Below are 55034 nucleotides of genomic sequence, written 5' to 3'. Positions count from 1 at the left end.
TCCGCGTGGCAGGGCGCCGAGACGCCCGTCCTCCATCGCCGTCGGGCATTCGGAATGACGGCGCGCGAGTTGGCCGAAGGCCTGCGGATCTGCCTGGACTTCCTCGGCGATCGCGTCGATACGGGTACGCGCCGCCTCGCGGCTGTTCTCGGCATAATCGCTGTTGATGGTGATCAGGATATGGCGCGCCGTGCGTCGCTCCGGGATCTGAAAACGCTCGGCGTGCTCGGCATGGAACTGCCGCACCTCTTCCTCGCTGACGGCCTCGGCGCGCGCTCCGACCCGCGTCATCACGGCATCGAAGATCAGCTCACGACGCAATGCCCGGCGTAGCGTCGCCTCATCGAGTCCATGACGCGCCAGATCCTCCTGAAATTCGCCCGCATCCGGGTAACGTCGCTGCACCTCGGCCAGCGCCTCGTCGAGACGTCGCTCGGAAATCAGGGTGTCGCGCGCTTCTTCCGTCGCCAGCACCCGTGACTCGAGCGCCCAGGTCCGTTCGGCCAGACGCTCGACTTCGAGGCGTTGTGCCGTCTCCAGGGCATCCACGGCGGTCTGAAACCGCTCGGCGGCGGCACGCAGCCGATGGTAACGATACTCAGCCGGCGGGGTGGGGCGATGTTCGCTGACAGCCTGGTTCATCTCGGGATACTCGCTCATGCCTCGGATCACAGCGCTACGCCATCGGCCTCGGCCGACGCGCCGGCGGTTGGGGTCTCGGGTTCGGTCAGGGCGGTCTCGGGCACGATCAGGGTGTTGCGATCGGGGAAATGGACGTGATAGGCCACGCCGCCCGGATGGTCGCGTAGGACGCGGATCACCTCGCCGACCTCGCCGGCCTCGACCAGGACACGCCCCTGGAGTCCGAGCGGCAAGCGGGCGGCGACCTGATCGCGGAACTCGAAACGGCTCGGGATCCAGGGTTCGTCGGCGCGTTGGAGTTCCTCGGCCCGGCAACCGACGATGCGGTCGCTGTCGAGAAAATGCACCGAATAGATGAGCTGATCCTGTAGAAAGGTGCCGACATCGCGCACGAAGCCGGTGCTGCCGCGCCGGATCAGCAACGCGCCGGTCGGCTCGCCCGGATAGGTGCCGTCGTTGCGCACGTTGCGCAGCACCCGCACCTCGTCGCCATACTCATATTCAGGTCGCATGGGGGCGGCTCTCCATCAGGTCGTTGAGCGGGATGGCTACCCGGCGCGGCTCGTGCATCCGGAACACCCGGAAGACCTTCTCGGTACGCGCGTCCGAGGTGACGAAGTCCTGATAGGCCGCGCGCAGCCGGTCGGCATACAGCGCCCACTTGGCCTGGACCGAGTCCGGCATCTCGTCGACCTGATCGAGATAGTCGTGGAAGCGTTGCAGGATGTGCAGTCGATTGATCTGCACCACGGACGGCACGTAATCGATCCCGAAATACTCCAGGAAGTCCTCGGCGCTGGTCAGTTCGCTCAGGTCAAGTTCGAAGTCGTCGTCGGTCATGGAATCACCTCTGTCGTTGGGCGGTCACGGGCGTCGGCAGGCCGCCCGTCATTGCAGTCGCGCCGTTTGCGGATGGCCGATCTCGGCGAGGAAGCGGCGCAGGTCGCCGGTCTCGGGACTGCGCTTGGTCTCGGTGACGAAGCGGCGTACCAGCGGCAGCAGGCGCTCGGCCTGCTCCTGATCGAGTTCGAAGCACAGGCTCTCGGCATAGACGCGCTGTACGGCGTGTCGACCCGAGTGCTTGCCGAGCACCAGCCGATGGTTGAGTCCGAGTTCGGCCGGATCGACGCCCTGATAATTCAGCGGATCCTTGATCAGACCATCGACATGGATGCCGGCCTCGTGCGTGAAAGCCCCAGCGCCGACCAGACTCTTGTGCCAGGCGATCGGCTTGCCGGACGCTTGGGCGACCAGGGTCGAGAGGCTGGAAAAGCCTTTCAGGGTGACACCGCAGTCGAACCCGTGGACATGCTTGAGACCCATGACGACCTCTTCGAGCGCCGCGTTTCCGGCCCGCTCGCCGAGACCATGGACCGTGGTGTTGACATGGGTCGCACCGGCGCGAACCGCAGCGAGGGTGTTGGCGGTCGCCAGCCCGAGATCGTCGTGGGCATGCATCTCGATCTCCAGATCGACGCGGACGCGCAGCGCGCGCAAACGCTCGTAGAGACTGAAGGGATCCATGAGCCCGACCGTGTCGGCGAAGCGGAAGCGTCGCGCACCGGCCGCTTGGGCAGTCTCAGCCGCACGCCACAGGAATTCAGGATCGGCGCGCGAGGCATCCTCGCCGCCGACACAGACCTCCAGCCCCAGATCCAGGGCCAGACGGACCTTGCGCGCGATCTGGGCCAGCACCCAGTCCCGATCGCGCCCGAGCTTGCGCGCGATCTGCTGATCTGAGAGCGGAATGGAGAGATCGGCCAGCTGCACCCCGAGATCACGGCACTGCGCGATGTCGTCGACCAGCATCCGGGTCCAGACCATGAGCCGGGACGAGAGTCCAAGTGCGGCCACGGCGCGAATCGACTCGCGCTCCTCCTCGCCCATCGCCGGAATGCCGATCTCCAGCTCCGGGACGCCGAGCGCGTCGAGTCCCTGCGCGATGGCCAGCTTCTCGTCGAGTGAGAAGGCCACGCCCGCCGACTGCTCGCCGTCGCGCAGGGTGGTGTCGTTGATGATGACTGGATGATGGGGGTTCGACATGGCTCGCTCCGAAAGACCTCTGTCGAGGCTTTAAGCACAAAGCGAGCCATTTTTATTTATTGCATCGATTCAGAGGCTTATGGCTTTTGCCCCCGTCCAGCTCCTGTGTCATTCACGACAAAAGGGCGAGATTGCCTCAGCCGCGCCGTGCCCGCCGGATCACCTGTTTTTCCACAGCACGGTGGCGGGCAAGGCGGTGAGGCTTGGGTTAAGATGCTGGCGGCACTTGGTTGATTTCCATACACGCATTGGTTGAATCGAGGATCTGAACGAAAAACCGGCGGTCCTTGGGTATACTTGCGACCTCACATGACATCGTAAAAATTCCATCAAACATTAAGCATTCGAATGGACGCCAGCACCATCCGCCTGATTCTGATCGTCGTCGGAGCCATCCTGATCGTGGCCCTCTATCTGTGGGAGCGTCATCGCGAGCGTCGGGACGGCTATCACGACGACTACGAGGACGATTATCTGGTCGAGGAAGCGGGCGCGGACGAGCCCTATGGCGTGCGCACGCACCGGCGCGAGCCGGCACTCGATCTTCATGACGACGAAGGGCTGCCCGAGGAAGATGCCCCAGTGACCAAGCCGTCACGGCCCGCCAAGTCCTGGCCGCATTCGCGAACCAGTCTGGAGCCGGAGGTCCAGTTACAGGAAGAGCGTGTGCGCGAGCCGATACCCGAGGACTCTGTGGATTCCGAGGAATCCAAGCCGCTCAAGACGCCCAAGACTCCAAAAAAACAAGATCCTCCTCCACCGGCGCCTAAGTCACCGAAACGCCGTGAGGTCTCGGTGCCGAATCCGCTGCTGATCCAGTTGAGCGTCAGCGCGCGCCGTTATCCGTTCAAGGGGCCGGAGATCCTGGATGTGGCCGCCGGTTGCGGACTCTATCCGGGCGAGATGGACATCTTCCACTGTCTCGACGAGTTCGAGGACGAGATCCGGGTCTATTTCAGCATGGCCAACATGGTCAAGCCGGGACGCTTTCCCTTCGACGACATGGATGAGTTCTCGACTCCGGGGCTGGTGCTCTTCGCTCAGTTGGAGGGTGATCCCGAGGACATGACCATCCTCGACGAGATGGTGGCCACGGCGCGTAAGTTGGCCATGTCGCTCAATGGGGACGTACTCGACGGAACGCGCCGGCCGCTGACGGTCAAGAAAGAGGAGGAGATGCGTCAGGCCGTGCTCGAGAACGAACTGCGCTGGAAACGGACCCCGCGCCGGTGACGTCCTCGGATATCGCCCGGCGCATCGAGGCGCTGCGCGCCGAGATCCGCCATCACAATCATCGCTATTACTTACTCGACGATCCGGAGATCCCGGACGCCGAGTACGATCGCCTCTTCGCCGAACTCCAGCGGCTGGAAGCCGAACACCCCGAGCTGATCACGCCTGACTCACCCACCCAGCGCGTCGGCGCCGAGCCGCGTCCGGAGCTGGGCGAGGTTCGGCACGCTGTCCCCATGATCTCGCTCGACAATGCGATGAACGATGAGCGGCTGGTCGAGTTCCATCGTCGTCTCACAGTCGCCCTGCCTGAACTCGATCCCATGCTCTATACCGCCGAGCCCAAGTTCGACGGGCTGGCGATCAATCTGCGCTATGAGTCCGGCGTGCTGGTGCTGGCCGCGACCCGTGGCGACGGCACGCGCGGCGAGGACGTGACCCACAACGCGCGCACCATACCGAACGTGCCGTTGCGGCTCCTGGGGGACGGCTGGCCCGAGGTGCTGGAGGTGCGTGGCGAGGTCTATATGCCGCGCGCCGGATTCGACCGGCTCAACGCGCGTCTGGAGGAGCGCGGCGAGCGTCCATTCGCCAATCCGCGCAATGCCGCCGCCGGCAGTCTGCGTCAGCTCGACCCGCGCGTCACCGCCCGGCGTCCGTTGCGTTTCTGCGCCTACGGCTGGGGCGAGCTCGCGGGCCAGACGGGCGAGAGCCAGTTCGAGATGCTCCAGCGTCTGGCGGGCTGGGGGCTGCCGATCTCGCCCGAGCTGCGGCGGGTGGCGGGACTCGACGGCTGTCGCGACTATTTCGAGGCGCTGGGACGTCGGCGCGCGACGCTCGACTACGACATCGACGGCGTGGTCTTCAAGCTCGACCGGCTGCCGGCGCAGATCGCGCTCGGGGCCACGGCGCATCATCCGCGCTGGGCCATTGCGCGCAAGTTTCCGGCCCAGGAGGCGCTGACCGAGGTCGAGGCGGTCGAGTTCCAGGTCGGGCGCACGGGAGCCGTGACGCCGGTGGCGCGGTTGCGTCCGGTGCAGGTCGGCGGCGTGACCGTCTCCAAGGCCACGCTGCACAATCTCGACGAGGTGCGGCGCAAGGACGTGCGTATCGGCGACAGCGTTTACATCCGCCGTGCGGGTGATGTGATTCCCGAGATCGTGCGGGTGCTCGTCGAGCGGCGTCCGGACGGGGCGCGGCTGGTCGAGTTGCCGACCCAGTGTCCGGTCTGCGGTTCGGACGTGATCCGGCCGGAGGGCGAGGCGGTCGCGCGCTGTAGCGGCGGGCTCTGGTGTCCGGCCCAGCGCAAGGAGGCGATCCGGCATTTCGCCGCGCGCCGGGCGCTGGACATCGAGGGACTGGGCGAGAAGCTCATCGAGCAACTCGTCGATCTGGAGTGGGTGCGCGAGCCGGCTGATCTCTATGGTCTGACCGCCGATCGGTTGGCCCTGTTGGAGCGCATGGGCGAGAAGTCGGCGGCCAATCTGATCGCGGCGCTGGAGCACAGCAAACGCACGACCCTGGCCCGCTTCGTCTTCGCGCTTGGGATTCGCGAGGTCGGCGAGACGACGGCGCAGTTGCTGGCGGAACATTTGGGCGGGATCGAGGCGCTGATGGCGGCGAGCGTCAAGGATCTGGTCGCAATCAAGGGGATCGGGCCGGTGGTGGCGGCGCACATCGTCGGCTTCATGGCCCAGGCGCACAATCGTGAGGCGATCGCGCATCTGCTGGCGGCGGGGATTCACTGGCCCGAGGTCGAGCGATCCGATTCGACGTCTGTCGAGCCGAGCGCGGCGCCCCTAACCGGCAAGACCGTCGTCATCACCGGCACGCTGAGTCGTCCGCGTGAGGAATTTGCGGCACGGCTGCAGGAGCTCGGTGCGAAGGTGACGGGTAGTGTTTCCAAGAAGACCGATTATCTGCTGGCGGGCGCGGAGGCCGGCTCGAAGCTCACCAAGGCCGAGGCTCTGGGCGTGGCCGTGATCGACGAGGCCGGACTTGAATCCTTGATCGCGCGGTTCCAGACGCCACTTGGGGAGGACGGCCGTTCAGACACACCACAACCGGGGACACTCGATGACTGATCTCTCGAAGGAACAACACATCATGATCGCCATGCGCAAGACGCTGACGGCGATCGTCAAGGATGTCACGCCGCCGCCGGGGATGCGTCATCCGCTTTCGGACGCGACCATCCAGCAGGTGCGCCAGTGTCTGGGTCTGATCGCCGAGCGCGAGCAGGAGCTGGCCGTGGAGCAGGGGCGCGGCGGCGAGCGGCCCTACTACAGCGACGAGCGGCAGGACGTGCAGCTCGTGGCGTTCGATACGCTCAAGCGTCGGCCCAATTGAACCTGTCCGCCCTCGCATGTATCCGCCCGATCCGCATCGATATTCGGAAGATCAGTTCGGCACAGATCGACGAGGCGATTCGTCGGGCCAAGAAGCGCAATCATCCGCCGTGCAGGGATTGGCCAAGAAGCCTTGGGCAAACGACTGTCTATCCATTGGTCGAGAACATCCTCGCCGCGCGGGACAAGCCGGAAGCCTGACGGTTTTCGCTTTCCGGATTGCCGTCCGGCCTGGATGAGTTCGTCCGCCGAACCCATCCAGGCTGTCGATCGTCGACCTCAGTCCTTCTTGGCGTCCTCGCCTTCGGCCTTCAGACGCACGACGTCCTCGTTGAGATCCACCATAGCGTTGTTACGCATGTCGGCGAGCTTCTCGCCGAGCTTCTGGCGCTTGACGAGCGCGGTCAGCTGCGGCTTGGCGTCCTCGAAGGACGGCGGCTCGGCCTTGCGGGTCTCCTGAAGCTCGATGATGTGCCAGCCGAACTGGGTCTGGACCGGCTCCTTGGTGTAGGAACCCGGCTCCAGCTTGGTCACGGCCTCGGCGAAGGGCGCCACCATCTGCGACGGGTCGAACCAGCCCAGATCGCCGCCATCCTTGCCGGTCGGACCCTCGGAGTGCTTCTTGGCCAGATCCTCGAACTTGGAACCCTTGTCCAGCTGCTTGATCAGCTTCTTGGCCTCGTCCTCGCTCTTGAGCAGGATGTGACGGGCCTTGTATTCGGTGCGGCTGGCCTGCTCCTTGATCCGGTCATAGGCTTCCTTCAGTTCCTTCTCGCTCGGCTCGATCTCGTCAGCCATCGCCGAGAGCGCGGCGTTCGACATCACCTTCATGCGCTCGAGTTCCAGCGCCGCGACCACGTTGCGCTCGCCTTCGAGTTTGCGGCGGTCGCCTTCCTGCGAGGCGACGATCAGGTTCATGAACTCGTCGAAGAGCTGCTGCTGCACCGCCGGGTCATTGTTGGTCGGGCGTCCCTGGAGGCGCTCCATGAAGAAGACGCGGAACACATCGAGCCGATAGGGGGTGCCGTTGACGGTGGCGATCAGGGTCTCGGGCGAGTCGGTGTCCTTCTTGTCCTCGGCAATGGCGCCGCCGGTGGCGAGCAGGGTGCACAGCAAGAGCGCAAGGGGTGTTTTCTTCATGAGTAAAGATTCCATCGATTGAACAGAATGGAGTGGTGAAAAACGGCTGATCCAGCCAGATTCGGCTTGCGCGCGAACCTGGACGCGAAGACTCAGGGAAAGACCTGCTTGAACGGCTTGACGCTGACGGTGCTGTAGACGCCCGCCGCGCGATAGGGGTCGTCCGCCGCCCAGGCTTCGGCCGCCGCCAGATCGGGGAACTCGGCGACGATCAGCGAGCCGTTGAACCCGGCCTCGCCGGGGTCCGGGCTGTCGATGGCCGGATGCGGACCGGCGAGGATCAGCCGGCCCTCGTCGCGCAGGGCTTCGAGTCGGGCCAGATGCGCCGGTCGTGCCTGCTGGCGCGCCGACAGGCTGTTGGGATGATCGACAGCGATGATGGCATAGAGCACGTCAATCCGTCTCCAGGGCTTGGGTTTCGGGGTCTTCTTTGATATGGCGCGATAGATAGAGCGACTGCGCGATCACGAACGCGATCGTCAGCCCCATCATACCGAAGAGCTTGAAGTCGACCCAAGTCGACTCGCGCGCCTGGGCCTGGGTGCAGAGATCCAGTACCGACCCGGTATAGAGCGTCGCACAGGCCGAAAGATCCACGCCGGTCTCGCCGGTCGCCGCCAGCAGCGCCTGATGCGCCTCGTAGAAGCCGCTGCCGACATAGACCACGAACAGATTGGCCAGCCCGAGAAAGACGAAGAATCCGCTCCAGAACGCATTGAGCCGCGTCCAGATCGGCTTGGGCAGTTCGATGGCCTGCCCCATCATGCGCTCGATCAGGGTGCGTTCGCCGATCCAGTGACTGCCGATGAAGACGGCGGCGAACAGCCAGTTGACCAGGGTCGGCTTCCACATCACGAAGATGGGATCGTGGAGCGCGATGGTCAGGCCGCCGAAGACGACCAGCAGCCCGAGCGTGGCCAGCGGCATCTTCTCGACCCGACGATGACGCGCCCAGAGCCAGGCGACCTGGATCGCCGTCGCACCGATGGCCACGGCCGTCGCCCAGTAGATACCGGCGAACTTGTAGGCGATGAAGAAGAGCAGGATCGGAAGGAAGTCGATGAAGAGTTTCATGAAGGCCCGTGGCTTGAAAAAGATCGCGCGAGCATACGGCCTGGAGGCGTTCGCGGTAAAGCCGTGCGCCTCGAAAGCGCGCCAAGCGCCTCCCTTGTCGCCCGCTTGGGCTTGATATAGTGTCGCGCGGGTCGCGTCCGGCGTGGATCGGATGCGAACGGCTCGGTTTTCGACGGTCTTCCTTCAACTCGACGCATTTTACGGGGGCACGACGGCAGTGGAACAGATAACCGCGTGGATCAACGTCTTGAACGGCTGGGTCTGGGGGCCGCCGATGTTGGTCCTGATCCTGGGTGTGGGTTTCTTTCTGATGCTGGGACTGCGCTTGATGCCGCTCATCAAGCTCGGCTTCGGTTTTCGTATGCTCTGGCGCGGGCGCGTCAGCCAGGGCAATGGCGACATTCCGCCTTATCACGCGCTCATGACGGTGCTCTCGGCGACCGTCGGCACGGGTAACATCGCGGGCGTGGCCACGGCTATCTTCCTTGGCGGACCGGGCGCGCTGTTCTGGATGTGGTGCACCGCCCTGGTCGGCATGGCGACCAAGTACGCCGAGGCGGTGCTGGCGCTGCACTATCGCGAGGTCGACGGCAAGGGCAGCCATCTCGGCGGCCCCATGTACTACATCAAGCTGGGGTTGGGCAAGAAATGGCTGTGGATGGCCACGGCCTTCGCCGTCTTCGGTGTGCTGGCGGGCTTTGGAATCGGCAACACGGTCCAGGCCAACTCGGTGGCTCACGCGACCCAGGACGCCTTCGGCGTGCCCTTCTGGGTCACGGGTGTGGTGATGGCGGTGTTCGCCGGTCTGGTGCTGCTCGGCGGCATCAAGCGCATCGGCGATGTCTCGGCGGCGCTGGTGCCACTGATGGCCGTCATCTATGTCATCGGTGGTCTGGTGGTGCTGGCGCTCAACAGCGATCAGATCATGCCGGCGCTGGAGCTGGTATTCACACAGGCGTTCAATCCGACGGCGGCGACCGGCGGCTTCGCGGGCGCCACGGTCGCGGCGGCGATCCAATATGGCGTGGCCCGTGGCGTGTTCTCCAACGAAGCGGGTCTCGGCAGCGCCCCGATCGCGCATGCGGCCGCGCAATCGAACGACCCGGTCGCCCAGGGCGCGGTGGCCATGACCGGCACCTTCATCGACACCCTGGTCATCTGCACCATCACGGGCCTGGTGATCGTGACCACGGGCGTCTGGGACTCGGGTGCAACCGGAGCGGCGCTCTCCACGCAGGCGTTCGAGACGGCACTCCCCGGTGTCGGTTCCTACGTCGTCGCCATCGGGCTGATGCTCTTTGCCTACACGACCACGCTCGGCTGGAGCGTCTACAGCGAGCGCTGCGCCCAGTATCTGCTCGGCGACCGGGCCATTCTGCCGTTCCGGGTGCTCTGGGTGCTGGCGCTGCCGATCGGGGCCATCGCGCAACTGGACTTCATCTGGCTGGTGGCCGACACGCTCAACGCGCTCATGGCCCTGCCGAATCTGGTCGCGCTGTTGCTGCTCAGTCCGATCGTCTTCCGGCTGACGCGCGACTATTTCGTGCGTCCGCGTCTGGAATCGGCCCCCGAGGAGGCCTGAGATCGACTAGGCTTTGAACCGTGGCCAAGGCGCATCATGGACGCGGTTCAAGATGTTCAGCTTCGCTTACGACGGCTCGATCAACGGCGACTGGGTCAGTCACTATGCCGTGCAACTGGCGGGCGCCCATCCCGACCGGACACTGAGGCTCGTTCATGTCCGGGACGGCGGGGTCGAGCGCGCGCGACTGGCCGAGAAGCTCGATCGTCTGCGGCTGGAATGTGAGTCTCAGGGCGTGCGGCTCGAAACACGCCTGCTGGAACCCAAATCCAGTGGGCGTTTCGAGACACTGCGCCCGGCATTGAGCGAAGGCCCCGAGCACTTCCTGATCTGCGGCACCCCGCCGCTCGACCAGCGTCGGGGCGGTCTGCGCGGCACGCTCGCCGAGCGGCTGCTGCGTGAACTCTATTGCAACGTCCTCGCCGTGCGCGTCGTACAGCCGGGTCTTCTCGGCTCGCCGCGCCGGCTGCTAGCGCCGATCGACGAGCAACCCGAAGGCTTTCGTTCCGCCCTGCCGTTTCTGCGACTGTTCGGTCCGCAACTCACCCATCTGCATCTGGTGCTGATCGCGCGCGTCGGGCGCGGGCGTCTGCATCGGCTCTCGCACGAGCACGGCGAACGCTTGCGCGTGCCGGGTCTGGCCTATTGCGCGCGGGTCGAGCGCGAGATCGCCGAGCGGCTCGGGCTGGGCGCCCGCGTCATGGATGCGCAGGTGCTGGTCTCGGATCGCGTCGATCACGAGATCCTGATCGCGGCCAATCGCACCAAATCGCGTCTGATCTACATGGGCGTCTCCGAGCGCGGACGCGCCGAGCGTCTCCGGCATGGCGATCCGGTCGAGCAGGTGTTGCGCGAGTCGACCTGTGACGTCGCCGTCTATCGGGGGATCGGCGGATGACCACACCGCTCCAGATCCATGAAGTCCCGGCATCGGCCGTCTTCACCCTGCTGCGCGGGCGTTTGGATGGACTCAGGCCCGCCGAGGTCGAGTCACGCCGGCGCGAGATCGGTCCCAACCGGCTGCGTCCGCCCTCGCGCTGGCGCTGGGCGCGACTGCTGGCCAAGCACGCCTTCAACTTCTTCAGCCTGCTGCTGGATCTGGCGGCGGGCGTCTGTTTCGTCGCCGACGCCATCCAGCCGGGCGAGGGCATGGGTCTGCTCGGCTTGGCGCTGCTCGGGGTCTCGGTGCTCAATGTCCTCTTCGCCTTCGCTCAGGAGATGCGTGCTGAGCAGGCGATGGAGGCGCTGAAGCGTTTCCTGCCGCAACAGGTGCGGGTGCGGCGCGACGGTGTCGAATGTCAGGTCTTGGCCGAGGAACTGGTGCCGGGCGACGTGCTGCTGGTCGGGGAGGGCGATCGCATCGCCGCCGACGCGCGTCTGGTCGAGAGCGAGGATCTGCTGGTCAACAATGCCCCGCTGACCGGCGAGTCGCGCTCGCAGGCACTGCGGACCACCGCGGCCAAAGGGCGTCTGATCGAGAGTCCGAACATCCTGTTCGCCGGCTGCGGGGTGCTGCGCGGGCGGGGCACGGCCGTGGTCTTCGCCACCGGACATCGCACCGAGCTGGGCAAGATCGCCGCCCTCTCGCGCGATGTGCGCCGCGCGCCCTCGCCGCTGCAACGCGAGACCGGGCGCATGGTGCGGGTGCTGACCCTGATCGCGGTCGTCATGGGCCTGATCTTCTTCGCCTATGGCGTGGCGAGCGGGCGCTCGCTGTGGATCAACATCGTCTTCATGCTCGGCATCATCGTCGCCAACGTGCCCGAGGGACTGCTGCCGACCTTCACCCTGGCGCTGTCGATGGCCGGTCTGCGTCTGGCGCACAAACAGGTGCTGGTCAAGAACCTGGAAGCCGTCGAGTCGCTGGGTGCGGTCCATGTGATCTGTACCGACAAGACCGGGACTTTGACGCTCAACCGGCTGGCGATCTCGGATCTGGTCGATCCGGTGAGCGGGGAATCGATGGACGCCCCGGATGGACGACGCGGTCTGCTCGAAGCGGCGCTGATCGCCTCCGAACTCCGTCCGGCGACGGGGGCGGGAGCGGGAAGATCGCGCTGGTCGGGCGATCCGCTGGACGTGGCGCTCGCCGAGTACCACGCTGAGCAGGTCGGTCCGCCGGATCGTCTACTGGCCGAGACGCTCAGGCACTTCCCCTTCGATCTGGCACGGCGGCGCGAGGCCGGGGTCTTCGCCGAGGGCGATGAAATCCTGTTCGCGATCAAGGGCGCCTGGGAGTCGCTGCGTCCGCTGATCGGCCAGATCCAGGCCGGCGCGGGTCAAACCTACATCGCCGACGAGCGGACGCTGGCCGTCTGTGACGCCGCCGTGCATCGACTCTCGTCCCAGGGTCGGCGCGTCATCGCGGTGGCCGCGCGCCGGCTCGAACGTCTGCCCGATCCCAAGGCCCCGGAGGAATCGCTCGAACGCGGTCTGGTGCTGCGCGGTCTGATCGCGCTCGACGATCCGATTCGGCCCGAGGCGCCGCCGGCCGTGAGCCGATGCCAGGGCGCCGGCATCCAGGTCGTGCTCATCACCGGCGACCATCCCGACACCGCCGAAGCCGTGGCACGCGCCTGCGGCATCCTGCGCCCGGATGAGTCCGCCGAGCGGCGCATTCTGCATGGCGAGGAACTGGAACGTCTGCGCGAACACCAGCTCGTCGAGCGTCTGCGCGAGGGCGTGGCCGTGTTCGCCCGCACCACGCCCGAGCAGAAGATGAAGATCGTGCTCGCGCTCAAGCGTCTGGGTCTGGTGGTGGCCATGACCGGCGATGGGGTCAACGACAGCCCGGCGCTCAAGGCCGCCGATGTCGGCATCGCCATGGGCGCGAGCGGGACGGATGTCGCGCGCGAGGCCGCCGACATCGTACTGCTCGACGACAACTTCGCCTCGATCACGGCCGGGGTCGAGGAGGGGCGGGCGGTGTTCGCCAACATGCGCCGCTTCACCACCTATGTGCTCGCCAGCAACGTCCCCGAGATCGCTCCCTTCCTGCTCTATATCCTGCTGCCGGTGCCATTGGCACTGACCGTGATCCAGATCCTCTCGATCGACCTCGGAACCGATCTGCTGCCGGCCATCGGCCTGGGCCGGGAGCCGCCTGAGCGCGACCTCATGCACCAGCCACCGCGCCGCCGTGACGAGCGACTGCTGTCATGGCCGCTGATGCGCACCGCCTATCTGTTCCTGGGGCTGATCCAGGCCGCCTTCTCGCTGGCGCTCTTCTTCCTGGTGCTCGATCTGGGCGGCTGGACCTGGGGCCAGGAGCTGGCCGAGACCGCGCCGCTCTATCAGTCGGCGACCGGCATCACCCTGGCCGCGATCATGCTGATGCAGGTCGGCAACGTCATCGCGCGCCGTTCCGAACATGGCAGCGGACTCGACCGGGGACTGTTCGCCAATCGCCTGATCCTGCTTGGCATCGCGGTCGAGATCCTGTTGTCCTGGGCCGTGCTCTATGCCGAGCCGGTCCGCGCCGTGCTGAACACCGGCCCGGTCGAACCCTGGATCTATGGACTGGCCTGGCTGGGTCTTCCGCTCGTATTCGGCTTGGACGGACTGCGCAAACATCTGGCCGGATCGTGCCTTCGAGCGCTCTGACTCAACCACCGGCCAGTTCGAGACGTTTGTAGACATGCTCGAACACGGCCAGAGCGCCCGCGATCACCCGATCCGGAACCAGTACCTGTTGTGCGGCGAGCGCATTGAGTCCAGTCGTGAAGCCCTTCCAGGCGACCGAAGTATGGCGACTGTGGAAGTCGAGGAAGCGCGCCGCCCCCAGGGGTTCACCGATGAGACGCCGCAGATGACGGGCGATGGTCCGGCCGCCGAGTGTGGCGCCCTCCAGCACATAGAGTCCGCCGACCGTAGCACTGAGATCGTCGAGAAGCACCGGACCCGGCGCGAACGCCAGGGTAGCCGGGTTGAACGCCAGACTCTGCTCCTCCATATCGGCCAGCAGGGCCGGCAATTTGGGGACGATGCCGAGCCGATCGCGGGTCGTGTCGTCGAGCCGTGCGTAGAGCGCCTGTTCCAGCGGGGCATGGATGGTCACGATGGCGCGCAGATAGCGCCGATAGTCGTCGAGTGTCGCCGTCTCCGAGGTTAGACGCAACATCAGGGGAAGCTGCTCGATCTCGGCATGGACGCCGGCCGTGGCCCGGCGCAGGACGCTGGCCAGATCGATTTCGATGCGTGGTCTGGAACAGGGTTCGGGAGACGACATGGATGTGTCCATTATGGTTTAAGATCACGTCAATCGAAGTCAAACACCCCGAGCACAGACTATGAGCGAACCCCTAGCGCCGGGCTTTCTGGCCGAATGCGAGTGTGAGCAGCTTCATCGTGTGCAGTCTATCCAACCTTGGGGTTGTCTGCTAGGCGGGCGCACGGGCGATCCGTGCGTTCGTTTCACCAGCGCCAACCTGGAGTCATGGACCCACTGGAGCCCCGACTCGATCCTTGGCCGCGCACTGACTGACCTCCTGCCGGACTTTCCGCCAAAAACCGAACTGGCCGATATCGCCGGTGCGCCCGATGCCTGGATGCGGGCCAGCGCCGGCAAGCGTTTCTATCCGGATCTGTTGTCGGGTCCGCAGGGCGTGCTCGATGGTCTGCTCTCTTGCAACGAGCACAACTGGTTGCTGGAGCTGGAAGTGGCCTTGCCCGCCGCTCAGCATGGCGAAGCCTATCGGCCCGTGCCGCATCGGCTCTATCGGATGCCCTATTCCGAGCGCGACTGGGCGAGCCACTGTCAATACCTGGCCGATGAGATGCGCACGGCGACCGGCTTCGAGCGGGTGATGATCTACAGCTTTCGCGACGATGGCTGCGGCGAGGTCATCTCCGAGAGTCTGGAGGAGGGACTTCCGCCCTATCTGGGCCTGCGTTATCCGGCCTCGGACATTCCGCAGATTGCGCGCAACCTGTATCGGCTCAACTCGCATCGCCAAATCCCGGATATCCAGGTCGGCGACGTTCCGATCCTGAGCCTCGAACCCGGCGAGATCGTCGATCTCTCGCTCTCGGATCTGCGCGCGGTCTCGCCCGTGCACCTGGAATATCTCAAGAACATGGGCGTCACGGCCTCGATGTCGTTCTCCATCCTGATTGGCGGGGAGCTCTGGGGGCTGATCGCCTGCCATCATTCCGAGCCGCGTCATCTGCCGCTGCCGGTGCGTCTGCGCTGTGCCGAGATGACCCAGGTGTTCACGCTGGCCATCTCGGGCTATCAGAGCACGCGGCGGCTGATGGATCTCAACGAGAGCGATCAGGAGATCCTGGCCCTGCTCTCGGCGCTGCGGCTCTCGGAGGACGAGCGCGATCTGGTCATGGAACTGAAGGATGGACAGGCCAATCTGGTCGACAAGACGCTCGGCAAGGCGTTGCTGTCGTTGGCCCGCGCCACGGGGGCGGCACTGATCGACGACCACACCATCGTGACCTTCGGCCAGACCCCGGAGGCGTCCGAGATCCGTGCCCTGATCGACTGGCTGCGTGAGACGACACCCGACCCGATCTTCGCCACCGATCGGCTCGCGTCACTCTTCCCGGAAGCGACGCACTATGCCGAGCAGGCGAGCGGCTTGCTGGCGGTGCGTGTCGACGGCTATCGCGAGACCGGCGATCGCTGGTTCCTGTGGTGGCGTCCCGAGCAGCCGCACACCGTCTACTGGGCCGGCGACCCGCGCAAGAGTGCGCTCTTCGACGAGCAGCGTCAGGTGCTCTCGCCGCGTTCGTCTTTCGCGCGCTGGGTGGAGACCACGGCGCGTCAGTCCGAACCCTGGACCGAGGCCGATCGGCTACGCGCCAAGAAGTTCCGCAGTCTGGTGCTGTACGACATCAATGCCCGTATCCTGGGGCGCTAGCGCGCCTGAGCGCGCAGCAGCTTGACCTGGAACAGGGTGTTGCGCTCTTCCTCTTCCAGCGAGGACTGGATGAAGCGGATGGTGCGGTGATAGCGCGGGATGATGTTGTACTTGAGCGCATTGACCCGCTTCTGGGCCTTGCGCTGTTCTTCGAGCAGACGATGGAGCGCGATCTCGACCTCCGAGAGCCGCGCAAGCTGCACGGCGGCCTCGGCCAGATGCTCGCGCGTGGTGTCGAAGCTCACGTCCGTCCCCAGCAGTCCGACCGGCTTGAGCGGCAGACGCTCGCTCGTCACCGCCGGATACTCCACCCCGAGCGCCCGTCGCGGCAGGATGTCGACCTGTAGGGCCGGCTCCACCCCGAGCGAGGCCTGACGGATGGCGCGGCTGCCCATGCGCAGATGGGTGATGGCCAGACACTGGTACGCCTCGGCCAGTGCCCGTTCGGACTCGGCGCGCAGCCGGCGATATTCACCGATGCGTTCATAGACCAGGCGCGTGAGCAGCTCGCGCTTGCGCTCCAGCAGGTCGTGACCGTCCTCCAGGAACCGGACCTGCTTCTTGAGCTTGAGCAGGGTGTTCTTGGTCGGCGGAACCTTGATCAACTGTTGTGCCATGCGGCCTCCCGCTCGGCGAGACAGTCGGGGCCGCCCATCTCGAACTCGCGGCACAGCAGCGGGCGGCGGTCGTAGATGCGGCAGAGCAGGGTGTCGCGGTCGAGCGCCGCGCACCAGCCATCGTCCAGACGGTCCATGGTGATCGCGCCCCAGGCATCGCGCGTGGTGAAGTGGCGCGGCACCCCGGTCTCGGTCAGACACACGACTTCGAGCTTGCAGCAGGCCGCCGCGCAGTCGTCGCAGGTGATCCGGAGTTCGGGGATCGGCGCCGGCGGAGTCTCGACGCTATCGAGCAGGCCAGCCTGGATCGCGAGCGCGGGGGCCGTCGTCTCCGGCAGTGACGTTTCCTGAGCGGGCGTGATCATGCCTCACTCTCCCGGTAGTACTTGGCCAGATCGGTCTCCTTGAGGCGCGTGAGCATGTCGCGCGGGAAGGCGCTCATCAGCTCCCAGGCCAGATTGAGCGTGGCCTCGATCGAGCGGTCCTCGTTCTCGCCTTGGCCGACGAAGCGCTGGTCGAAGGCGTCGGCGAAGGTCAGATAGAGCCGGTCGCGCTCGGAGAGTTCATCGGCACCGATGATCGAGGCCAGGTTGCGCGTCTCTTGGGCGCGCGCATAGAGCGCATAGAGCTGGGCGGCCACACGCGGATGGTCTTCGCGAGTGTCGTCCTTGCCGATGCCGTCCTTCATCAATCGAGACAGACTCGGTGAAATATTCACCGGCGGATAGATGCCCTGGTTGTGCAGCTCGCGCGAGAGCACGATCTGGCCCTCGGTGATATAGCCGGTCAGGTCCGGGATCGGGTGGGTGATGTCGTCCGAAGGCATGGACACCACCGGCATCATGGTGATCGAGCCGTGGCGCTCGTGGATACGTCCGCAGCGCTCGTAGAGTTCGGCCAGATCCGAATAGAGATAGCCCGGATAGCCCTTGCGCGCCGGCACGTCGCCCTTGGCCGTGGCCACCTCGCGCAGGGCCTCGGCATAGTTGGTCATATCGGTGAGCACCACCAGCACATGACGGTCGAGGTCGTAGGCCAGATATTCGGCGGCGGTCAGTGCGGTGCGCGGCAGGGTCAGGCGCTCGACCGGCGGGTCGTCGGCCAGATTGACGAACATCACCACGTTGCGCAGCACGCCCGAGTTGGCGAACTCGTCGCGGAAGAACTTGGCGTCGGCGTAGGAGACGCCCATGGCGGCGAAGACGATCGAGAAGCTGGAAGATTCGTCGACCAGCTTGGCCTGACGCACGATCTGGGCCGCGAGCCGGTTGTGCGGCAGACCCGAGCCGGAGAAGATCGGCAGTTTCTGGCCGCGCACCAGTGAGTTGAGTCCGTCGATGGTGGAGATGCCGGTCTGGATGAACTCGCGCGGATAGGTGCGCGCGGCCGGGTTGATGGCCGAGCCGCCGACCGGGCGGCGGATGGCCGAGAGGATCGGAGGGCGTCCGTCGCGCGGTTCGCCCAGGCCGTTGAGTTCGCGGCCGAGGATCTCGGGCGAGAGGGCGATCTCGATCGGCTCGTCGAGGAAGCGGACCCAGGTGTTCTCCAGGTCCAGATCCTCGGTGCCCTCGAAGACCAGGATCAGCACCTCGTCATCGGCGGCGCGGATGACCTGTCCGTTGCGGACGTGGCCGGCGTGGTCCTCGATGCGGACCCGGTCGCCGAAGGCGACGTTGGGGGTGTGTCTGACCACCAGCAGGCCGCCTCGGGCCTCGACGGCGGTGCGGTATTCCTTGATGCTCATGGGCTTTGGATCTCGACCTCTAGACGCTTGGGCAATTGGCCATGCCGAATGCCGGGTATCGATAAGGCATCGCACGGGATACGGCGGTCATCACCTTTACGAGACCATTTGAAAGACCTACAATCTGGTTTCATTGGCTGTTATCCGGATAAATATCATGACATATCAAGTGCTTACAGAAGTCGCGGCCAGTATATCCGAACTCAAGGCCAATCCAATGAAGGTGGTTTCCAGTGGGCAGGGTATGCCGATCGCCGTCCTGAACCGTAATGAACCCGCTTTTTACTGTGTGCCCGCCGCCGCTTACGAGGCCATGATGGAACTGATAGATGATGTCGAACTGTTGAAAATCGTCAAAGAGCGTCTGGATGAGCCGGCTGTCAAGGTGACACTCGATGACCTATGAACTGGAATTCAAAAAGTCCGCGCTCAAGGAATGGCAAAAGTTAGGCCACACCGTAAAAGAGCAATTCAAGAAAAAACTCAAAGAACGACTTGAAAATCCTCATGTTCCTGCGGCGGCTCTGTCGGGTGCCAAGAACATCTACAAGATCAAACTCCGCCGACTCGGTTATCGGTTGGTTTACTCCGTCGAGGATAAGGTTGTCACTGTGACAGTTGTCGCGGTCGGCAAACGTGACCGCAATGAAATTTACGACATTGCGCTTTCTCGGATGCGAGAACAATCTTGAATCACGCCGCTTGCTCAGTTTATTGCAATTGATTCATGTGATTTCTGTCTGATCAAACGCGAACATGTGTTGGAAATCCAGGGACAAGTCTAGATTCCGCGATTTCGCCTTCATGACAGAAAAACCTCACCAACCCTTCGCTATCGCAAATCCACACTTCCAGAGCGCCCTTGGCAAGATAGAGTTCGATTTTCTCGTTCATCTCTCTGTCGGTGTTGCTGGGGGATCTAACCTCGATGCACAGTTCAGGGGCTTTCGGGTAAGGCGTCTCGAATCCAAATTTTTCGATGAACTGAGATGACGCCCAGCACACGTCCGCTACTTTGACGTTTTTGGATGTCTGGATGCTCGTCTCGACCAGGATGTCGCCGTCGTCGATCTTTTTTGCTAGTTCCATGACGAGTCGCGATTGCAAATAACCATGCAGATTCGACGCCGGACTCATGACGATATGACCGTACTCGTTGAGTTCGATTTTATATGGAAGATTTTTGAGTACAGGGTCTTGCAAAACCTGGCTCCATTCCATGTCATCCTCCTCATGTCATATTTACTAGAATCGTGGGATGCGGCGAGCTTGCAAAGTACATCTTTCGCGATTGATGCGGTTTGTAGAAAATAGAGGTCTTACCCCTGTTTTGTTTCCTTATGCCGCCTCTTTCATTTCGCAAAGCTCATAAAGGCGTGTCGGAGATAGTTCCAATCCATTAGGCCATCCGAGAGCACCCATTTCGATGAAGCAACGTTTGATATAGGTTTCTGATGCGAGCGGTTCGAGCAAGGGGCCGCTCCGACTAGAGCAATAAGACCAGACGTTAAAAACTCCTCTCATGCCATCGGAAAAAATCAATTCCAGGCATCCGTCTCCCAAATAGTTTGCTTCAAGAATTTTAATCACGATCAGCCCCCTGGATACGTTCAAGCGTCTCGAATCGCTGGGCACGATTCCAATTTTCCAGCAGTTCACTTCGATGAGTTTCGCACCATTCGCTGATGATCGATGCAACCTTTTTCGGAAGCTTACCTTTTAGAATCTGGCCTGTATCGATTTGCACTAAAGCCTCGAACCCTTGATACTCAACATGAATGTGTGGCGGCGGATGATCGTCGTGCCACATGCGCACAATAATTCCAAAGAAAACTGACAAAACCGGCATTGATTTGCTCTCGAATTTTCTTCAGCAAGTACCGACGTCGATTTTGTCAGCAAGCGATGCAGGCTCATTGCAGTGTTGAAAAAAACAGGGGTTTGACCCCTATTCCACCAAACATACTTGCTGCCGGCTTTTTTAACTGCTCTCTGAATCACGCTTTTTTCTTACTTCTTCAGCATTTTTTTGCATTTGCTTAAACATGCCTGGTACAACTTCTGTTGCTGCAAATATGCCAACATTGAGAAGCCCTTTGCCAAAGATTTTAGCGCCTGATTTTAGTTTTTCTTTTGCGCCAAAAGCATAGCTAAACTCATCTAGCTCACTGGACATGCTCAGGTATTTTGATTTTTTTTCTTCAGACATTATAGTCTCCTTATGATTTTATCCTGCCCAGGGAAATCTCTGGGCAGGATCTTTAAAACTATGGATTATTTTCTTTCGCAGGCTTTTAAAATAAAATCATAGCCTGGCTTTTCGGACTGCGCTTTGCCCTTGACTATCTCAATTGCTGTGGTGTCACTTTCAGCTTTTACGGTTTTTTCGCCAGAAGCACTTTTGCTGCCTTGCCTCATTTCATATCGAACTCGATATTCTGCCATGTGTTAATCTCCGAATTTTTTAGTCGATTTTTATAGGGGAAATTTGATTTTTAATTTAATTAAGCATATAGATCCTCCATTTTTTAGTTTCTGTATATTTAGTTTAGCGCTCTTTTATGTCTGTAACAAAAACATTGGCATCAGGCCATCTTTGTTGTACTTCGGCTTTAACTTGATTTTCTGCCATCCAAGGGTTGTGTGCTATGACGGTTTTTCCTCCAGTGTGAGAAGATCCATTTGGTTTAATGGCTTTCCAATAAACATTATACACCGGCATCAAACACCTCAAACCATTAATGCTACTGTATTTTTTTAATTTCAGTTCTAAATAACTTAGAACCAAAGCCATATCAAGCAGCATGCCCTAGAGAAGATTGCGGCTCCCCCTGCTTCGCATACTCAATCCGTATCGCCTCCATCGCCTGATCGACCTCCTGTCGAAACGCCTGAATCTGCTCCAATTGCTCACTCGAATACATCGACTTGATCCGGCGCATCTTGGCCAGCAGCGGCAGACGCTGCAATTCAGTCACCGGCACACCCAACTTGACCAACGCCTCCCCCCGCTTATAGATCGTAATCGCCAGATCCAGCAACGCATACTGCTTCGCCGGCGAGCAAAAGGTATCGATCTCATCTAACGCACTCTGCTGCAACACCCCTTCCTTGATCAGCGACGCCCCCTCCAACTCCCACCGCTGCGCATCCGACAACGCCTCAGGCCCCACCAGATTCACGATCCGCGACAACTCCGCATCCCGCGCCAGCAACGCCAACGCCGCCCCGCGCCGCTTCTCCCAATCCGGATCGATCTCGGTGTGCCACCACTCGGCCGCCGTCTTCACATGCCCCGAAAAGCTCGTCACCCAATCGATCGACGGATAATGCCGCGCATCCGCCAACTCCTTCGACAACGCCCAAAACGTCTCGATGATGTCCTTGGTATGACTCGTCACCGGCTCCGAGAAGTCCCCTCCCGGCGGCGACACCGCCCCAATCAAGGTCACAGAACCCGACCCCGCCCCAAAGGTCTCCACCCGTCCCGCACGCTCATAGACCGCCGCCAACCGCGACGCCAGATACGCCGGATAGCCTTCCTCCACCGGCATCTGCCCCAGCCGCCCCGACACTTCACGCAACGCCTCGGCCCAGCGACTGGTCGAATCCGCCAGCATCACCACGTCATAACCCATATCGCGGTAATACTCCGCCATCGTGATCCCGACATAGACCGACGCCTCGCGCGCCACCACCGGCATGTTCGACGTGTTCGCCACCAGCAGCGTCCGCTCCATCAGCTTGCGCCCGGAGTAGGGATCATCCAGCTCCGGGAAGGTCTCCAGCACATCGACCAGCTCATTGCCGCGCTCGCCACAGCCGACATAGATCACGATATCCGCATTCGACCAGCGCGCCACCTGCTGTTGAACCACAGTCTTGCCCGCCCCGAACGGCCCAGGCACCGCACCCTTGCCCCCCTTGAGCTGAGGGAAAAACGTATCGATCACCCGCTGCCCCGTGATCAGCGGCGACACACCATCATCCCGCTTCAGATACGGACGCGGCTTACGCACCGGCCAGCGCTGATAGAGACTGAGCCGATGACTCAGGCCCCGATGATCGCGCACCCGCGCAATGTTCGACTCGATGTCGTACTCACCCGCCGGCGCGATCTCCTCCAGCTCGCCCTCGACGCCGGGCGGCGCCAGAATCCGATGCTCGATGGTCAGCGTCTCCTGCACCCGCCCGAGCACCGTCCCCGGCCCGACCTTGGCCCCAGGCTCCAGCTCCGCATTCGGCTCGAACGCCCAGAGCTTGGTACGGTCGAGCGCCGGCACGCTCAGACCGCGCCGGATGTAGTCGCCCGACTGGAGCGCCAGCTTGGTCAGCGGACGCTGCACGCCGTCGAAGATGCCGCCCATCAACCCCGGCCCCAACTCGACCGACAGCGGCCAACCCAGCCCCACCACCGGCTCCCCAGGCCGCACCCCATCGGTCGACTCATAGGTCTGGACCACCGCCCGTGCGCCGTTGAGCGAGAGAATCTCACCATACAGCCCGAGTTCGCCGATCTTGACCTGCTCGCCACTGCGCGCGCCCGGCAGTTCGATGGTGACGATGGGACCGTTGATGTCGCGGATGACGCCGATCTTGTTGGTTTCGCTCATGGTCGTGATCTTCGCTGTCTCGCTCTGACTCATCCGTTGAAGAGGTTGCCGGTATCGAAGCCGCCGGGCAGCAGACGCTCCAGGATGGTCTGCTGGAGGCGTGGGCGCAGACGTTCGAGCCGGCCCTCGAAGGTGTGGTCGACGCGGATGCGTCCATCGGCGCTCGTCACCAGCACGCCGCCGAGGGTATCGATCGCCTCGGGCGCGGGCGCGAGCGTGGCCGTCTTGTCATGGGGCAGGGCGGCGACGACCGTGTCCCAGTTCATGAACAGCCGACGCTGATCATGGGCATTGGCGGCGACCTGGATCTCGGGCGACTCGATGACACCGGCCGCCTCGACGATCAGACTCAGCAGCCAGGCGTCATAGGCGACCTGATCCTCGATGAAGGCCCGCATCCGCTCGGCCAGCCGCCGCTCGACGCCGAGCACCAGATTCCAGCGCGTGCGGTCGAGATGGGTCTGCATCTTGAGTTCGCTCGCCTGCACCCGCTGGCGGAACGTCCGCTCGGCCAGGGCCTTGGCGATGCCTTCCTCGCGCGCCTCGCGCAGACGCAGACGCTCGGCGGCCTCGCGCAGGATACTGTCGCGGCTGCGCACGGCCCGCTCGCGGTACTCGCCCGCGAGCCGTTCGGCGCGCGCCAGGATGGCACGTTCGAGTTCTTCGACCTGATTCACGATGACTCTCGCTCGCCGCTCGGGGCGGTCTCCAGGGTCGCGGTTCCAAAGAGCGAGGCCAGCCGCTGGGCGACCTCGCTGGTCAGACGGGGTTGCGCGCCGAGCGCGGGGACGGCGATCACCACGATGCGTCCGCCCTCCTGCCGCACCCGATGCAGGTTCGGGATCTGTTGCGCCATGAGCGCGTCGTCGACGATGACCAGGGCCTTGGCCTGATCGCGGCGCAGATCGCGCAGCAGCCGATCGGCCTCCTCCGGGGTCGGATTCGGATAGGTCTCGAAACCGATCAGCCGGAAGCCGTCGGCGAGCGTCTCCTCGCCGAGGAACAGCAGGCGGGTCGGGTGCCCCAGGTCCGGCGCGTGCTCGGTCATGGTCGGCGCCGCTCAGAGCTTGTTGAGCAGCAGGATCGAGATGACCAGACCATAGATGGCGATACCCTCGGCCAGCCCCAGATAGATCAGCGTGCGCCCGAGGTTCTCGGGCTTCTCGGTGATGGCCGCCAGCGAGGCCGCGCCGATCGGACCCACGGCGATGCCGGCGCCGATGGTCGAGAGACCGGTCGGAATGCCGACGCCGATCATGGCCAGACCCATGCCGACCGACATGTCCTTGAGCGCCCCGGCGGCCGCTTCGGTCTCAGGCGCGGCCAGCGCATCGCTGACGCCGAGCGCCAGCAGCGCGATCTGAGCGCCGATGAAGACCGCCAGTTGTGAGCCGAGCAACGGCCGGAACCAGGAGCGAATGGCGCTCACGGCCTGCGGGCGCTGGTCGAGCAGGAACCCGGCGACGATCAGGCCGAGAATGGCGAATGACATGAGTGCGACGAGCCAGAGCATGGACGAATCCCCTAGTGTTTGAAGTCCGGTTTAAGGTGTTCGGTGGGCGGGCGAAGGCCCCGAATCAGGCCGGTCCGCGCCCGAACCGGATCGGCCGGAAGGCATGGCCATCCCCCGAGAAATAGCGTGAAAAGCCCTCGTAATACTGCAAGCGCATCACCTGGATCATGACGATGCCGCCCTCCAGCACCAGCACGAAGACATTGCCCAGGACGACCGTCACCACATGGCCGAAGGCGCCCATCATGTCGGCCAGGGTGAAGACGGCGATCGAGAGCGCGACATGGTTGAGACTGAAGGCCGCCACGCGCAGGAACGACAGGGTGTTGGAGACATAGCCGATCAGGGTCTCCAGGGTCTCGATGACGACCACCAGGATCTTCTCGCCCACGGGCGCCTGCTGATGCAGCCAACTGTGCCAGGCCAGCGCCGCCAGACTCCCCGCCACCAGCAGCGCGGGCACAGTGCCGAAGCCGCCGGAGGTGCCGAAGCCCTCGCCGGTGCCGGCCGACAGCCCGAGTCCGCCCGCGATCAGCGCCAGATAGAACACCAGATTGACCACGCCATGATGTCCGAACAGCGCCTCGCGCCACTGCCCGACCGCCCAGCGGTTGTAGATCGCCAGCAGACAGGCGACGACGATGAAGAACACGCCCCAGATCAGCGCCAGACGCAGCATCAGCAGCGGATCGCTGAGCGGATTCATCCACAGCGCCGGCAGGACGTGCTCATAGCCGAAGAGACTGCCGTAGAGAAAGCCGAACAGGACCGATGACCCGCCGGCCATGAGTCCGAACGGCCAGAAGCGTCCGAGCTTGCCGCGCAGCGTCCAGGCGGCGAGCGCGATCACCGCGCCCTGGCCGACGTCGCCGAACATGCTGCCGAACATCAGCAGGAAGGTCAGGGCGAACAGCGGCGTCGGGTCGACCTCGCCATAGGACGGAATGCCGTATTGATTGACCAGCAGGGCGAAGGGCGCGAGCAGCCGGCTCTTGACCGGCACCGTGGGCACCAGCGGGCGTTCTTCGGGCAAGGGGTCGCGCACGCTCAGGTCATAGGTTCCGGCCAGGGCGGCATCGAGACGCTCCCGTAAGGCCGCGACGGTGTGCGCCGGCACCCAGCCGGCCAGATGGGTCAGATACCCGCGACTGCGCAGCGACTCGTCCAGACTGACCAGCGGATCGGCCAGACGCAGGGTGCGCTGGGCCTCGCGCAAGGGCTCGTGGTAGCACTCCGACCAGCGTTGCAGGGTCTCGGTGAGCTGAGCGCGCTCCTCGGCGATCGCCGCCAGTCGCATCTCGAAGTCGCGTTGCAGTTCGGTCGGCTCGCGGTCGAGCCCCTCCGGGATCGGGATGGCCTGGAACCCGGCGGCGGCGAGCACCGAAGCGAGACCGGCGTCCTTGGCGTCGGCCGGACCGACGATGACCACATGGGTATTGTCGCCGCGCTCCAGATAGACGTGCAGGATGTATCCGGCCAGCGCCACCGCGCCTTCGAGTTGGCGCAGGTTCTCGCGCGGCACCAGACCGACATGGATGTTCAGGAAGCGCGTCTTGGCGCGCAGCATCCCCAGATCGATGTCGAGATGACTGAAGTTCTCCAGCGCCGCCTGCTGCTCGTGAATCAGATGCTCCTGGTCGTCGAGCTGCCGGAAGTCTTCTTCATAGCTGGAGGTTTCGTCCCACAGCCGCCCGAGCCAGTCGTTGAGCCGTGCCAGTTCGGCCTGATCGATCACGCGCGCCGGTTCGAGGTTCGTCACCGGCTCGAAGGGGATGAGACGCGCGATCTTGTCGAGCCGCGCCTGGGCCTGGGTGTGGATCTCGTGGAAGGGACGGCCGGGCAGGGTGGCGAAACGCTCGCTCTCGGGTTCGCGCCGGTCGGGATGGAAGCACTGGGTCTCGGCGAGCGCCAGCGAGGCGCGCGGCAGGTCGTCGGTCAGGACCAGCAGACGCACGTGCTTCATCGGCGTGGGTTTGAGCGTCGACACCCACGGATGAAGATGATGATGCATCGGCTTGGACCGCAACAGCGCCAGCCATGCAAGGGCGCGCGGCTTCAACGGTTCAGGCTTCAACAGCGCCGTCCAGGAGCGGAAACGCTGCCTCACCGATTCGGGCCTCAACAGCGCCAACCACGAACGGATGCGCGTCATCGGCAGATGTTTCGACAGCCGCATAAGGTCAGCTCCCCGGCACGCCCGGCTCGATCTGGGCGAGCGCGTGTTGGATGATCCGGTCGTCGAAGCCTAGCAGACGTCCCTGGATCACGGCGAACAGACGGAAGAGATCGGCCTCGCGCAGCATCAGATAGGCCAGCGCGCGCGCCACCGCCGATGGACTGCGCGCCAGGACCAGACGGATCTCGTCGAGGCTGTGACGCGCCAGCCGCGGCTGGATCTCGGCGATCGAGCGGCAATCGGCGCAGCGCGTGCGCAGCGGCTCGGGCAATGCCTCCAGCACCTGCTCGAAGCCGTCCAGACCAACCAGATGCAGCAGACGCTCGCGCGTGAGCAACCGCATCGAGGGCACCAGCCAGTAATAGGTCTCGGACGGCGATAGCCCGTAGGTGAAGCGGAAACGCAGCAGCCAGAGCAGTCCGATGCGGTCGAGTTCGGCCGAGATCAGCCGTCGCAGCCACTGGCGATGCGGTTCGTCGAAGACCTGGACGCGCCGCACCAGACCGACGAAATAGCGCTGATCGATCGTTGCCTCCAGGGCGAAGGGTTCGCGCTGCTGTTCGTAGACCTCGCGCGCCTGACGGGCGATCTGACGTTGCGGCCCGGCTTCGAGTCGGCGCAGCAGTTCGAGCACGTTCTCGGCGCCGAAGAGTTCCTTGTCGGGCAGCCGGATATGGGCCGGCAGCTCGAAGAGGTTGTCGTTGATCTCGCTGCGGTCGAGTTCGTGGAGCTTGCCCCGGATCAGGGTCTTGAGGTTGTAGAGGGCGTATTTGCGGCCCCAGTCGAGCACCAGCGCGCGTTCGCCGGCGTTCATGGCATGGGTGAGCACCAGCAGTTCCGAGAGCAGGAGCTGGAACAGGCTCTGTTCGACCGCGCGGCGACGCGCCGCCGGTGCGGCCTGATCGTCGAGCAGGGCGGCGAGACCGAACTCGTCGGCCAGCGCCGACAGCGGCAGATGGGCCAGACGCTCGATCAGGCCCGGCGCGAAGAGCCGGGCGGCCATCACCGAGACGCGGGTGTTGAGATAGGCTTGATCGGCGACCTGGCTCATGGCAGGGACTCCGCGCTGTCCGGGTCGGGTTCTAGTGTTCCAGACCGATCAGGATCTGGAAGGCCGCTTCCAGGGCCTCGTGCTCGCGCTGCTCGGCCTGATCGCGCAACTGGACGTGACGCTCGTCGTAGCGGCGGCGCAGTTCGGCGATGTTCTGCTCGGCGCGTTCCTCGGCCTTGGCGACGAAGGTGTGTTGCAGCTCCGGGATGCGCACGCCGAAGCGCTCGTTCTCGGCCTTGGCGTCGGCCATGGCCTGCTGGATGAGACTGTCCTGCTCGGCCTCGGCCTGTTGGGCGAGCCGTTCGGCACGCATCTCGGCGTCGAGCAAGCGTTTGAGTGTGTCGTCCATCGCCGTCACCCCAGGGTGTTTCGAGCGTCTCGGATCGTCCGCAGCCAAGCGGTCCCGAACCGGCCAATGGGGTCAAGCTTAAACCCTTCGGGTCTTGGCCGCTAGCGGCATCCGCCCCATCGATCCAGGCTCAGATCGGATTGGCCGGACGCTTCCAGGTATAGACGGCGGTGACGGCATAGTTCCACACCGCTCCGACCAGGATGCCGGCCAGTGCCGACACCACCCAGCCCGAGTGTCCGGCCTGGAACAGATAGTCGGCGATGCCGACGTTGGCCAGCGCGCCCAGGCTACAGGCCAGCACGAAACTGAACCAGCCCCAGAGCAATTGGCGGCCGCGCAGACGCATGTCGCGATAGGTCAGGACGTTGTTGAGGAAGAAGTTGCTGGTCATGGCGACCAGGGTCGCTGTGGCCTGTCCGGTCAGGAAGGCGCTCTCGCCGAAGACGTGCAGGATCGGCCAGAGCACGCTCATGTGCACCAGCACGCCGAAGGCGCCGATCAGCGAGAAGGCGATGAAGCGTAGCGGGATCAGGGGGCCGATCAGTTTCTGGGTCAGCATCAGCAGGTATTCCCACAGCACGGCGTTGTCGAGCTTGCTGTGTCCGGCCTGACGCTGCCGGAAGCTGAAGGGCAGTTCGCGAAAGCGCAGCGGCGTCTCGGCGGCCGAGAAGATGTCGAGCAGGATCTTGAAGCCGACGCCGGTCAGACGCCGCACGCAGCCGTGGACGACGTGCTCGCGCACCATGAAGAAACCGCTCATGGGGTCGCTGAGTTCGGCGCGGATCAGGATCTGTCCGAGTCGGGTCGCCAGACGGCTCATGCCCTGGCGCCGGGCGCTCCAGTCGCCGACGTCGCCGCCCTCGACATAGCGGCTGCCGACGACGATGTCCAGATCCTCGTCGCGCAGGGTCTGGAGCATCCGGGGGAGCAGGGTCTCGTCGTGCTGGAGGTCGCCGTCCATCACGGCCAGACAGGGGGCCGTGGTCGAGAGCATCCCTTCGATGCAGGCCGAGGAGAGTCCGCGCCGGCCGATGCGCTGGATCACCCGGATACGCGGATCCTGGCGTGCCAGTTCGCGGGCGCGCTCGGCAGTACCGTCGGGCGAGTCGTCGTCGACGAAGATCAGTTCCCAGTCGATCCCGTCGAGTACGGCCGCCACCCGGCGTGCGACCTCGGCGACCGAGTCGACCTCCTTGTAGGTCGGCACGATCACGGCCAGTTCGGGCGGGCGGTGGTCGGTGGGCGGATTGGGGCGATCGGACATCGGGTGCAACCTTGGGCGGGTCTGGTGGACAATGGGCGCTAACAGGTGGCGCGCTGGACGCGCCATTCTATAACCGACGATGCTTGCACTCGATGTCCGAGTTTTTGCGGGGGCGATTCAGTGGACGCTCGTCGTCGTTTGTACTAACGTTGCGCCTACTGTCTGCCAGTCTGCCACAGGAGCCTTGACCATGCCTGCCAATTTGGCTACTCGAACCTCTCGGCTGGGTCTGCGAGCAACACCGGAACAGGAAGTCGTGTTACGCCGTGCCGCCGAAGCCGCTCATAAGTCGCTTACGGATTTCATCCTCGATGCCGCTTGCCAGGCGGCCGAGCAGACCCTGCTCGACCAGCGCCTGTTCATGGTGTCCGGCAGTCAGTACCAGGCGATCCTGGACATGCTGGATCGGCCCGAGACCGACAACCCGGGGTTGGCCGACTTGTTTTCGCGGCGCCCGGTTTGGTCTGAAAAATGAGCCTGTCGGCGCCACAGCCACTCGCTCCGCAACATCGGCTCGACGATTTCGACTGCGGCAAACTGACGCTCTCGGACTGGTTGAAGCGCCATGCGCGTCAGGCGCAAGGCAGCGGTTCAGCGAAAACCTTCGTTGTGTGCGATGCCGATCGTATCGCCGGATACTTCAGCCTGACCGTTGGTCAGATCGACACACTGGAGGCGCCGGAGCGCGTGCGTCGCGGAATGGGGCAGTACCCGATTCCATTGGTCATTTTGACCAGACTGGCCGTCGATCTGGACTACCAAGGGCGAGGTCTGGGTTTCAGCTTGCTTCAGGACGCCATCCGAAGAACCCTCGCCATGGCTGAACACGCGGGTATTCGGGCGCTGCTGACCCATCCGCTCGACGCGAACGCCGAGACGTTCTACCGTCGGTTTGGCTTCGAACCCACACCTGGGAACGCACGACAGTTGATTCTTCTGCTCAAGGACGCCCGTCGTGTCGCCGGCCATTGAGCGTTCGGTCATCCTGCTCCTGGTGCTCGGCGGCCTAGCCCTCTGGCGTCTGGCCATCGCCGCCCTGATGCCCGTGACCCAGGACGAGGCCTATTACTTCGATTGGGCGCGTCATCTGGCCTGGGGCTATTTCGACCATCCGCCGGGTGTGGCCTTGCTGGGACTGGGTGTGCGGCTGGAACCCGGCTCGGTGTTCATGGCGCGGCTCGGCGGTCTGCTGGCGGGGCTGGCGACCCTGGTCCTGCTCGACCGTCTCTATCGCCGCTGCGGCCTGACGGATGTCCGCGATCGGGCGCTGGCGCTGCTGCTGGCCGGCGCCACCCTGGCCGGGGTGGCCAGCGGCGTCATCACCACGCCCGACAGCGTGCTGGCGCTCACTTGGGCGCTGGCCCTGCACGAGGCCGAGCGGGCGTTCGCCGTCGATCCGCGCCGCTGGATCACGGCTGGGATCGCCATCGGGCTGGGACTGCTGGGCAAGTACACCATGTTCCTGATCGGCCCGGTGCTGCTGCTGGCCATCCTGGGCGTGAACCGGCGGCAGTTGCTGACGCGCTGGCCCTATCTGGGAGCCGGGGTGGCGCTACTGGTCTTTGCGCCGAATCTGATCTGGAACGCACACAACGACTGGCTGACGCTGGGCTTTCAGTTCGGTCATGGATTCGCGACCGAGGTCGGCGGGGCGGTTGCGCCCGAGGCCGGGGACATCGTGCATTCCGGCCCCGAGACGCCTGGGGAGCGTGCTGCGAGTCTGCTGGGCTATCTGGGTGTCCAGCTCGCCCTGTGGGGATTGATCGCTTTGCCGATCCTGCTCGCGCCCTGGTTCGGTCGCCGTGAAGCGAAACATTGCCCCACCAGTGCAGAGTCGATGTCTGACTCGCGGCTGACGACACCTGGACGGACGTTGCTGCTCGCGGCGAGCCTCTTTCCCCTGAGTTTCTTCGCCCTGGTCGCCCTGATCAGCGACGTCGAGGCCAACTGGCCCGCCATGTATCTGCTCGGCGCCGCGCCGCTGGCGGCACTCTGGCTGCGTCGGGCGCGTCGCTGGGCCTGGATGGCGGCCCTGGCCAATCTGGCGCTGGTCACGCTCTACGCGATCCATGCCGCGACCGCCGCGCTACCGCTGCCGGACAGTCAGAACCGCATCCTGCGCGAGACGCACGGCTTCGCGGAGTTGGCCGAGATCGCCGCCGGACTCGATGCGCCTGTTCATGCCGACCGCTATCAACTCACGGCCATGTTGCGCTTCCATCGGTCCGATCTGACCGCCACCAGCCAGTGGCCGGGACTCACTCGACCCTCGGAGTATCTGCGCGGCCGGATCGCGCCCAGGATCGATCCGCCGACGGTCACGGTCCCTTTTTGGCTGCTGACCCGTGCTGGCGCGCCTCCCGAAATCCAGGGTTTCCACGTCACAGCCGAGCGGCATCTGTTCGACTGTCCCGGCCGGCCGCTGAGCGAGGGAACCGAGCCACCCTGTCGCCGTCCGCTGCATCGCTGGTCGTTCTATCGCTACGAACCGTGAGACGGCACGATTCCGGTCATCGCTTGGGATCGTCCTCGATATAGCGGGTCTCGATGCGCGGATTGGCATCGAGCGTGCGATGCACCGGACAGCGCTCGGCGACCTCCAGCAGGCGCTCACGCTCCAGGGCGCTGAGATGACCGTGGATGTCGATGCGCTGGACGATGCGGTCGAGCTTCACCGGCCGCTCGGCGCTGACCGCGCAATCCTCGGCATGGTCGCGCGTGTGGCTCAGGCTCACTTCGATGTCGTCGACAGTCAGGCCGTGGCGCTTGGCGTACTGGCGCAGGGTCATCGAGGTGCAAGCGCCGAGCGCCATCAGCAGCAGCTCATAGGGCGTCGGTCCCAGATCCGAGCCGCCGGCTGGTTTGGGTTCGTCGGCCTGCCACTGATGACGCTGGGTATAGAGACCGCGCAGGAACGGGCTATCGGCCTCGATCTCGGTGACGACGACCTCGCCGGGTGCGACCTTGGGCGCGGTGCCTGTGCTCGTTTCGAAGCCGTGCCGCTTGATCCCGAGATAGCGGCTGGCCCAGGCGACCAGGGTCTCGGCGACGTACTCGGCGTCCTCGCGGTTGGTGAGCATGTGGTCGGCCTTGTCGAGCGAGATGAAGCTCTTGGGATGCAGCGCCGACTGGTAGATTTTGGCCGCCTCGCTGATGTCGACGATGGTGTCGAGCGGCGAGTGGAAGACCAGGAGCGGCCGCCCGAGCTGGCGGATGTGATCGGGCGCGGCATAGCGATCGAGATCGTCGAGCAGTTGCTGACGGATCTTGAAGCGCCGGTAGCCGATCTGGACCTCGGCCTCACCGCGCTCGGCGAGCTGATCGCGCGCGCCGGTCAGCAGGTGCTTCACATGCGCCGCCGTGGCCGGCGCGGCGATGGTCGCCACCGCCTGCACCGATGGCAGTTGCGGCGCCGCTGCGAGCACGGCCGCACCGCCCAGGCTGTGGCCGACGAGCAGGGCCGGAGCCTCGAAGTCCTGCTCCAGCTTGCGTGCCGCCGCCAGCAGATCCTGGACGTTGGACGAGAAGTTGGTGTTGGCGAAGTCGCCGTCGCTGTTGCCCAGTCCCGTGAAGTCGAAGCGCAGCACCGCGATGCCGCGCTCGGCGAGCGCCCGGCTGATGCGGCTGGTTGCGGCCACGTCCTTGCTACAGGTGAAACAGTGAGCGAAGAGGGCGTAACGGACCACCGGCACCCGCTCGGGCGGGGTCTCCAGGAGACCGACCAAGGTTTGTCCATTCGCGTTGGGAAATTCGAGCTTGATGCGAGCCATGCGAGCCACCCTGTTGTATGTTGCGCTGCAATATACCCAAGCCGGGTGCATCGGCACAACAGACCGGCTCTAAAATGCCAATATAATCATATAATTGAATTCGTTGTGAGCGTGCGCCGCGCACGCGCGCCCGGCTTGTGCGACACTGAGCGGCCTCGTTTCCATCTCTCAAGACCGCACCCATGACCCGCTCCGCCCGTCCATTGCGCGCCCGTATCCATCTGGACGCGATTCGTCACAATTATCGTCGCGCCAAGTCGCTGGCGCCGCGTTCACGCGCACTCGCCGTGGTCAAGGCCAATGCCTATGGGCATGGGGCGATCGCCGTGGCGCGCGCGCTGGCTGATGAGGCCGACGGGTTCGCGCTGGCCTGTGTCGAGGAGGCGCTGGAGCTGCGCGAATCCGGTATCCAGGGGCCGATGCTGCTGCTGGAGGGGGTTTTCAGCCCCGATGAGATCGCGCTCGTCGAGCGTGCCGGACTGGCGATGGTGGTGCACTGTCGCGAGCAGCTGGATTGGGTGCTGAACGCGCATCCCAGCCGGCGGCTCGATTGCTGGATCAAGCTCGACACCGGGATGCACCGGGTCGGCTTCAGCCCGTCGGAGTTCGCTGAAGTCAACGCACGGCTGGCCGCCTGTCCGCATGTCGGCGAGCGTGTGGCCATGACCCATTTCGCCCGCGCCGACGAGCTGGATCATCCCTATACCTCGGCTCAGATCGAAGCCTTCGAGCAGGCGCTGAACGGTGCGCGGATCGGGCGCAGTCTCGCCAACTCGGCCGCTGTGTTCGCGTGGCCCCAGGCCCACGGAGACTGGACGCGGCCGGGGATCATGCTCTATGGCGTCTCGCCCTTCGCCGGCGCCGGGTCGAACGCGAGCATGGATGCGGGCGATCTGCGCCCGGCGATGACGCTCGAATCGGCCCTGATCGCCGTCCGCGATCTGGACGCGGGCGAGTCGGTCGGCTATGGCGGGCGCTTCGTCTGTGAGCGCCCGACCCGGGTCGGCGTGGCGGCCATCGGCTATGCCGACGGTTATCCGCGTCATGCATGCGACGGGACGCCGATCGCTGTCGGCGGACGACTCACGCGACTCATCGGGCGCGTCTCGATGGACATGATCACGCTCGATCTCACCGGGTTCGACGAGGCCCGACCCGGCGATCCGGTCGAGCTGTGGGGCCGGACCGTTCCGGCCGGCGCGGTCGCCGAGGCGAGCGATACCATCGCCTATCAGCTCTTCACCGGGATCGGTCGGCGCGTGCCGCTGCTGCACGAGGACGCCTGACGCACAATGATTGGCGAAAACGAAAGGGGCACCATCCTGGTCACTGGACCGGCGCGCAGCGGCAAGAGCGAATGGGCCGAGCGGCTGGCGCACGCGTCGGGACGGCCGGTGATCTATGTCGCCACCGCGCGCGAGGATCCCGAGGACGCCGACTGGACGGCACGCATCGCCGCACACCGACAGCGCCGACCAGCGCGCTGGTCGACCCTGTGCGCACCGACCGAGCTGGAGTCGGCCATTGCAACGGCGGGCGCGGGCGACGTCTGTTTGCTGATCGACTCGCTCGGAACCTGGGTGGCGAACCTGATCGAGCTGGACGAGGCGACTTGGCGCGCCCGCTGTGAGCGTCTGCTCAATGTGCTCGAACAGCGCCCGGCCGCGCCGGTCATCCTGGTCGCCGAGGAGACCGGCTGGGGCGTGATTCCGGCCTATCCGATCGGGCGACTGTTCCGCGACCGGCTCGGTGGCTTGGTGCGCCGGCTCGGGCCGCGTTGTTCATCGACCTATCTGGTGGCGGGTGGGCACGCGCTCGATCTGCGCCGGCTTGGCGTTCCCATCGATCGCTGAGCGGTGTCCGGCATCATGGGACGCGTTCCGTTCGTTCGTCATGCCTGCTGGCTGTGGATCTGCCTCGCGCTCTGCGTCTCTCCGGCGCTGGCGCTGGACGATGTAGCGCGTCCGAGCGTCATGAGCACCAACCTCTGCGCCGATCTGCTGCTGTTGCGGATCGCCGATCCAGCGCAGATTCGCTCGGTCTCGCGCCAGAGTCAGGATTCGCGTCTGTCGTCCATCGCCGACCGGGCGCGCGCCTATCCGGCCAACCGGGGCGGGGTGGAGGATCTGCTGTACTTCAAGCCGGACATCGCGCTCGTCTATCAGGGCTGGATGGGGCGGCGTCACGCCGAACGGCTGGCCGGGCAGGGGATCGAAGTTGTCGCCTTGCCCTATCCCAAGGGCTGGGACGATGCGCTCCAGACCGCGCGCACCATCGCTGCGCGCATCGGGCGTGCCGAGACCGGCGCGGCGCTGGCCGATGCGTTCGAACGCCGAATGCAGGCGCTGGCCCGGTCCGGGCACGAACAGGCGCCACGCCTACTCTATCTGCGCCCGAGCGGCGGCACGGCGGGGCCGGGCACCTATGTCGATGATCTGATCACGCGGCTCGGTCTGCGCAATCTGGCCGCCGAACAGGGCATCAAAGGCTGGGGCCGCTTTCCGCTCGAACGCTTGGCGAGCACCCCGCCCGATGTCTTCCTGCTCGGCTATTTCGATCAGGCCCAGTCGCCGGCACGCTCGGCCTATGGGCGTCATCCGCTGCTCCATTCGCTCCTGGAGCGTACCCCAGTGATCGGACTTCCTGGCCATGCCTGGGGTTGCGGCGGACTGGAACTGCTCGACGTCGCCGAGCGCCTCAGTGAACAACTCGCCGACATCGAACAGACCCGATCCCGGACATCATCACCCTGACATGCTCAACCTTTTCCTGTTACTCACGCTTTCGCTGCTCAGTCTGCTCTCGCTCGGATTCGGCGAGGCGCCGCTCAGTGCCGGCGAGGTGATCGCCGGCCTGCTCGGCACCGGACCCGAGACCCATCAGGTGATCGTGTATGAGATCCGGTTGCCGCGCGTGGCGCTGGCCTGGCTGGTCGGCCTCTCGCTCGGCGCCTCGGGCGCGGCGCTCCAGGGGCTGCTGCGCAATCCGCTCGCCGAGCCGGGGCTGCTCGGGATCTCGGCGAGCGCCAGCCTGGGGGCGGTGCTGACGCTCTATTTCGGGCTGGCGCTGGTCAGTCCCTGGGTGCTGCCGGCGGCGGCTATGTTCTTTGCCCTGCTGGCGACCCTGGTGCTCCAGGCGATGACGCGCGCCGGCTCGAACAACCTGACCCTGATCCTGGCCGGGGTGGCGCTGTCCTCGCTGGCCGGCGCCCTGACTTCACTGGCGCTCAATCTCGCGCCCAATCCGAGCGACGCGCAGGACATCGTGCTCTGGCTGCTCGGCTCGATCAGCGACCGCAGTTTCGACGATGTCCGGCTCTGTCTGCCCTTCGTGCTGCTGGGGCTGGCCCTGCTGCTGTGGTGCGCGCCCTCGCTCGACGCGCTGGCGCTCGGCGAGGCCGAAGCCAGCAGTCTGGGAGTCGATCTGGGGCGTCTGCGCACGCTCGTCATCCTGGGGTCGGCGCTGAGTGTCGGCGCGACCGTGGCGATCACGGGCGCCATCGGTTTCGTCGGGCTTGTGGTGCCGCATCTGCTGCGCCGGTTCGTCGGCTTCCGGCCGGGGTCGCTGTTGCCGGCAAGCGCGCTGGGCGGGGCAGTGCTGGTGCTCGCGGCCGATATCGCACTGCGTCTGCCCGAGACCGGGCGCGAGCCGATGCTCGGCGTGGTGACGGCGCTGATCGGCGCGCCCTTCTTCCTGGCGCTGGTGCTGCGCTCGCGGAGGGATCTGCTGTGAGCCGGCTCGCACTCGTCGATGTCGCCGTGCAGCAGGGCGGGCGGGCGCTGGTGCATGAACTCTCGTTCCAGGTCGGAGCGGGCGAGCTGATCGGACTCATCGGTCCCAATGGGGCTGGCAAGAGCACGCTGATCAAGGCGATCGCGCAACTGCTGCCCTACCGGGGGGCGATCCGGTTGCACGGTGAGTCGCTGGACCGAATCCCGGCACGCGAGCGGGCACGACGGCTGGCCTATCTGAGCCAGGACGACCGCGTCCAGTGGCCGATCTCGGTCGCCGATCTGGTCGCGCTCGGGCGACATCCCTATCGCGGCGGCTGGTGGCGCGGAGCCGGGCGGCCGAGTGACGCCGACCGGCAGGCCATCGAGTCGGCGATGCGCGCAACCGATGTCTGGTCACTGCGCGCGCGCGCGTCCGATACGCTCTCCGGTGGTGAACGGGCACGCGTGCGGCTGGCACGGGCGCTGGCGGTCGAGGCGCCGCTGCTGCTCGCCGACGAGCCGGTCGCCGCGCTCGATCCGCGCCATCAGCTCGAAGTCATGGAGCTGCTGCGCGCCCAGGCGCATCAGGGTGCGAGCGTCATCGTGGTGCTGCACGATCTGACGCTGGCGAGCCGCTTCTGTGATCGCTTGCTGTTGCTGCACCAAGGGCGCGCGGTCGCTTCGGGCGCGGTGGAGGCGGTCTTGAGCGCGGAGCATCTGCGGCTGGCGTATGGCATCGGCGTGGTGATGGGTCGACATCAGGGACAGAATTATATCGTCCCCTGGTCATGCGCAAGGGAATGACGCAGCCGTCATGCTTGGCTCTGACAAGCGCCTGTCCTTCGCGGTAACATTGTCCGGTTCAGTTTCACATGCAATGAGGATGACATGGCGTTCTATAGCACCAACGAATTCAAGGGCGGACTCAAGATCATGCTGGATGGCGATCCATACAGCATCGTCGAGAACGAGTTCGTCAAGCCCGGCAAGGGCCAGGCGTTCAACCGCGTTCGCATCCGCAATCTCAAGACCGGGCGCGTGATCGAGAAGACCTTCAAGTCCGGCGACACCGTCGAGGCGGCGGACGTGCATGATACCGACATGCAGTATCTCTACAACGACGGCGAGGAATGGCACTTCATGCACCAGGAGAGCTTCGAGCAGATGACCGCCACAGCGGCGGCCGTCGGCGAAGCGGCCAAGTGGATCAAGGAAAACGACATCTGCAAGGTCACGCTCTGGAACGGCGCGCCGCTGTCGGTCGAGCCGCCGAACTTCGTGGTGCTCAAGATCACCGAGACTGATCCGGGCGTGCGTGGCGATACCTCGGGCGGCGGCGGCAAGCCGGCTACGCTCGAAACCGGCGCCGTGGTGCGCGTGCCTCTGTTCGTGCAGACCGATGAGCTGATCAAGGTCGACACCCGCACCGGCGAATACGTCTCGCGCGTCAAGGAGTGATGACCGAGGTCTCCAGCGCGGACTGGCGGCCGAACGCCGACCTGACGGCGATCCGGGCGCGCGCCGAACTCTATGCCGAGATCCGGGCGTTCTTCCGCGAGTCCGGCGTCCTGGAGGTCGAGACGCCCATCCTGTCGCGCGCGGCGGTCACGGATCCGGCGCTCGCCAGCCTCTCGACCCAGCTCGACATCGCCGGATTCGGCCCCAAGCGACCGCTCTATCTCCAGACCTCGCCCGAGTTCGCGATGAAGCGGCTGCTGGCCGCTGGCATCGGGCCGATCTATCAGATCTGCAAGGTCTTTCGCGACGAAGAGCGCGGGCGTCGTCATCATCCCGAGTTCAGCCTGCTGGAGTGGTACCGGCCCGGCTGGGACTATGGGCGCCTGATGGACGAGGTCGGCGCCCTGGTCAGGCTGGCGCTGAATCGACCGACGATGCCGATCGAGCGCCTCACCTATCGCGATCTGTTTCGCGATGGACTCGGACTCGATCCCTGGCACACCGAGGTCGACCAACTGCGCCGGACCGCCGAGCGCGCCGGGCTGCGGGGGCTGGATGGACTCGACCTGGATCGCGACGGCTGGCTCGACCTGCTGCTGACCCAATGTCTGGAGTCCAGGCTCGGTCGAGGCCGGCTGACCTTTCTCTGCGACTATCCGCCCAGTCAGGCGGCCCTGTCGCGCGTGCGGACCTCGGGCGAGGTACCGGTCGCCGAGCGCTTCGAGCTCTACATCGACGGGATCGAACTGGCCAATGGCTTCGGCGAACTGGTCGACGCGCGTGAACAGCGCGCGCGTTTCCAGGCCGATCTCGCGCTCCGGCGCGAACAGGGCCGACCCGAACCGCCCATCGATGAGTCCCTGCTCGATGCGCTCGAACATGGAATGCCAGACTGCGCGGGTGTGGCGCTCGGTCTCGACCGCTTGCTGATGATCGCCACCGGCGTCGAGCACATCGATGCCGTGTTGACCTTTGCCATCGAGCGCGCCTAGCCGGCGCTGGCGAAATCTCCAGCCGAACAGCCGACAACCGTTCGAGTCGAAGCCGATGTCCAAACGCTTGAGCCATCTTATCGTTCGCACCCGCCATTGGATCGACCGCTCCGATCTGCCGTCGCGCTGGCGTGCACGACTCACCCAGGACGCCGATTCCGTACCGCTCGCCCAGGCCAGTGGCGAGCGCTGGCTAGGGCGCTGGGCCGGGATCGCGACCCTCATGGGTCTCTGTCTCTATCTGATCTGCGGTTATCACGCCGGTTTTCTCCGGCTCAATGCCCTGGCGGCCGACTATCCGAGCTGGGTTTGGGCCTGTCTCACGGTGCTGGGCGACGAGCGCGTGGCCTTCGCCTTGACACTCTTCTTCTCGTTGCGCCATCCGCGGTTGTTCTGGGCCTTGATCCTGTCGGCGTTGCTCGCCATCGCCGCCAGTCGAGGTCTGAAGGAACTGTTCGACGCCGCCCGGCCGCCGGCGGTGCTGGCGGCGGACGCCTTCAACCTCATCGGCCCGGCACGCGAGCGGGTGAGCTTTCCGTCCGGGCACAGTGTCACGGCCGCCGTCTTCTGTGGCGTGCTCATCTTGCACACACGCTGGATCGAGTGGCGCCTGCTCCTGTTGCTGATCGCGATCCTGGTCGGCGCGAGCCGCGTGGCGGTGGGGGTGCACTGGCCGCTCGATGTGATCGCCGGCCTGACGCTCGGTGCGCTCGCCGCCTGGCTCGGTGGACGGCTCGCGGTGCGCTGGCCGGGGCCGGCGACCCGGTTGAGCGTGCATCTGACCTTCGTGGCGCTGGCCGTGCTGGCGGCCTTCAGCCTGCTCTTCGACGATGGGGGATATGCGCAAGCGGCGCTCATGCAGCGCCTGCTCGGACTCGGTGCGCTGGCGAGCGCTGTCTGGTGGTATCTTGTCGCCAAGCCGGTGCCGATGGAGACCTCACCCGGCCGTTCCAATCCGAGCTGATCGCCAGCGTCCGTGGTACCCGACATGACCGAACGCCCCAAACTCCTGGTCGGCGTCGCCGTTCTCGGCATACACGGCCATGACGCGGGTGAACATCGCCAGCGCGATGTCGCCCATCAGACCGATACGCTTGGCCGGCTCCTGGGGGAGCGGGAGGGCCGGGGCCTTCAGGAGGATCCGCGCGACATCGGCGGCATGATCGGCGATGCGCTCCAACTCGGCGATCATCTCCAGCGAGGCGCCGATCAGACGCAGATCGCGTCCGGCCGGCTGATGCGAAGCCAGCACCACGAGCGCCTGCTGTTCCAGGAAGCGCCGTTCACGGTTGATGAGGGCATCTTCGGTGACGATCCGGCGGGCCAGATTCGAGTCCTGGTGGCGCAGCGCCTCCAGTGAATGGTGCAGGCCGGCGGCGACCTGTTCGCCCAGCGACAGGAGGCCCGCGCGTAGGGCTTCGCGTTTCTTTTCGATCAGGAGTTGCATCGCTTCCATCTCGCTCAAACCGCCTTGGACGTCGGTCGAGCGAGTATAGCGGGCGGATTTGACGATTCAGTGACGACTCAAGCTGTCGTTTCGAGCTCGTCCGGGGGCTGCGGCCATGCCGTCAGAATGGCCTGCACCAGGGTTGCGAGCGGGATGGCGAAGAAGACGCCCCAGAACCCCCAGAGTCCGCCGAAGACCAGGATGGCGACGATGATGGCCACCGGATGCAGATTGACCACTTCCGAGAAGATCAGCGGCACCAGCACATTGCCGTCGAGCGCCTGGATGATGGCATAGGCCAGCGCCAGCCAGGCGAATTGCGGCGACCAGCCCCACTGGAACCAGGCCACCAGCAGCACCGGCACGGTGACGACCGCCGCGCCGATATAGGGGATGATGACCGAGAGCCCGACCAGTAGCGACAGCAGCATCGCGTACTTCAGCCCGAAGGCGTAGAAGGTGACGAAACTCGTGGCCCAGACGATCAGGATCTCCCAGGCCTTGCCGCGGATGTAATTGGAGATCTGGCGATCCACATCGCACCAGACGCGCCCGGCGATCCCGTGATGCTCGGGCAGGTACTGTCTGAACCAGCCGAGGATGAGATCCTTGTCCTTCATGAAGAAGAACACCAGGATCGGCATCAGGATCAGGTAGACCAGGATGGTGATGATGCCGGCGACGTTGGCCAGCGACCAGGACAGCACCTGCTGGCCGAAGGTCACAGCCTCAGCGCGCATGAATAAGATCAGTTCGGAGACCTGGGCCTCAGTGACCAGCTCCGGATAGTGCTCGGGCAGGTCCATCAGGAAGCGCGTGCCCTCGAGCACCATGTTGGGGAGTTGCTGGACCAGATCAGTGATCTGGCGCGACAGTAGCGGCATGACGCCGACCAGCACCAGCGCCACGAAGAGGATGAAGAGCAGATACACCAGCAGCACGCTCGCCAGTCGCGGCCATCCGCGCCGCTGAAGCAGGCCGACGCCGCCCTCCAGCAGATAGGCGATGACGATGCTGGCGAGCACGGGCGTGAGCATGTCGCCGAGGAAGAGCACGACCGCAAAGACGGCCAGCAGCAGCAGACTGAGAAAGACGAGTTGAGGGTTGGAGAGATTGCGCTTGAACCAGCGCGCGACGATGTTCATGGTCGAGTATCTTCAGCCGATGCGACAATTCTGGCCCGATAGTCTTGATAGTGGCGGGCAAAGAGCGCCTCAAGCTCGTCGATGACATCGCCGGCGGCGCGTCCCTGGAGCACATGGGCCGACATCAGGGCGGATGTCTCGTGCAACAGGACATCGCGCTCGAGCATGTCATAGCTCTGGGAGAGACGCTTGATGGCGCCGACCACGCTCTCGTGTTCAGGTCTGGGCGCGAGGCGTGGTTCACGGGCAACGGCGGGCGCACGCGAAGACGGTTCGGTGCGCGCGACCAGGAAGTCGGCGAACGCGAGCAGCGTCTCGCGCTCGGCCGGATCCAGGGCACGCAGACGCTTGAGCAGACGCCGCTCGTCGGCGGAGATCGTGTTCGGATTCATTCAGTGACGGCCATGCAAAATAGACAGCGCTTATATCACAGTCGACCGCCGTGTCGGTAGCCACTGGTCCGGCGCCGGCCTGGACGGGGCCACAGGGATGGATTTGCCGCCCTGCATCGCCTAGAGTGTCCGCCGCCCGCTGTGGGCTTCGAGGCCGAGTCGGGACCAGCGTGCGCGCGATCAGGCGTCGGCCACTGGAATCATACTGAGGACGATCCCTAAATGCTCAACACCCCGATCACCCGCTCGCTGGCGCTCTGTCTGGCCACGAGCGTCTGTGGCGTCCAGACGGCCCTGGCCGCCGGTTTCATGCTGCCGGAAGCTTCGACCGCCGGTATCGGTCTGACCAACGCCCTGGTCGCCAACCCCGAGGAACGGGGCGCCTTTGCCTACAATCCCGCCGCCATGGGCTTCCACGACGGCTCCAGCCTGGCGCTCGGCACCTATTTCGTCGGCCCCAACTTCAGCGTCGACACCGCGAGCGGCCGCCACGACAGCGAGGGCGCCGAATGGATGGCCGTCCCCATGATCCAGGGGGCCTTCGCGCTCGACGAGCGTTGGCGTCTCGGGTTCGGCGTCACCGTCCCTTTCGGACTGGAGACGCGCTGGCCGGATGGAACCTTTCCGGCGGTCAGCGGCACGCGCACCCTCGGCGGTTTCAGTATCCCGCTCGGTCATCCGCTGACCAGCAAGGTCGAGATCATCGACTTCAGTCCGACCGCGACCTATCGAGTCAGTGACGATCTGAGTCTATCGGCCGGACTCGACATCTACTGGGCCAGACAGGCCAAACTGGATTCGACGCTCGGCACGCTCAACGGCGATGGACATGGACTCGGCTTCAACCTCGGGGCGCTTTATCGTCAGGGCGCCTGGAGCCTTGGCGCCGTATTCCGCTCCTCGGCCACCCTGGATCTCGAAGGCGACTTCACGCCCAAGAGTTCGGTCCTGGTCAATCTCGGGCGTCTGGCGCGCGGACAATCGGCCGAGCTGGAGTTCGCCGTGCCCTGGCGTCTGCAACTGGGCGCACGCCATGCGTTCGATGAGCGGCTGGCCGTCGAATTCGACATCAGCCGCACCGGCTGGAGCACCTTCAACGACATCAAGGTCAGGGGCAAACACAGCGGCGCCGTGATCTTCGCCGATCAGAACGACTGGAACGATGCCAATGCCTATCGGCTCGGCGCGACTTACCAGCTCGATGATCGGACCCGGCTGCGTTTCGGCTATACCTATGACGAGACCGGGCAGGACGACGATCACTTCAGCGCCCGCGTGCCGGACAACGACCGTCATCTCTTCGGCCTGGGTCTGGCCCGCTCACTCGGCAGCGGGCTGTCGCTGGAGGCGGCCTATATGTACGTTCGCGCCGTGGACCGCGACTATCGTGGCGTCAGAGACTATACCGGCGGCGATCTCAACGGTTCGACCGCGCTGGCTGGAGACTACAGCATGGACGCACATCTGATCGGTCTGGAGGTCGTCAAGGTCTTCTGAACCTGACTGACGGGGCGCCGGCAACGGCTGAGCGAGGCACTGCTGAATCCGTGCGTGGACGACCGTATGCTGGAGTCCGCCCTCGTCTCGGCGCGCGAGCGCGCCCCGGCGTTTCCTGGTGTTGGGACGTTCGAACAGCGGCAAATCCAGCCTCCCTTGCCCGGACGGTCGTCGCGTCATTGAGCGGGATGTAACATGATATCGACCATCGGCCTGAAGCGACCCGACTGACATGGACATGGCTGAACTCAGTTGGTCCTTGTGTCATAATTTCCGGTTAATCGTCGAGTGCAACGGCTTGGATCCCAACCCGCAACGGAGACCCGAATGGACGAGAATCGCAAGAAGGCGTTGGCCGCCGCGCTGACCCAAATCGAAAAGCAGTTCGGCAAGGGCTCGGTCATGCGCATGGGCGATGTCGGCGCCGTGCGCAACATCGAGGCGATCTCGACGGGTTCGCTCGGGCTGGATCTGGCGCTCGGCATCGGCGGCGTGCCCAAGGGGCGCGTCATCGAGATCTATGGCCCCGAATCCTCGGGCAAGACCACGCTGACGCTGCACATCATCGCCGAGTCGCAGAAACTCGGCGGCACGGCGGCTTTCGTCGACGCTGAGCACGCGCTCGACCCGGTCTATGCCGAAAAGCTCGGCGTCAACATGACCGATCTGCTGGTCTCCCAGCCCGACACCGGCGAGCAGGCGCTGGAAATCACCGACATGCTGGTGCGCTCCGGCGCGGTCGATGTCGTGGTCGTCGACTCGGTCGCCGCGCTCACGCCCAAGGCCGAGATCGAGGGCGAGATGGGCGACTCGCACGTCGGGCTGCAAGCGCGCCTCATGTCCCAGGCGCTGCGCAAGCTCACCGGCAACATCAAGCGCTCCAACTGCTGCGTCATCTTCATCAACCAGATCCGCATGAAGATCGGGGTGATGTTCGGCTCGCCGGAGACCACGACCGGCGGCAATGCGCTCAAGTTCTATGCCTCGGTGCGGCTCGACATCCGCCGCACCGGGGCTATCAAGAAAGGCGATGAGGTCATCGGCAACGAGACCAAGGTCAAGGTGGTCAAGAACAAGGTCGCGCCGCCCTTCCGGCAGGCCGAGTTCGACATCCTCTATGGCCAGGGCATCTCGCGCGAGGGCGAGATCATCGACCTGGGCGTGGCCGAGGGCTTCATCGACAAGTCCGGCGCCTGGTACAGCTATGACGGCAACCGCATCGGGCAGGGCAAGGACAACGTTCGCAATTTTCTGTGCGAAAATCCCGAGATCGCCCAGGCTATCGAGGCGCGCATCCGCGACAAGCTGCTGCCCAAGGGCGGAGTCGAGGCGCCCGTCGAGGCCGATGCGCCCGAGCCGTCGGAGGATTGATCCCTGAACGACCCGGCCCAAGATCCGGCCCCGAACCAGCCTGACGCGCACGACGCCATCGACGAGGCCGTGCGCGTGGCCCTGCGTCTGCTGGTTGCGCGTGAGCATTCGTGTCTGGAACTGACCCGTAAGCTCAGTGCGCGCGGTCTCGATCCAGATGCCATCGCCGGTGCGCTCGACCAGCTGATCGACGAGGGCGCACTCGACGAATCGCGTCTGGCCGCGCACTATGTCGCCGAACGCGCCGGCAAGGGCTTCGGCCCGCAGCGCATCCGCGCCGAGTTGCGCGACAAGGGACTTGCCGACAGCCTGATCGACCGCCATCTCCAACCCATGAACGACACCTGGCCCGAAGTTCTGGCGCGCACCCACGAGCGTCGCTTCGGCCAGTCACAACCCAGCGACCGTTCCGACTATGCCAAACGCGCGCGTTTCCTCGAACAGCGTGGTTTCACGCCCGATTCGATCCGGCGCCTGCTGCGCTTTCCTGACTGACCCGAGCCGTGCGGCGAACGGTCCATTCGAGACTTTCCAATGACCACCAGTGCAGAGCTTCGAGCGAGCTTCCTCGACTATTTCGAGCAACGCCAACACGAGCGGGTGGCTTCCAGCCCGCTGATTCCGGCCAATGATCCGACCCTGCTGTTCACCAACGCCGGCATGGTCCAGTTCAAGGACGCCTTCCTCGGCCGTGAGCGCCGCGCCAGCAACCGCGCGGTCAGCTCGCAGCGCTGCGTGCGCGCCGGCGGCAAGCACAACGACCTCGAGAACGTCGGCTATACCGCCCGGCATCACACCTTTTTCGAGATGCTGGGCAATTTCAGCTTCGGCGACTACTTCAAGCGCGAGGCCATCGAATACGCCTGGGATTATCTGACCCGGGTGCTGGCGTTGCCGCCTGAGCGCCTTTGGGTGACGGTGTTCGAGGACGACGACGAGGCGGCCGGCATCTGGCTCAAGGAGATCGGCGTCGATCCCCAGCGCTTCTCGCGCTGCGGAGCCAAGGACAACTTCTGGTCGATGGGCGACACCGGCCCCTGCGGTCCCTGTTCCGAGATCTTCTATGACCATGGCCCCAGCATCCCCGGCGGTCCGCCCGGCTCGCCCGACGAGGACGGCGACCGCTATGTCGAGATCTGGAATCTGGTTTTCATGCAGTTCAACCGCGACGCCGATGGGAATATGACCCCATTGCCGCGTCCCTCGGTCGATACCGGCATGGGGCTGGAGCGGCTCGCGGCCGTGATGCAGGGCGTGCACAGCAACTACGAGATCGATCTGTTCCGCCATCTGATCGAGGCGGCCGCCAAGGCCACCGGCTGCACCGATCTGGCCGACAAGTCGCTGCGCGTCATCGCCGACCACATCCGTTCGACGGCCTTTCTCATCACCGATGGGGTGACGCCGGGCAACGAGGGACGCGGCTATGTGCTGCGTCGCATCATGCGCCGCGCCATCCGTCACGGCTATCGGCTCGGCTGCTCCACGCCTTTCTTCCATACTCTGGTCGAGCCGCTGGCGCGCGAGATGGGTGAGGCCTATCCCGAACTGCGCGCGAGTCAGTCGCACGTCGAGCGTCTCGTCAAGCTCGAAGAGGAGCGTTTCGCCGAAACGCTGGAGCATGGGATGCGTCTGCTCGACGAGGCCATCGCCGACCTGAGCGGCGACCAGATCCCCGGTGAGACCGTGTTCAAGCTCTACGACACCTATGGTTTCCCGGTCGATCTCACGGCCGACATCGCGCGCGAGCGTGGATTGACGCTCGATGTGGCCGGTTTCGAGCAGGCCATGGAGCGTCAGAAGGAACGCGCGCGGGCCGCCAGTCAGTTCGGCTCCGCTCAGACGCTGGACATCCAGATCCAGGGCGAGACCGACTTCTGCGGCTATGACCGGCTCCAGGAAGAGGCGACCATCGTCGCGCTCTATCGCGGCGGCGAGTCCTGCGATGCACTGGAAGCAGGGGAGGAAGGTATCGTCATCCTCGACCGTTCGCCCTTCTACGGCGAATCCGGCGGTCAGGTCGGCGATCGCGGTTGGCTCAACACCGAGACCGCGCGCTTCACGGTCCAGGATACCCAGAAGAAGGGCGATGGCGTGCTGGTGCATGTCGGCCGGGTCGATGAGGGTCAGTTGACCGTCGGCGATCGGGTCGATGCGCGTGTCGATGCCGACCGCCGCCGCGCCACCGCGCTCAATCACTCGGCCACCCACCTGCTCCATGCCGCGTTGCGCGAAGTGCTCGGCCCGCACGTCCAGCAGAAAGGTTCGCTGGTTGGACCCGAGCGTCTGCGCTTCGACTTCTCGCATTTCGAGCCGGTCTCGCGCGAGCAGTTGCTGACCATCGAGCGGATGGTCAACCGCGAGGTGCGCGCCAATCATCTGGTCGAGACCCGCATCATGAGCCTGGAGGATGCCAAGGCGTCCGGGGCCATGGCGCTGTTCGGCGAGAAATATGCCGATCAGGTGCGGGTGCTGCGCATGGGCGAGTTCTCGACCGAACTCTGCGGCGGCACGCACGTCAAGGCGGTCGGCGACATCGGCCTGATCAAGATCGTCTCCGAGACCGGCATCGCCGCCGGCGTGCGCCGCATCGAGGCCATCACCGGCGCCTCGGCGCTGGAGTGGGTCGAGGCCGACGAAGAGCGCCTGCTGCGGCTCGCCGGTCTGCTCAAGGGCGGACGTGAGGACGTCGACGAGCGCGTGACCCAGCTCATCGACCGCGCGCGCCGGCTGGAAAAAGAACTCGAACAGCTCAAGGCCAAGGCCGCCAGTTCAGCCGGTCAGGATCTGGCGGCCCAGGCGGTCGACATCCAGGGCATCAAAACCCTGGCCGCGCGTCTGGACGGCGCCGACCCCAAGAGCCTGCGCGTCACCCTCGATCAGCTCAAGGACAAGCTCGGCAGCGCCGTCGTCGTGCTCGCCGCCGAGTCCGACGGCAAGGTCAGTCTGGTGGCGGGTGTCACCAAGGATCTGACCGACCGACTCAAGGCCGGGGATCTGATCCGCGAGGTCGCCGAGAAGGTCGGCGGCAAGGGCGGCGGACGTCCCGACATGGCCCAGGCCGGCGGCAGCGACCCGGCCGGACTGCCTGCCGCGCTGGAGCTGGTGCCCGGTTGGGTCGCCGCGCGGCTGAACTGATTTTTCCTACTGAACGCTGATCCAAATGAAAGACGTGCAATCCAGGTATCAACGATGGCCCTGATCGTTCAAAAATACGGCGGAACCTCGGTCGGGAGCATCGAGCGCATCCAGGCGGTGGCTGAGCGCGTCAAGCGCTGGCGCGATCAGGGCGATCAGGTGGTGGTCGTGGTCTCGGCCATGTCCGGCGAGACCGATCGCCTGATCAAGCTGGCCAAACAGCTCCAGGAACGCCCCGAGCCGCGCGAACTCGACGTGCTGCTGTCGACCGGCGAGCAGGTGACGATCGCGCTCCTGAGCATGGCGCTCGCCGCCCAGGGCTGCCCGGCGCGGTCCTACACAGGCGCGCAGGTCCACATCCTGACCGACAGCGCCCACAACAAGGCCCGCATCCGCGACATCGACGCCGCGCGCGTGCGCGCCGATCTCGAAGCCGGGCGGGTGGTCGTGGTCGCCGGTTTCCAGGGCATCGACGAGCAGGGCGATATCACCACGCTCGGACGCGGCGGCTCGGACACCTCGGCGGTGGCCATCGCCGCCGCGCTCAAGGCCAACGAGTGCCAGATCTACACCGACGTCGACGGCGTCTACACCACCGACCCGCGGGTCGAGCCGAAGGCGCGCAAGCTCGATCGCATCACTTTCGAGGAGATGCTGGAGATGGCCAGCCTCGGCTCCAAGGTGCTCCAGATCCGCTCGGTCGAATTCGCCGGCAAGTACCGGGTTCCATTGCGCGTGCTCTCCAGCTTCGGGGAAGGCGAGGGCACATTGATCAGTTTCGAGGACAACGACGTGGAAGACGCCAAGATCTCCGGAATCGCCTTCAGCCGTGACGAGGCCAAGCTGACCGTGCTCGGCGTGCCGGACCAGCCGGGCGTGGCGCACCGGATACTCGGCCCGATCGCCGAGGCCAACATCGAAGTCGACATGATCGTGCAGAACGTCGGCGCCGATGAGTCGACCACCGACTTCACCTTCACCGTGCACCGCAACGACTATGCGCCGGCGCTCGATATCCTGAAGCGCACCGCCGACGAACTGGGCGCACGTCAGGTGACGGGCGATGCCTCCATCGTCAAGATCTCGCTCGTCGGCGTCGGGATGCGCAGTCACGCCGGGATCGCCAGCCGCATGTTCGCCAGTCTGGCCAAGGAAGGGATCAATATCCGCATGATCTCGACCTCGGAGATCAAGATCTCGGTGGTGGTCGACGAAAAGTATCTGGAACTGGGCGTTCGTACACTGCATGAAGCCTTTGGGCTGGACCGGCCTGCGGCCTAGCCGTCGCGTCGGACGTCGGCTCCATCGCAAATGACCGTTCGTCGAAAATTAGGCGCTTCGACCGCTTGTTTTTGGCGAATCAAGCTAAATTTTACTTGCAATGGGATTAGGCTCTATGGCGATCCCATTGGAGTTGGTAGAATAGCAAGTATGGAGCCTGGCTCTAGCAGCTTGGTTCAGGCGTGGTTCAACCCTTGCGCGGTGGCCGCGCAAGCGAGGTCGGGTTCGCCGGACCGAATGAATCATTCATGTAATCGGATTTAGGGACTCATAGAGGGAGACCGACACAATGTTGATTTTGACTCGCAGGGTTGGCGAAACGTTGATGATTGGTGACGAAGTGACGGTGACAGTCCTCGGCGTCAAGGGCAATCAAGTCCGGATCGGCGTCAATGCTCCGCGGGATGTGGCCGTGCATCGCGAAGAGATCTATGAGCGCATCAAACGCGAACAAGCCGGCGTCGGCCAGGATGCGCCCGTGATGGGGCAGCCTGCCCAGTACGACTGATTCGGGGCGCTTGAAAGTTCGGCCGGGTGTGTTATCATGCCCGGCCTATTCGGTGATCAGGAGACAAAACTCCGATCCGAACCGTTCCTAAAGTCAGGACATCGAGTTCAAACCGAATGCATCCGTTTTCACGGAGAGATGGCCGAGTGGCTGAAGGCGCTCCCCTGCTAAGGGAGTATAGGCTAAACCCCTATCGAGGGTTCGAATCCCTCTCTCTCCGCCATTTACCGGCGAGATCTTCTTGCAAATCAATGAAGATCAGCGCAGCAAGTCCCCCGCTGAGTTCCCCGCTCGATCGCGATTCACCCTGATCTCTAGGTCATGTTTCCATAAACCAACCTGAACGGAGGACGCGAGACGGGTGGCTGAGCCGTGCTCGATGCGGAGGCCCTCCCTCCAGGCTGTGAAGAGCCGGGATCTCGCACAAGATCGATGAATACAGACGCGCTCTCGATGAAGGACGCCGCACCCAGTGGCCGGCGCGGTGCGATGCGGCGGGTGATGACCTCACCTGCGCTACTGATCCTGGTGGTCGTCCTGAGCTTCTTCTGGCAGTTGGGCGCGATGCCGCTCTACGATCTCGACGAAGGGGCCTTCACCGAAGCCACGCGCGAGATGCTCGCCGGCGGCAACTACATCACACCGCACCGTGACGGCGAGCCACGCTACGACAAGCCTGTGCTCATCTACTGGCTCCAGGCGGCCTCGACTCAGGTGGTCGGTTTCGACGAATTCGGGTTGCGGCTGCCCTCGGCGCTGGCCGCAAGCGTCTGGGTGCTGGCGCTGTGGTTCTTCGTGCGCGAGCGTCTGGACGCGCCGACGGCGACCGTGGCGGGGCTGGCGCTGGCGCTCAGTCTCCAGGTATCGCTGATCGGCAAGGCGGCGGTGGCCGATGCACTGCTGAACCTCTTCATCGCGCTGACGTTCTTCGAGATCTATCGCTATTGGCTGGCGCTCGATTTCAAGTCCGGTCGGCGTTTCGTACTGCGCGCCTATTTGTGGATGGGACTCGGGTTTCTGACCAAGGGGCCGGTCGCGGTCTTCTTTCCGGTGGTCGTCAGCCTGCTGTTCGTGCTGTCGAGCATCCGCTGGTCGAAAGCCAGTGCGCTGGCGCTCTGGTACTGGCTGCGCGCGGCCTTCTATCCGCTCGGCTGGTTGATCTTCCTGCTGGTGGCCGGCCCCTGGTATCTGGCCATCTATCTCGACGACGGCGCCGGATTCTTCAAGAGTTTCTTCCTACAGCACAACCTCGGCCGCTTCGAGGGGGCCATGCACGATCACGGCGGCTTCCCCGGCTATTATCTGGTCATGCTGCCGGTCATCCTGCTGCCGTTCACCGGCTGGATGCTGAGTCTGTTCAAGCGTTACCGCTCGGCCTGGCTCGATCCGCTCGATCGCTTCCTCTGGATCTGGTTCCTGGTGGTGCTGGTCTTCTTCTCGTTCTCCGGGACGCAGCTTCCGCACTATCTGCTCTATGGCGCCACCCCGCTGTTCATCCTCATGGCGCGGCATCGCGAGGCGCTGACCAATCGCTGGCTGGCGTTCGTGCCGCCGCTGGTCTTCTTCGGTCTGCTGCTGGTTCTGCCGTTCGTCCTGGATGTCGCCATGGTGGTGTCCAGTCGGCCTTATGACGTCATTCTGTTCGAGGAGGCGCGGCACGCGCTCTCGCTCGAATACGGGATCGCCGCCTTGGGCGGACTCCTGCTGACGGTGCTGATGCTGCGCTGGTCGAGTCAGCCGCTGTGGCAGCGGCTGGTGCTGGTGGGGCTGGTGCAGACGCTGGTGGTCTATGGCGAGGTGGCGCCGCGCGTGCTCGACACGCTCCAGGCGCCGGTGAAGGAGGCGGCGCTGATCGCCAAGCAGACGCAGTTGCCGACCGTCGTCTATCGCACCTCGATGCCGAGCTTCAGCGTCTATCGCGAGGCGATCACGCCCAATCGCGCTCCCCAGCCGGGCGAGCTGGTGTTCCTGCGCGTCGACAAGCTCGAGCCTCTGACGCGAGAGCATCCAGAGCTGGATCTGGAGCTGGTCTACCATCGTGGGCATGTGGCTCTGCTGCGGGCGAAGCCGGGCGATTGATTTCGGATCAGGAAGCGCAGGGGACCGATCGATCCGCTTATGGGGCGAACAGGAACCATAAGATGACGAACGCGACCGAACGCGAACAGGAGCGCATCCGCGCCGTCAATCGCTTGCTGCATGGAGCTTGTCGGCCACTGCGCATCCTACGCACGGTCGCCTGGGCGCCGGAGGTGAAGGAACGTTTTCTCGCTCAGGGAGCGTGTGAGTTGCCCGACGTGACCTACGCCGCCTTCGATCCCGCGCCCACGATCGAGGCCGTGCGCGAGGCACGGCGCCAGATCGTGCCGGTCACGACCATCGATCTCTGGCTCGACCGTCAGGCCAATGCCATCGAGCTGAGCGCGCGGATGCTGGCGGCTGTCGGCACATCGGGGTTCTTCGAATACGGTCGCCAGCTCTACGGCGAGCCGACCGCACCCCTGCGCTATGTCGCCATTACGCCGCTCGATCTGGCGCAGAGCGTACTCGACACCATCCGCAACCTGGATCACATCGAGCTCAACACGGCGCCGTTGAGCTATCACACCGCCGAGGAGGTCGCCGAGAACCTGGGGCAGGCGGTGCGCGCTCAGTTCGGCGACCAAGCACCCGCCATCGAGCTGGTCGACCGGCTCTCGGCCAATGCGCTGGCGACCTCGCGCGCCATCCGGATTCGACGGGGCGCACGTTTCACCGACCGCGATTTCATCCAGTTGCTGCATCACGAGGCGTACATCCATGTCGCGACCTCGCTCAACGGTCAGGCTCAGACCGATCTGCCCTTGCTGGCGGCCGGACATCCGGGCACTACACGCACTCAGGAGGGATTAGCCGTCTTCGCCGAGGTCATCAGCGGCTCGATCGAGCTCGACCGTTTGCGACGTCTGGCCGATCGGGTGCTGGCGATCCAGATGGCGATCGATGGGGCGGATTTCCTGGAGGTCTATCGCTATTTCCTGGAGCGTACCGACGACCCGGATCAGTCGTTCGAGAACGCACGGCGGGTCTTTCGGGGCGGTGTCATCACCGGCGGCGCGCCCTTCACCAAGGATCTGGTCTATCTGTTCGGGCTGCTCCAGGTCGACAATTTCATCCGCGCCGGTTTCGCCGCCGGGCGGGCCGACTGTCTCCATCTGCTGTTCTGCGGCAAGCTGGATCTGTTCGACATCCCGGCCTTGTGCGAACTCTATGCGCTGGGTCTGTGCCGACCGCCGCGTTTTCTGCCGCCCTGGATCAGCGATCCGCGCTATCTGCTCGCCATGCTGACGTTTTCGGTCTTCACCAGTCGCGTGAGTCTGGAGCCGATCGTCGATGTGGCGCGCAAGCTGTTGGACAGCGCGCCCATGGTGCGGATGCCGGCCAATGGGCCTGAGCGGGAGTCATGAACTCGCGGACCCTGGTTCAGGTCGCCAGTTCGCGGATATAGCTACGAAACTGCACGCTCCAGACCAGCACCGGCGTCACGGACGGCAGGATCAGATAGCCGAGCTGATAGGCAATGGCCAGGATCTCGCGGCTGAGTTCGGACGCACCCAGGTGCGCGCGTGCCGCTTCCAGACCGAACACCAGATCCTTGAGGATCTCGGCCGAGAGTCCGAGCCATTGCACCAGCAGCAGGATCACCAGACCGACGAGCCAGCGCGCCATCTTCTCCGACTCACCGCCTGGAGCGGCCAGCAGCAGGGCCGTGTAGAGCGGTATGCCGTAGCCGTATTTCACGGCATCGACCGGATGCGCCATGACGCCGCTCGGCGCGACGGCCTGGGATGCCGGATCCAGCGCCTCCACCCGCAGCAACACCAGCAGATCATTGCCCCGAGGCACGACGCCCGCAACCACGTCGGGCAGCAGCCAGATCAGGGGGCCGGCGAGCAGCGTCGCCAGCGCGACCGCGATCAGGATGGTGGCGAAGTACCAGGCGCCGAAACACAGCGGCAGCCAGAACAAGACCCGCAGCGTGAAGCCTGTGATGGGATTGGCGGGGTAGGGCAGGCGTCGCATCAAACGGCTTCCGATGCCGTCGGCGATCCGGTGTGCGCCTGCCGCGACACCCAGCGCAGCCAGAACAGGAACACCAGCAGTACGTCGAGCATGATGAGCGCCTGCCAGACGTAGAGATGCGCCCATTCGAACACCGTGCGGTTCCATTGACCGAGATAGAACAGGCTGATGATGCGCAGGATGTTGAGCGTCTGGACGGTCGTCAGGCCCAGGGCGATGCCGATGAAACGCTGTTGTCGGGTGGCGGCGGGGAAGGCGAGCATGGCGGCCATGAGGATGATGGCGGCCTCGACGCCGTTGCAGCCGGCCTCGATCGCGACCGCGAAGCCGCTCGTCTGATCCCAGATGATCTTGCCCTGTGCCAGTACGCGATCATCGAACAGCCGTATCGCTCCGGTGCTCACATCGGCGATGAAGGCCGTCCAGGGCTGAACCAGCCAGGTCTGGCCCCAGGGCAGCAGTTCGAGGGTGAACAGCAGCACCACGAGCAGTGGAAAGGCGATGAGGAAGCGTTTCAAAGCTATAGGGGGCCGGAACCGGAGACTTGGCGCATGATAGCGACGCGAGCGGTTTTGCGCTCGTCCGGCCGTCCGGCGATTGTGCTTGCTCCCAGCAGACTTGGCGGAGACAATGCCCGGCCTTCCTCGAATATCGGTCACGGACGACGACACCGGAAAATGCCGCCATGTCCGAACCGAAACTTGTTTCCCCGACATCTTCGACGCAACCGAAACGCGTCGATTGGCTGTGGCTTGGTGTGCCGCTGGCGGTTATGGCCGTGGTGTTGGGGGTTTGGGCCGATCCCTTTCCGCCGGCCTGGAACAATGGCTCGGGTGCCGCCGTTCACTTCGCCCCCGTCGCTTGGCCTAGTGAGCCTGACGATCCCAAGAAGTGTGCCGGGAGTTGCGGTGAGTGGAAGCCCTACACCCGTTTCCAGGGAGATATCAACGACCCGCGCGTGCGCGACCCGTCCAATGGCGGCACTGCGCCCCAGAACT

Annotated in this window: 61 protein-coding genes and 1 tRNA gene (1 of these 62 running past the window's edge); 31 read left to right on the top strand and 31 right to left on the bottom strand. The window is 64.6% G+C overall.

The annotated features are described in order from the left end of the window. The 4 genes in view from nifM to nifV are tightly spaced (at most 48 nt apart) and all read right to left on the bottom strand, a layout consistent with a single transcriptional unit that may run on beyond the window. Nucleotides 1–660, bottom strand: partial view of a nitrogen fixation protein NifM gene (nifM, locus tag HW932_RS17225; protein ID WP_246296891.1) — the 5' portion only. 231 nt of this gene lie to the left of the window's left edge; only the first 660 of its 891 coding nucleotides appear in the window; it begins with the start codon at nt 658–660; the stop codon falls past the left edge of the window. 8 nt (nt 661–668) lie between these two features. Next, the gene (locus tag HW932_RS17220; RefSeq protein ID WP_176977722.1) at nt 669–1154 is read right to left on the bottom strand and encodes a nitrogen fixation protein NifZ; all 486 of its coding nucleotides are present in this window, start codon (nt 1152–1154) and stop codon (nt 669–671) included. Next, nucleotides 1144–1482, bottom strand: coding sequence for a nitrogenase-stabilizing/protective protein NifW (gene nifW, locus HW932_RS17215; RefSeq protein ID WP_222932427.1), 339 nt, complete (start codon nt 1480–1482; stop codon nt 1144–1146). Before nifW ends, HW932_RS17220 begins: the two co-directional genes overlap by 11 nt. Before the next feature lie 48 nt (nt 1483–1530). Next, entirely contained in the window at nt 1531–2685 is a 1155-nt protein-coding gene (gene nifV / locus HW932_RS17210) for a homocitrate synthase (RefSeq protein WP_176977721.1), read from the bottom strand. A gap of 348 nt (nt 2686–3033) precedes the next feature. Here nifV and zipA point away from each other — a divergent pair, with 348 nt between their 5' ends. From zipA to HW932_RS17190, 4 genes are read left to right on the top strand one after another with little or no spacing between them, the layout of a single operon-like run. After that, nucleotides 3034–3918 (top strand): cell division protein ZipA, encoded by an 885-nt coding sequence (gene zipA, locus HW932_RS17205; protein WP_176977720.1) that lies wholly within the window; start codon nt 3034–3036, stop codon nt 3916–3918. Beyond that, the gene (gene ligA, locus HW932_RS17200) at nt 3915–6002 is read left to right on the top strand and encodes an NAD-dependent DNA ligase LigA (RefSeq protein ID WP_176977719.1); all 2088 of its coding nucleotides are present in this window, start codon (nt 3915–3917) and stop codon (nt 6000–6002) included. Before zipA ends, ligA begins: the two co-directional genes overlap by 4 nt. Further along, nucleotides 5995–6267 carry a segregation and condensation protein A gene (locus HW932_RS17195; RefSeq protein ID WP_176977718.1) on the top strand — a complete coding sequence of 91 codons (273 nt, stop codon included), beginning with the start codon at nt 5995–5997 and terminating at the stop codon, nt 6265–6267. Before ligA ends, HW932_RS17195 begins: the two co-directional genes overlap by 8 nt. After that, the gene (locus tag HW932_RS17190) at nt 6264–6467 is read left to right on the top strand and encodes a hypothetical protein (protein WP_176977717.1); all 204 of its coding nucleotides are present in this window, start codon (nt 6264–6266) and stop codon (nt 6465–6467) included. The genes HW932_RS17195 and HW932_RS17190 overlap by 4 nt, the downstream gene beginning before the upstream one ends. Before the next feature lie 78 nt (nt 6468–6545). On the opposite strand, the gene HW932_RS17185 is transcribed toward HW932_RS17190, so the two are convergent. The 3 genes from HW932_RS17185 to HW932_RS17175 all read right to left on the bottom strand — a co-directional run bounded on the left by HW932_RS17185 (nt 6546) and on the right by HW932_RS17175 (nt 8480). Then, entirely contained in the window at nt 6546–7406 is an 861-nt protein-coding gene (locus HW932_RS17185; protein WP_176977716.1) for a peptidylprolyl isomerase, read from the bottom strand. A 92-nt stretch (nt 7407–7498) separates the two neighbouring features. Further along, nucleotides 7499–7798 (bottom strand): YciI family protein, encoded by a 300-nt coding sequence (locus HW932_RS17180; protein WP_176977715.1) that lies wholly within the window; start codon nt 7796–7798, stop codon nt 7499–7501. A gap of 1 nt (nt 7799) precedes the next feature. After that, on the bottom strand, nt 7800–8480 hold the full coding sequence (locus tag HW932_RS17175) for a septation protein A (RefSeq protein WP_176977714.1): 681 nt from the start codon (nt 8478–8480) through the stop codon (nt 7800–7802). Between the two features lie 217 nt (nt 8481–8697). Here HW932_RS17175 and HW932_RS17170 point away from each other — a divergent pair, with 217 nt between their 5' ends. Genes HW932_RS17170 through HW932_RS17160 form a run of 3 tightly spaced genes read left to right on the top strand, consistent with a single transcriptional unit; the run spans nt 8698 to nt 13665 of the window. Further along, nucleotides 8698–10062, top strand: a complete 1365-nt coding sequence (locus HW932_RS17170) for an amino acid carrier protein (protein ID WP_176977713.1) — start codon at nt 8698–8700, stop codon at nt 10060–10062. Nucleotides 10063–10114: 52 nt separating this feature from the next. Continuing rightward, nucleotides 10115–10960 (top strand): universal stress protein, encoded by an 846-nt coding sequence (locus HW932_RS17165; protein WP_176977712.1) that lies wholly within the window; start codon nt 10115–10117, stop codon nt 10958–10960. Beyond that, complete coding sequence (locus tag HW932_RS17160) at nt 10957–13665, top strand: cation-translocating P-type ATPase (RefSeq protein ID WP_176977711.1); 2709 nt, start codon at nt 10957–10959, stop codon at nt 13663–13665. Before HW932_RS17165 ends, HW932_RS17160 begins: the two co-directional genes overlap by 4 nt. A 1-nt stretch (nt 13666) precedes the next feature. Here HW932_RS17160 and HW932_RS17155 read toward each other — a convergent pair whose 3' ends face one another. Further along, nucleotides 13667–14290, bottom strand: a complete 624-nt coding sequence (locus HW932_RS17155) for a biliverdin-producing heme oxygenase (protein ID WP_176977710.1) — start codon at nt 14288–14290, stop codon at nt 13667–13669. Between the two features lie 61 nt (nt 14291–14351). Between HW932_RS17155 and HW932_RS17150 the strand changes: the two genes are divergently transcribed. Beyond that, nucleotides 14352–15932 (top strand): GAF domain-containing protein, encoded by a 1581-nt coding sequence (locus tag HW932_RS17150; protein ID WP_176977709.1) that lies wholly within the window; start codon nt 14352–14354, stop codon nt 15930–15932. On the opposite strand, the gene HW932_RS17145 is transcribed toward HW932_RS17150, so the two are convergent. From HW932_RS17145 to HW932_RS17135, 3 genes are read right to left on the bottom strand one after another with little or no spacing between them, the layout of a single operon-like run. After that, the gene (locus tag HW932_RS17145; RefSeq protein ID WP_176977708.1) at nt 15929–16549 is read right to left on the bottom strand and encodes a V-type ATP synthase subunit D; all 621 of its coding nucleotides are present in this window, start codon (nt 16547–16549) and stop codon (nt 15929–15931) included. The genes HW932_RS17150 and HW932_RS17145 overlap by 4 nt on opposite strands. Beyond that, on the bottom strand, nt 16534–16914 hold the full coding sequence (locus HW932_RS17140; RefSeq protein ID WP_176977707.1) for a YkgJ family cysteine cluster protein: 381 nt from the start codon (nt 16912–16914) through the stop codon (nt 16534–16536). The genes HW932_RS17145 and HW932_RS17140 overlap by 16 nt, the downstream gene beginning before the upstream one ends. Next, complete coding sequence (locus HW932_RS17135; protein WP_176977706.1) at nt 16911–18293, bottom strand: V-type ATP synthase subunit B; 1383 nt, start codon at nt 18291–18293, stop codon at nt 16911–16913. The genes HW932_RS17140 and HW932_RS17135 overlap by 4 nt, the downstream gene beginning before the upstream one ends. Nucleotides 18294–18450: 157 nt before the next feature. Here HW932_RS17135 and HW932_RS17130 point away from each other — a divergent pair, with 157 nt between their 5' ends. Beyond that, nucleotides 18451–18699: a type II toxin-antitoxin system Phd/YefM family antitoxin gene (locus HW932_RS17130; protein WP_176977705.1), complete on the top strand. Its 249-nt coding sequence runs from the start codon at nt 18451–18453 to the stop codon at nt 18697–18699. Further along, nucleotides 18689–18985 (top strand): type II toxin-antitoxin system RelE family toxin, encoded by a 297-nt coding sequence (locus tag HW932_RS17125; RefSeq protein WP_176977704.1) that lies wholly within the window; start codon nt 18689–18691, stop codon nt 18983–18985. The genes HW932_RS17130 and HW932_RS17125 overlap by 11 nt, the downstream gene beginning before the upstream one ends. A 52-nt stretch (nt 18986–19037) precedes the next feature. Here HW932_RS17125 and HW932_RS17120 read toward each other — a convergent pair whose 3' ends face one another. The 14 genes from HW932_RS17120 to HW932_RS17055 form a co-directional block, all read right to left on the bottom strand. After that, nucleotides 19038–19514, bottom strand: coding sequence for a Uma2 family endonuclease (locus tag HW932_RS17120; protein WP_176977703.1), 477 nt, complete (start codon nt 19512–19514; stop codon nt 19038–19040). A gap of 117 nt (nt 19515–19631) precedes the next feature. Continuing rightward, nucleotides 19632–19883, bottom strand: coding sequence for a DUF2442 domain-containing protein (locus HW932_RS22250; protein ID WP_176977702.1), 252 nt, complete (start codon nt 19881–19883; stop codon nt 19632–19634). After that, the gene (locus tag HW932_RS17110; RefSeq protein WP_176977701.1) at nt 19876–20142 is read right to left on the bottom strand and encodes a DUF4160 domain-containing protein; all 267 of its coding nucleotides are present in this window, start codon (nt 20140–20142) and stop codon (nt 19876–19878) included. The genes HW932_RS22250 and HW932_RS17110 overlap by 8 nt, the downstream gene beginning before the upstream one ends. Nucleotides 20143–20274: 132 nt before the next feature. Further along, nucleotides 20275–20502: a hypothetical protein gene (locus HW932_RS17105; protein WP_176977700.1), complete on the bottom strand. Its 228-nt coding sequence runs from the start codon at nt 20500–20502 to the stop codon at nt 20275–20277. A 65-nt stretch (nt 20503–20567) separates the two neighbouring features. Then, nucleotides 20568–20738 (bottom strand): hypothetical protein, encoded by a 171-nt coding sequence (locus tag HW932_RS17100; RefSeq protein WP_176977699.1) that lies wholly within the window; start codon nt 20736–20738, stop codon nt 20568–20570. A gap of 103 nt (nt 20739–20841) precedes the next feature. Beyond that, nucleotides 20842–21099 (bottom strand): hypothetical protein, encoded by a 258-nt coding sequence (locus HW932_RS17095; RefSeq protein ID WP_222932425.1) that lies wholly within the window; start codon nt 21097–21099, stop codon nt 20842–20844. Next, the gene (locus tag HW932_RS17090; protein ID WP_176977697.1) at nt 21089–22906 is read right to left on the bottom strand and encodes a V-type ATP synthase subunit A; all 1818 of its coding nucleotides are present in this window, start codon (nt 22904–22906) and stop codon (nt 21089–21091) included. Before HW932_RS17090 ends, HW932_RS17095 begins: the two co-directional genes overlap by 11 nt. 29 nt (nt 22907–22935) lie before the next feature. Continuing rightward, nucleotides 22936–23583, bottom strand: coding sequence for a V-type ATP synthase subunit E family protein (locus HW932_RS17085; RefSeq protein WP_176977696.1), 648 nt, complete (start codon nt 23581–23583; stop codon nt 22936–22938). Then, complete coding sequence (locus HW932_RS17080; RefSeq protein WP_176977695.1) at nt 23580–23954, bottom strand: V-type ATP synthase subunit F; 375 nt, start codon at nt 23952–23954, stop codon at nt 23580–23582. Before HW932_RS17080 ends, HW932_RS17085 begins: the two co-directional genes overlap by 4 nt. 12 nt (nt 23955–23966) lie before the next feature. Continuing rightward, entirely contained in the window at nt 23967–24419 is a 453-nt protein-coding gene (locus HW932_RS17075) for an ATP synthase subunit C (protein WP_176977694.1), read from the bottom strand. A 64-nt stretch (nt 24420–24483) separates the two neighbouring features. Then, the gene (locus tag HW932_RS17070; RefSeq protein WP_176977752.1) at nt 24484–26382 is read right to left on the bottom strand and encodes a V-type ATP synthase subunit I; all 1899 of its coding nucleotides are present in this window, start codon (nt 26380–26382) and stop codon (nt 24484–24486) included. Between the two features lie 217 nt (nt 26383–26599). Next, the gene (locus tag HW932_RS17065) at nt 26600–27646 is read right to left on the bottom strand and encodes a V0D/AC39 family V-type ATPase subunit (RefSeq protein WP_176977693.1); all 1047 of its coding nucleotides are present in this window, start codon (nt 27644–27646) and stop codon (nt 26600–26602) included. A gap of 31 nt (nt 27647–27677) precedes the next feature. Beyond that, nucleotides 27678–27995, bottom strand: a complete 318-nt coding sequence (locus HW932_RS17060; protein WP_176977692.1) for an ATPase — start codon at nt 27993–27995, stop codon at nt 27678–27680. A 130-nt stretch (nt 27996–28125) separates the two neighbouring features. Continuing rightward, nucleotides 28126–29262 (bottom strand): glycosyltransferase family 2 protein, encoded by a 1137-nt coding sequence (locus HW932_RS17055; protein WP_176977691.1) that lies wholly within the window; start codon nt 29260–29262, stop codon nt 28126–28128. A 190-nt stretch (nt 29263–29452) separates the two neighbouring features. Between HW932_RS17055 and HW932_RS17050 the strand changes: the two genes are divergently transcribed. From HW932_RS17050 to HW932_RS17040, 3 genes are all read left to right on the top strand, one after another. Further along, entirely contained in the window at nt 29453–29737 is a 285-nt protein-coding gene (locus tag HW932_RS17050; protein ID WP_176977690.1) for a type II toxin-antitoxin system TacA family antitoxin, read from the top strand. After that, on the top strand, nt 29734–30234 hold the full coding sequence (locus tag HW932_RS17045) for a GNAT family N-acetyltransferase (protein ID WP_176977689.1): 501 nt from the start codon (nt 29734–29736) through the stop codon (nt 30232–30234). The genes HW932_RS17050 and HW932_RS17045 overlap by 4 nt, the downstream gene beginning before the upstream one ends. A 67-nt stretch (nt 30235–30301) precedes the next feature. After that, nucleotides 30302–31756: a glycosyltransferase family 39 protein gene (locus HW932_RS17040; RefSeq protein WP_246296899.1), complete on the top strand. Its 1455-nt coding sequence runs from the start codon at nt 30302–30304 to the stop codon at nt 31754–31756. A gap of 16 nt (nt 31757–31772) precedes the next feature. On the opposite strand, the gene HW932_RS17035 is transcribed toward HW932_RS17040, so the two are convergent. After that, nucleotides 31773–33032, bottom strand: a complete 1260-nt coding sequence (locus tag HW932_RS17035) for a bifunctional alpha/beta hydrolase/OsmC family protein (RefSeq protein ID WP_176977687.1) — start codon at nt 33030–33032, stop codon at nt 31773–31775. A 182-nt stretch (nt 33033–33214) separates the two neighbouring features. Between HW932_RS17035 and alr the strand changes: the two genes are divergently transcribed. The 8 genes from alr (at nt 33215) to HW932_RS16995 (ending at nt 40159) form a co-directional block, all read left to right on the top strand. Further along, entirely contained in the window at nt 33215–34318 is a 1104-nt protein-coding gene (alr, locus tag HW932_RS17030) for an alanine racemase (protein WP_176977686.1), read from the top strand. Nucleotides 34319–34324: 6 nt separating this feature from the next. After that, a complete protein-coding gene (gene cobU / locus HW932_RS17025; protein WP_176977685.1) occupies nt 34325–34885 on the top strand; it encodes a bifunctional adenosylcobinamide kinase/adenosylcobinamide-phosphate guanylyltransferase in 561 nt (186 codons plus the stop codon). 15 nt (nt 34886–34900) lie between these two features. Then, on the top strand, nt 34901–35785 hold the full coding sequence (locus HW932_RS17020) for an ABC transporter substrate-binding protein (RefSeq protein ID WP_176977684.1): 885 nt from the start codon (nt 34901–34903) through the stop codon (nt 35783–35785). Between the two features lies 1 nt (nt 35786). Beyond that, nucleotides 35787–36764, top strand: coding sequence for a FecCD family ABC transporter permease (locus tag HW932_RS17015; RefSeq protein ID WP_176977683.1), 978 nt, complete (start codon nt 35787–35789; stop codon nt 36762–36764). Continuing rightward, entirely contained in the window at nt 36761–37549 is a 789-nt protein-coding gene (locus HW932_RS17010; protein WP_176977682.1) for an ATP-binding cassette domain-containing protein, read from the top strand. The genes HW932_RS17015 and HW932_RS17010 overlap by 4 nt, the downstream gene beginning before the upstream one ends. 84 nt (nt 37550–37633) lie before the next feature. Beyond that, nucleotides 37634–38203 carry an elongation factor P gene (gene efp / locus HW932_RS17005; RefSeq protein ID WP_012970957.1) on the top strand — a complete coding sequence of 190 codons (570 nt, stop codon included), beginning with the start codon at nt 37634–37636 and terminating at the stop codon, nt 38201–38203. After that, complete coding sequence (epmA, locus tag HW932_RS17000; protein WP_176977681.1) at nt 38203–39195, top strand: EF-P lysine aminoacylase EpmA; 993 nt, start codon at nt 38203–38205, stop codon at nt 39193–39195. The genes efp and epmA overlap by 1 nt, the downstream gene beginning before the upstream one ends. A 55-nt stretch (nt 39196–39250) precedes the next feature. Then, complete coding sequence (locus HW932_RS16995) at nt 39251–40159, top strand: phosphatase PAP2 family protein (protein ID WP_176977680.1); 909 nt, start codon at nt 39251–39253, stop codon at nt 40157–40159. Here HW932_RS16995 and HW932_RS16990 read toward each other — a convergent pair. The 3 genes from HW932_RS16990 to HW932_RS16980 form a co-directional block, all read right to left on the bottom strand. After that, on the bottom strand, nt 40133–40642 hold the full coding sequence (locus HW932_RS16990; RefSeq protein WP_246296890.1) for a phosphate signaling complex PhoU family protein: 510 nt from the start codon (nt 40640–40642) through the stop codon (nt 40133–40135). The genes HW932_RS16995 and HW932_RS16990 overlap by 27 nt on opposite strands. 77 nt (nt 40643–40719) lie before the next feature. After that, a complete protein-coding gene (locus HW932_RS16985; RefSeq protein ID WP_176977679.1) occupies nt 40720–41787 on the bottom strand; it encodes an AI-2E family transporter in 1068 nt (355 codons plus the stop codon). Continuing rightward, nucleotides 41784–42179, bottom strand: a complete 396-nt coding sequence (locus tag HW932_RS16980) for a hypothetical protein (RefSeq protein WP_176977678.1) — start codon at nt 42177–42179, stop codon at nt 41784–41786. Before HW932_RS16980 ends, HW932_RS16985 begins: the two co-directional genes overlap by 4 nt. Nucleotides 42180–42401: 222 nt before the next feature. Between HW932_RS16980 and HW932_RS16975 the strand changes: the two genes are divergently transcribed. The 9 genes from HW932_RS16975 (at nt 42402) to HW932_RS16935 (ending at nt 53420) form a co-directional block, all read left to right on the top strand. Then, a complete protein-coding gene (locus HW932_RS16975) occupies nt 42402–43676 on the top strand; it encodes an OmpP1/FadL family transporter (RefSeq protein WP_176977677.1) in 1275 nt (424 codons plus the stop codon). Between the two features lie 327 nt (nt 43677–44003). Then, nucleotides 44004–45047, top strand: a complete 1044-nt coding sequence (recA, locus tag HW932_RS16970; RefSeq protein ID WP_176977676.1) for a recombinase RecA — start codon at nt 44004–44006, stop codon at nt 45045–45047. A gap of 75 nt (nt 45048–45122) precedes the next feature. Continuing rightward, the gene (locus HW932_RS16965) at nt 45123–45542 is read left to right on the top strand and encodes a RecX family transcriptional regulator (RefSeq protein WP_176977675.1); all 420 of its coding nucleotides are present in this window, start codon (nt 45123–45125) and stop codon (nt 45540–45542) included. Between the two features lie 39 nt (nt 45543–45581). After that, nucleotides 45582–48185, top strand: a complete 2604-nt coding sequence (alaS, locus tag HW932_RS16960; RefSeq protein WP_176977674.1) for an alanine--tRNA ligase — start codon at nt 45582–45584, stop codon at nt 48183–48185. Nucleotides 48186–48239: 54 nt separating this feature from the next. Next, on the top strand, nt 48240–49466 hold the full coding sequence (locus HW932_RS16955; protein ID WP_176977673.1) for an aspartate kinase: 1227 nt from the start codon (nt 48240–48242) through the stop codon (nt 49464–49466). 289 nt (nt 49467–49755) lie between these two features. Further along, nucleotides 49756–49974: a carbon storage regulator CsrA gene (gene csrA / locus HW932_RS16950; RefSeq protein ID WP_176977672.1), complete on the top strand. Its 219-nt coding sequence runs from the start codon at nt 49756–49758 to the stop codon at nt 49972–49974. A 132-nt stretch (nt 49975–50106) separates the two neighbouring features. Further along, nucleotides 50107–50197: transfer RNA gene (locus HW932_RS16945), tRNA-Ser, on the top strand. Between the two features lie 209 nt (nt 50198–50406). Further along, the gene (locus HW932_RS16940) at nt 50407–52053 is read left to right on the top strand and encodes an ArnT family glycosyltransferase (protein ID WP_425485128.1); all 1647 of its coding nucleotides are present in this window, start codon (nt 50407–50409) and stop codon (nt 52051–52053) included. Between the two features lie 62 nt (nt 52054–52115). Then, entirely contained in the window at nt 52116–53420 is a 1305-nt protein-coding gene (locus tag HW932_RS16935; protein ID WP_176977671.1) for a peptidase MATCAP family protein, read from the top strand. Nucleotides 53421–53436: 16 nt separating this feature from the next. Here HW932_RS16935 and HW932_RS16930 read toward each other — a convergent pair whose 3' ends face one another. Both HW932_RS16930 and xrtH read right to left on the bottom strand, forming a co-directional pair. Then, nucleotides 53437–54036 carry an exosortase H-associated membrane protein gene (locus tag HW932_RS16930; protein ID WP_176977670.1) on the bottom strand — a complete coding sequence of 200 codons (600 nt, stop codon included), beginning with the start codon at nt 54034–54036 and terminating at the stop codon, nt 53437–53439. Next, nucleotides 54036–54554, bottom strand: a complete 519-nt coding sequence (gene xrtH / locus HW932_RS16925) for an exosortase H (RefSeq protein WP_176977669.1) — start codon at nt 54552–54554, stop codon at nt 54036–54038. Before xrtH ends, HW932_RS16930 begins: the two co-directional genes overlap by 1 nt. Nucleotides 54555–54721: 167 nt before the next feature. Between xrtH and HW932_RS21665 the strand changes: the two genes are divergently transcribed. Next, the coding region (locus tag HW932_RS21665; RefSeq protein ID WP_222932424.1) for a hypothetical protein at nt 54722–55034 on the top strand (313 nt) is incomplete at its 3' end.

It is taken from the genome of Allochromatium humboldtianum (genome assembly GCF_013385175.1).
GTDB lineage: Bacteria > Pseudomonadota > Gammaproteobacteria > Chromatiales > Chromatiaceae > Thermochromatium > Thermochromatium humboldtianum.
Note: the sequence above shows the minus strand (reverse complement) of the source record. Positions and strands in the feature narration are given on the sequence as shown.

Bases quoted from the DNA above. Each gene is read 5' to 3' on its own strand.
- HW932_RS17220 (WP_176977722.1), bottom strand. From the start codon at position 1,154: ATGCGACCTGAATATGAGTATGGCGACGAGGTGCGGGTGCTGCGCAAC.
- nifW (WP_222932427.1), bottom strand. From the start codon at position 1,482: ATGACCGACGACGACTTCGAACTTGACCTGAGCGAACTGACCAGCGCC.
- nifV (WP_176977721.1), bottom strand. From the start codon at position 2,685: ATGTCGAACCCCCATCATCCAGTCATCATCAACGACACCACCCTGCGC.
- zipA (WP_176977720.1), top strand. From the start codon at position 3,034: ATGGACGCCAGCACCATCCGCCTGATTCTGATCGTCGTCGGAGCCATC.
- HW932_RS17195 (WP_176977718.1), top strand. From the start codon at position 5,995: ATGACTGATCTCTCGAAGGAACAACACATCATGATCGCCATGCGCAAG.
- HW932_RS17185 (WP_176977716.1), bottom strand. From the start codon at position 7,406: ATGAAGAAAACACCCCTTGCGCTCTTGCTGTGCACCCTGCTCGCCACC.
- HW932_RS17175 (WP_176977714.1), bottom strand. From the start codon at position 8,480: ATGAAACTCTTCATCGACTTCCTTCCGATCCTGCTCTTCTTCATCGCC.
- HW932_RS17165 (WP_176977712.1), top strand. From the start codon at position 10,115: ATGTTCAGCTTCGCTTACGACGGCTCGATCAACGGCGACTGGGTCAGT.
- HW932_RS17160 (WP_176977711.1), top strand. From the start codon at position 10,957: ATGACCACACCGCTCCAGATCCATGAAGTCCCGGCATCGGCCGTCTTC.
- HW932_RS17155 (WP_176977710.1), bottom strand. From the start codon at position 14,290: ATGTCGTCTCCCGAACCCTGTTCCAGACCACGCATCGAAATCGATCTG.
- HW932_RS17150 (WP_176977709.1), top strand. From the start codon at position 14,352: ATGAGCGAACCCCTAGCGCCGGGCTTTCTGGCCGAATGCGAGTGTGAG.
- HW932_RS17145 (WP_176977708.1), bottom strand. From the start codon at position 16,549: ATGGCACAACAGTTGATCAAGGTTCCGCCGACCAAGAACACCCTGCTC.
- HW932_RS17140 (WP_176977707.1), bottom strand. From the start codon at position 16,914: ATGATCACGCCCGCTCAGGAAACGTCACTGCCGGAGACGACGGCCCCC.
- HW932_RS17135 (WP_176977706.1), bottom strand. From the start codon at position 18,293: ATGAGCATCAAGGAATACCGCACCGCCGTCGAGGCCCGAGGCGGCCTG.
- HW932_RS17130 (WP_176977705.1), top strand. From the start codon at position 18,451: ATGACATATCAAGTGCTTACAGAAGTCGCGGCCAGTATATCCGAACTC.
- HW932_RS17125 (WP_176977704.1), top strand. From the start codon at position 18,689: ATGACCTATGAACTGGAATTCAAAAAGTCCGCGCTCAAGGAATGGCAA.
- HW932_RS17120 (WP_176977703.1), bottom strand. From the start codon at position 19,514: ATGGAATGGAGCCAGGTTTTGCAAGACCCTGTACTCAAAAATCTTCCA.
- HW932_RS17110 (WP_176977701.1), bottom strand. From the start codon at position 20,142: ATGCCGGTTTTGTCAGTTTTCTTTGGAATTATTGTGCGCATGTGGCAC.
- HW932_RS17105 (WP_176977700.1), bottom strand. From the start codon at position 20,502: ATGTCTGAAGAAAAAAAATCAAAATACCTGAGCATGTCCAGTGAGCTA.
- HW932_RS17100 (WP_176977699.1), bottom strand. From the start codon at position 20,738: ATGGCAGAATATCGAGTTCGATATGAAATGAGGCAAGGCAGCAAAAGT.
- HW932_RS17095 (WP_222932425.1), bottom strand. From the start codon at position 21,099: ATGCTGCTTGATATGGCTTTGGTTCTAAGTTATTTAGAACTGAAATTA.
- HW932_RS17090 (WP_176977697.1), bottom strand. From the start codon at position 22,906: ATGAGCGAAACCAACAAGATCGGCGTCATCCGCGACATCAACGGTCCC.
- HW932_RS17080 (WP_176977695.1), bottom strand. From the start codon at position 23,954: ATGACCGAGCACGCGCCGGACCTGGGGCACCCGACCCGCCTGCTGTTC.
- HW932_RS17075 (WP_176977694.1), bottom strand. From the start codon at position 24,419: ATGCTCTGGCTCGTCGCACTCATGTCATTCGCCATTCTCGGCCTGATC.
- HW932_RS17070 (WP_176977752.1), bottom strand. From the start codon at position 26,382: ATGAAGCACGTGCGTCTGCTGGTCCTGACCGACGACCTGCCGCGCGCC.
- HW932_RS17065 (WP_176977693.1), bottom strand. From the start codon at position 27,646: ATGAGCCAGGTCGCCGATCAAGCCTATCTCAACACCCGCGTCTCGGTG.
- HW932_RS17060 (WP_176977692.1), bottom strand. From the start codon at position 27,995: ATGGACGACACACTCAAACGCTTGCTCGACGCCGAGATGCGTGCCGAA.
- HW932_RS17055 (WP_176977691.1), bottom strand. From the start codon at position 29,262: ATGTCCGATCGCCCCAATCCGCCCACCGACCACCGCCCGCCCGAACTG.
- HW932_RS17050 (WP_176977690.1), top strand. From the start codon at position 29,453: ATGCCTGCCAATTTGGCTACTCGAACCTCTCGGCTGGGTCTGCGAGCA.
- HW932_RS17045 (WP_176977689.1), top strand. From the start codon at position 29,734: ATGAGCCTGTCGGCGCCACAGCCACTCGCTCCGCAACATCGGCTCGAC.
- HW932_RS17040 (WP_246296899.1), top strand. From the start codon at position 30,302: ATGCCCGTGACCCAGGACGAGGCCTATTACTTCGATTGGGCGCGTCAT.
- HW932_RS17035 (WP_176977687.1), bottom strand. From the start codon at position 33,032: ATGGCTCGCATCAAGCTCGAATTTCCCAACGCGAATGGACAAACCTTG.
- alr (WP_176977686.1), top strand. From the start codon at position 33,215: ATGACCCGCTCCGCCCGTCCATTGCGCGCCCGTATCCATCTGGACGCG.
- cobU (WP_176977685.1), top strand. From the start codon at position 34,325: ATGATTGGCGAAAACGAAAGGGGCACCATCCTGGTCACTGGACCGGCG.
- HW932_RS17020 (WP_176977684.1), top strand. From the start codon at position 34,901: ATGGGACGCGTTCCGTTCGTTCGTCATGCCTGCTGGCTGTGGATCTGC.
- HW932_RS17015 (WP_176977683.1), top strand. From the start codon at position 35,787: ATGCTCAACCTTTTCCTGTTACTCACGCTTTCGCTGCTCAGTCTGCTC.
- efp (WP_012970957.1), top strand. From the start codon at position 37,634: ATGGCGTTCTATAGCACCAACGAATTCAAGGGCGGACTCAAGATCATG.
- epmA (WP_176977681.1), top strand. From the start codon at position 38,203: ATGACCGAGGTCTCCAGCGCGGACTGGCGGCCGAACGCCGACCTGACG.
- HW932_RS16995 (WP_176977680.1), top strand. From the start codon at position 39,251: ATGTCCAAACGCTTGAGCCATCTTATCGTTCGCACCCGCCATTGGATC.
- HW932_RS16990 (WP_246296890.1), bottom strand. From the start codon at position 40,642: ATGCAACTCCTGATCGAAAAGAAACGCGAAGCCCTACGCGCGGGCCTC.
- HW932_RS16985 (WP_176977679.1), bottom strand. From the start codon at position 41,787: ATGAACATCGTCGCGCGCTGGTTCAAGCGCAATCTCTCCAACCCTCAA.
- HW932_RS16980 (WP_176977678.1), bottom strand. From the start codon at position 42,179: ATGAATCCGAACACGATCTCCGCCGACGAGCGGCGTCTGCTCAAGCGT.
- HW932_RS16975 (WP_176977677.1), top strand. From the start codon at position 42,402: ATGCTCAACACCCCGATCACCCGCTCGCTGGCGCTCTGTCTGGCCACG.
- recA (WP_176977676.1), top strand. From the start codon at position 44,004: ATGGACGAGAATCGCAAGAAGGCGTTGGCCGCCGCGCTGACCCAAATC.
- alaS (WP_176977674.1), top strand. From the start codon at position 45,582: ATGACCACCAGTGCAGAGCTTCGAGCGAGCTTCCTCGACTATTTCGAG.
- HW932_RS16955 (WP_176977673.1), top strand. From the start codon at position 48,240: ATGGCCCTGATCGTTCAAAAATACGGCGGAACCTCGGTCGGGAGCATC.
- csrA (WP_176977672.1), top strand. From the start codon at position 49,756: ATGTTGATTTTGACTCGCAGGGTTGGCGAAACGTTGATGATTGGTGAC.
- HW932_RS16940 (WP_425485128.1), top strand. From the start codon at position 50,407: ATGAATACAGACGCGCTCTCGATGAAGGACGCCGCACCCAGTGGCCGG.
- HW932_RS16935 (WP_176977671.1), top strand. From the start codon at position 52,116: ATGACGAACGCGACCGAACGCGAACAGGAGCGCATCCGCGCCGTCAAT.
- HW932_RS16930 (WP_176977670.1), bottom strand. From the start codon at position 54,036: ATGCGACGCCTGCCCTACCCCGCCAATCCCATCACAGGCTTCACGCTG.